General features: G+C 61.2%; 60 protein-coding genes and 1 other RNA gene (2 of these 61 cut by a window edge). 39 read left to right on the top strand and 22 right to left on the bottom strand.

Annotation, left to right across the window (positions count from 1 at the left end; all coding sequences use genetic code 11):
* Positions 1–467 carry the 5' portion of a phospholipid ABC transporter ATP-binding protein MlaF gene (gene mlaF, locus PG899_RS09145; RefSeq protein ID WP_011707618.1) on the bottom strand. The gene continues 334 nt to the left of window position 1, outside the view, so the window shows 467 of its 801 coding nt (coding positions 1–467); its start codon is at positions 465–467; its stop codon lies off the left edge, out of view.
* A gap of 207 nt (positions 468–674) precedes the next feature.
* Here mlaF and PG899_RS09140 point away from each other — a divergent pair, with 207 nt between their 5' ends.
* From PG899_RS09140 to npr, 10 genes are all read left to right on the top strand, one after another.
* Positions 675–1,670, top strand: a complete 996-nt coding sequence (locus tag PG899_RS09140; RefSeq protein WP_017409369.1) for a KpsF/GutQ family sugar-phosphate isomerase — start codon at positions 675–677, stop codon at positions 1,668–1,670.
* Positions 1,670–2,224, top strand: coding sequence for a 3-deoxy-manno-octulosonate-8-phosphatase KdsC (gene kdsC / locus PG899_RS09135; RefSeq protein ID WP_077095257.1), 555 nt, complete (start codon positions 1,670–1,672; stop codon positions 2,222–2,224). Before PG899_RS09140 ends, kdsC begins: the two co-directional genes overlap by 1 nt.
* Positions 2,221–2,781: an LPS export ABC transporter periplasmic protein LptC gene (gene lptC, locus PG899_RS09130; protein WP_016352199.1), complete on the top strand. Its 561-nt coding sequence runs from the start codon at positions 2,221–2,223 to the stop codon at positions 2,779–2,781. Before kdsC ends, lptC begins: the two co-directional genes overlap by 4 nt.
* Complete coding sequence (gene lptA / locus PG899_RS09125; protein WP_016352198.1) at positions 2,768–3,295, top strand: lipopolysaccharide transport periplasmic protein LptA; 528 nt, start codon at positions 2,768–2,770, stop codon at positions 3,293–3,295. Before lptC ends, lptA begins: the two co-directional genes overlap by 14 nt.
* 3 nt (positions 3,296–3,298) lie before the next feature.
* Entirely contained in the window at positions 3,299–4,024 is a 726-nt protein-coding gene (gene lptB, locus PG899_RS09120) for an LPS export ABC transporter ATP-binding protein (protein ID WP_011707613.1), read from the top strand.
* 65 nt (positions 4,025–4,089) lie between these two features.
* Positions 4,090–5,529 (top strand): RNA polymerase factor sigma-54, encoded by a 1,440-nt coding sequence (locus PG899_RS09115; RefSeq protein WP_270697340.1) that lies wholly within the window; start codon positions 4,090–4,092, stop codon positions 5,527–5,529.
* 21 nt (positions 5,530–5,550) lie between these two features.
* Complete coding sequence (hpf, locus tag PG899_RS09110; protein ID WP_005305957.1) at positions 5,551–5,838, top strand: ribosome hibernation promoting factor; 288 nt, start codon at positions 5,551–5,553, stop codon at positions 5,836–5,838.
* 2 nt (positions 5,839–5,840) lie between these two features.
* Positions 5,841–6,287, top strand: coding sequence for a PTS IIA-like nitrogen regulatory protein PtsN (gene ptsN, locus PG899_RS09105; RefSeq protein WP_005305951.1), 447 nt, complete (start codon positions 5,841–5,843; stop codon positions 6,285–6,287).
* A 42-nt stretch (positions 6,288–6,329) separates the two neighbouring features.
* Positions 6,330–7,196, top strand: a complete 867-nt coding sequence (gene rapZ / locus PG899_RS09100; protein WP_011707611.1) for an RNase adapter RapZ — start codon at positions 6,330–6,332, stop codon at positions 7,194–7,196.
* A 20-nt stretch (positions 7,197–7,216) separates the two neighbouring features.
* Positions 7,217–7,489 (top strand): PTS phosphocarrier protein NPr, encoded by a 273-nt coding sequence (gene npr, locus PG899_RS09095; RefSeq protein WP_005305943.1) that lies wholly within the window; start codon positions 7,217–7,219, stop codon positions 7,487–7,489.
* A 15-nt stretch (positions 7,490–7,504) separates the two neighbouring features.
* Here the strand turns inward: npr and PG899_RS09090 are convergent, their stop codons facing one another.
* The 12 genes from PG899_RS09090 to PG899_RS09035 all read right to left on the bottom strand — a co-directional run bounded on the left by PG899_RS09090 (position 7,505) and on the right by PG899_RS09035 (position 18,382).
* Positions 7,505–9,409: a BglG family transcription antiterminator gene (locus PG899_RS09090; protein WP_077095256.1), complete on the bottom strand. Its 1,905-nt coding sequence runs from the start codon at positions 9,407–9,409 to the stop codon at positions 7,505–7,507.
* A 104-nt stretch (positions 9,410–9,513) separates the two neighbouring features.
* Positions 9,514–10,254 carry a 2-dehydro-3-deoxy-phosphogluconate aldolase gene (gene dagF, locus PG899_RS09085; RefSeq protein WP_077095255.1) on the bottom strand — a complete coding sequence of 247 codons (741 nt, stop codon included), beginning with the start codon at positions 10,252–10,254 and terminating at the stop codon, positions 9,514–9,516.
* Complete coding sequence (locus tag PG899_RS09080; protein ID WP_077095254.1) at positions 10,254–11,369, bottom strand: DgaE family pyridoxal phosphate-dependent ammonia lyase; 1,116 nt, start codon at positions 11,367–11,369, stop codon at positions 10,254–10,256. Before PG899_RS09080 ends, dagF begins: the two co-directional genes overlap by 1 nt.
* The gene (locus tag PG899_RS09075) at positions 11,353–12,492 is read right to left on the bottom strand and encodes an amidohydrolase/deacetylase family metallohydrolase (RefSeq protein ID WP_077095253.1); all 1,140 of its coding nucleotides are present in this window, start codon (positions 12,490–12,492) and stop codon (positions 11,353–11,355) included. Before PG899_RS09075 ends, PG899_RS09080 begins: the two co-directional genes overlap by 17 nt.
* A 43-nt stretch (positions 12,493–12,535) precedes the next feature.
* Positions 12,536–13,186, bottom strand: coding sequence for a DUF4310 family protein (locus PG899_RS09070; protein WP_011707606.1), 651 nt, complete (start codon positions 13,184–13,186; stop codon positions 12,536–12,538).
* 11 nt (positions 13,187–13,197) lie between these two features.
* Positions 13,198–13,974, bottom strand: a complete 777-nt coding sequence (locus PG899_RS09065) for a DUF4311 domain-containing protein (protein WP_016352193.1) — start codon at positions 13,972–13,974, stop codon at positions 13,198–13,200.
* Between the two features lie 40 nt (positions 13,975–14,014).
* Entirely contained in the window at positions 14,015–14,311 is a 297-nt protein-coding gene (locus PG899_RS09060) for a DUF4312 family protein (protein WP_029302025.1), read from the bottom strand.
* The gene (locus PG899_RS09055; protein ID WP_011707603.1) at positions 14,311–14,676 is read right to left on the bottom strand and encodes a glycine-rich SFCGS family protein; all 366 of its coding nucleotides are present in this window, start codon (positions 14,674–14,676) and stop codon (positions 14,311–14,313) included. The genes PG899_RS09060 and PG899_RS09055 overlap by 1 nt, the downstream gene beginning before the upstream one ends.
* A complete protein-coding gene (locus PG899_RS09050; RefSeq protein WP_017409378.1) occupies positions 14,677–15,039 on the bottom strand; it encodes a transcriptional regulator in 363 nt (120 codons plus the stop codon). It abuts the gene before it with no gap.
* Positions 15,040–15,347: 308 nt separating this feature from the next.
* Positions 15,348–16,469 carry an outer membrane-stress sensor serine endopeptidase DegS gene (gene degS, locus PG899_RS09045; RefSeq protein WP_011707601.1) on the bottom strand — a complete coding sequence of 374 codons (1,122 nt, stop codon included), beginning with the start codon at positions 16,467–16,469 and terminating at the stop codon, positions 15,348–15,350.
* 89 nt (positions 16,470–16,558) lie between these two features.
* A complete protein-coding gene (locus tag PG899_RS09040) occupies positions 16,559–17,920 on the bottom strand; it encodes a Do family serine endopeptidase (protein ID WP_011707600.1) in 1,362 nt (453 codons plus the stop codon).
* An 81-nt stretch (positions 17,921–18,001) separates the two neighbouring features.
* Positions 18,002–18,382: a YhcB family protein gene (locus PG899_RS09035; RefSeq protein ID WP_011707599.1), complete on the bottom strand. Its 381-nt coding sequence runs from the start codon at positions 18,380–18,382 to the stop codon at positions 18,002–18,004.
* Between the two features lie 140 nt (positions 18,383–18,522).
* On the opposite strand from PG899_RS09035, the gene zapE reads away from it, so the two are divergent.
* The 8 genes from zapE (at position 18,523) to PG899_RS08995 (ending at position 24,696) form a co-directional block, all read left to right on the top strand.
* Complete coding sequence (zapE, locus tag PG899_RS09030; RefSeq protein ID WP_043160648.1) at positions 18,523–19,617, top strand: cell division protein ZapE; 1,095 nt, start codon at positions 18,523–18,525, stop codon at positions 19,615–19,617.
* Between the two features lie 266 nt (positions 19,618–19,883).
* Complete coding sequence (gene rplM / locus PG899_RS09025) at positions 19,884–20,312, top strand: 50S ribosomal protein L13 (protein ID WP_005336289.1); 429 nt, start codon at positions 19,884–19,886, stop codon at positions 20,310–20,312.
* Between the two features lie 15 nt (positions 20,313–20,327).
* The gene (gene rpsI, locus PG899_RS09020) at positions 20,328–20,720 is read left to right on the top strand and encodes a 30S ribosomal protein S9 (RefSeq protein WP_005336286.1); all 393 of its coding nucleotides are present in this window, start codon (positions 20,328–20,330) and stop codon (positions 20,718–20,720) included.
* 295 nt (positions 20,721–21,015) lie between these two features.
* Positions 21,016–21,606 carry a ubiquinol-cytochrome c reductase iron-sulfur subunit gene (petA, locus tag PG899_RS09015; RefSeq protein WP_011707597.1) on the top strand — a complete coding sequence of 197 codons (591 nt, stop codon included), beginning with the start codon at positions 21,016–21,018 and terminating at the stop codon, positions 21,604–21,606.
* Positions 21,607–21,608: 2 nt separating this feature from the next.
* Positions 21,609–22,826: a cytochrome b gene (locus PG899_RS09010; protein WP_077095252.1), complete on the top strand. Its 1,218-nt coding sequence runs from the start codon at positions 21,609–21,611 to the stop codon at positions 22,824–22,826.
* Complete coding sequence (locus tag PG899_RS09005) at positions 22,823–23,557, top strand: cytochrome c1 (RefSeq protein ID WP_011707595.1); 735 nt, start codon at positions 22,823–22,825, stop codon at positions 23,555–23,557. Before PG899_RS09010 ends, PG899_RS09005 begins: the two co-directional genes overlap by 4 nt.
* 87 nt (positions 23,558–23,644) lie before the next feature.
* Positions 23,645–24,274, top strand: a complete 630-nt coding sequence (sspA, locus tag PG899_RS09000) for a stringent starvation protein SspA (RefSeq protein WP_011707594.1) — start codon at positions 23,645–23,647, stop codon at positions 24,272–24,274.
* Complete coding sequence (locus PG899_RS08995; RefSeq protein WP_017409380.1) at positions 24,271–24,696, top strand: ClpXP protease specificity-enhancing factor; 426 nt, start codon at positions 24,271–24,273, stop codon at positions 24,694–24,696. The genes sspA and PG899_RS08995 overlap by 4 nt, the downstream gene beginning before the upstream one ends.
* 52 nt (positions 24,697–24,748) lie before the next feature.
* Here the strand turns inward: PG899_RS08995 and dolP are convergent, their stop codons facing one another.
* From dolP to PG899_RS08975, 4 genes are read right to left on the bottom strand one after another with little or no spacing between them, the layout of a single operon-like run.
* The gene (gene dolP, locus PG899_RS08990; protein ID WP_081398578.1) at positions 24,749–25,327 is read right to left on the bottom strand and encodes a division/outer membrane stress-associated lipid-binding lipoprotein; all 579 of its coding nucleotides are present in this window, start codon (positions 25,325–25,327) and stop codon (positions 24,749–24,751) included.
* Between the two features lie 4 nt (positions 25,328–25,331).
* The gene (locus tag PG899_RS08985; protein WP_005305871.1) at positions 25,332–25,922 is read right to left on the bottom strand and encodes a D-sedoheptulose-7-phosphate isomerase; all 591 of its coding nucleotides are present in this window, start codon (positions 25,920–25,922) and stop codon (positions 25,332–25,334) included.
* 9 nt (positions 25,923–25,931) lie between these two features.
* Entirely contained in the window at positions 25,932–26,324 is a 393-nt protein-coding gene (locus PG899_RS08980; protein WP_077095250.1) for a YraN family protein, read from the bottom strand.
* Positions 26,245–28,032: a penicillin-binding protein activator gene (locus tag PG899_RS08975; protein ID WP_232105269.1), complete on the bottom strand. Its 1,788-nt coding sequence runs from the start codon at positions 28,030–28,032 to the stop codon at positions 26,245–26,247. Before PG899_RS08975 ends, PG899_RS08980 begins: the two co-directional genes overlap by 80 nt.
* Before the next feature lie 199 nt (positions 28,033–28,231).
* Here PG899_RS08975 and rsmI point away from each other — a divergent pair, with 199 nt between their 5' ends.
* From rsmI to mutT, 21 genes are all read left to right on the top strand, one after another.
* On the top strand, positions 28,232–29,065 hold the full coding sequence (gene rsmI, locus PG899_RS08970; RefSeq protein ID WP_077095248.1) for a 16S rRNA (cytidine(1402)-2'-O)-methyltransferase: 834 nt from the start codon (positions 28,232–28,234) through the stop codon (positions 29,063–29,065).
* Between the two features lie 115 nt (positions 29,066–29,180).
* Positions 29,181–29,567: RNase P RNA component class A (gene rnpB / locus PG899_RS08965), an RNA gene on the top strand.
* Between the two features lie 450 nt (positions 29,568–30,017).
* The gene (mraZ, locus tag PG899_RS08960; RefSeq protein ID WP_077095247.1) at positions 30,018–30,476 is read left to right on the top strand and encodes a division/cell wall cluster transcriptional repressor MraZ; all 459 of its coding nucleotides are present in this window, start codon (positions 30,018–30,020) and stop codon (positions 30,474–30,476) included.
* A complete protein-coding gene (gene rsmH, locus PG899_RS08955; RefSeq protein WP_077095246.1) occupies positions 30,477–31,415 on the top strand; it encodes a 16S rRNA (cytosine(1402)-N(4))-methyltransferase RsmH in 939 nt (312 codons plus the stop codon).
* Positions 31,416–31,418: 3 nt separating this feature from the next.
* Positions 31,419–31,733, top strand: a complete 315-nt coding sequence (gene ftsL, locus PG899_RS08950; protein ID WP_005305726.1) for a cell division protein FtsL — start codon at positions 31,419–31,421, stop codon at positions 31,731–31,733.
* Positions 31,730–33,484 carry a penicillin-binding transpeptidase domain-containing protein gene (locus PG899_RS08945; RefSeq protein ID WP_190283798.1) on the top strand — a complete coding sequence of 585 codons (1,755 nt, stop codon included), beginning with the start codon at positions 31,730–31,732 and terminating at the stop codon, positions 33,482–33,484. Before ftsL ends, PG899_RS08945 begins: the two co-directional genes overlap by 4 nt.
* Positions 33,465–34,949 (top strand): UDP-N-acetylmuramoyl-L-alanyl-D-glutamate--2,6-diaminopimelate ligase, encoded by a 1,485-nt coding sequence (gene murE / locus PG899_RS08940; protein ID WP_077095245.1) that lies wholly within the window; start codon positions 33,465–33,467, stop codon positions 34,947–34,949. The genes PG899_RS08945 and murE overlap by 20 nt, the downstream gene beginning before the upstream one ends.
* Positions 34,946–36,301 carry a UDP-N-acetylmuramoyl-tripeptide--D-alanyl-D-alanine ligase gene (gene murF, locus PG899_RS08935; RefSeq protein WP_077095244.1) on the top strand — a complete coding sequence of 452 codons (1,356 nt, stop codon included), beginning with the start codon at positions 34,946–34,948 and terminating at the stop codon, positions 36,299–36,301. Before murE ends, murF begins: the two co-directional genes overlap by 4 nt.
* Positions 36,295–37,377, top strand: coding sequence for a phospho-N-acetylmuramoyl-pentapeptide-transferase (mraY, locus tag PG899_RS08930; protein ID WP_011707583.1), 1,083 nt, complete (start codon positions 36,295–36,297; stop codon positions 37,375–37,377). Before murF ends, mraY begins: the two co-directional genes overlap by 7 nt.
* A 3-nt stretch (positions 37,378–37,380) precedes the next feature.
* Positions 37,381–38,664, top strand: a complete 1,284-nt coding sequence (gene murD, locus PG899_RS08925) for a UDP-N-acetylmuramoyl-L-alanine--D-glutamate ligase (RefSeq protein ID WP_065392461.1) — start codon at positions 37,381–37,383, stop codon at positions 38,662–38,664.
* Positions 38,661–39,842 (top strand): cell division protein FtsW, encoded by a 1,182-nt coding sequence (ftsW, locus tag PG899_RS08920; protein ID WP_016352178.1) that lies wholly within the window; start codon positions 38,661–38,663, stop codon positions 39,840–39,842. Before murD ends, ftsW begins: the two co-directional genes overlap by 4 nt.
* Entirely contained in the window at positions 39,842–40,927 is a 1,086-nt protein-coding gene (gene murG / locus PG899_RS08915; RefSeq protein ID WP_045788901.1) for an undecaprenyldiphospho-muramoylpentapeptide beta-N-acetylglucosaminyltransferase, read from the top strand. Before ftsW ends, murG begins: the two co-directional genes overlap by 1 nt.
* A complete protein-coding gene (murC, locus tag PG899_RS08910; RefSeq protein WP_016352177.1) occupies positions 40,924–42,378 on the top strand; it encodes a UDP-N-acetylmuramate--L-alanine ligase in 1,455 nt (484 codons plus the stop codon). The genes murG and murC overlap by 4 nt, the downstream gene beginning before the upstream one ends.
* 97 nt (positions 42,379–42,475) lie before the next feature.
* Positions 42,476–43,228, top strand: coding sequence for a cell division protein FtsQ/DivIB (locus PG899_RS08905; RefSeq protein ID WP_017409434.1), 753 nt, complete (start codon positions 42,476–42,478; stop codon positions 43,226–43,228).
* Positions 43,209–44,468, top strand: a complete 1,260-nt coding sequence (gene ftsA, locus PG899_RS08900) for a cell division protein FtsA (RefSeq protein WP_005305690.1) — start codon at positions 43,209–43,211, stop codon at positions 44,466–44,468. Before PG899_RS08905 ends, ftsA begins: the two co-directional genes overlap by 20 nt.
* Positions 44,469–44,508: 40 nt before the next feature.
* Complete coding sequence (gene ftsZ / locus PG899_RS08895; RefSeq protein WP_005305686.1) at positions 44,509–45,660, top strand: cell division protein FtsZ; 1,152 nt, start codon at positions 44,509–44,511, stop codon at positions 45,658–45,660.
* Positions 45,661–45,761: 101 nt separating this feature from the next.
* Positions 45,762–46,685, top strand: a complete 924-nt coding sequence (gene lpxC, locus PG899_RS08890; protein ID WP_011707578.1) for a UDP-3-O-acyl-N-acetylglucosamine deacetylase — start codon at positions 45,762–45,764, stop codon at positions 46,683–46,685.
* Positions 46,686–46,825: 140 nt separating this feature from the next.
* On the top strand, positions 46,826–47,731 hold the full coding sequence (locus PG899_RS08885) for a M23 family metallopeptidase (protein WP_016352175.1): 906 nt from the start codon (positions 46,826–46,828) through the stop codon (positions 47,729–47,731).
* Between the two features lie 59 nt (positions 47,732–47,790).
* The gene (gene secA / locus PG899_RS08880; RefSeq protein ID WP_011707576.1) at positions 47,791–50,511 is read left to right on the top strand and encodes a preprotein translocase subunit SecA; all 2,721 of its coding nucleotides are present in this window, start codon (positions 47,791–47,793) and stop codon (positions 50,509–50,511) included.
* Between the two features lie 74 nt (positions 50,512–50,585).
* Positions 50,586–51,770 carry a tetratricopeptide repeat protein gene (locus tag PG899_RS08875; protein ID WP_077095243.1) on the top strand — a complete coding sequence of 395 codons (1,185 nt, stop codon included), beginning with the start codon at positions 50,586–50,588 and terminating at the stop codon, positions 51,768–51,770.
* A gap of 8 nt (positions 51,771–51,778) precedes the next feature.
* Positions 51,779–52,192, top strand: a complete 414-nt coding sequence (gene mutT, locus PG899_RS08870; RefSeq protein WP_179101298.1) for an 8-oxo-dGTP diphosphatase MutT — start codon at positions 51,779–51,781, stop codon at positions 52,190–52,192.
* A gap of 60 nt (positions 52,193–52,252) precedes the next feature.
* Here mutT and yacG read toward each other — a convergent pair whose 3' ends face one another.
* The 5 genes in view from yacG to PG899_RS08845 are tightly spaced (at most 37 nt apart) and all read right to left on the bottom strand, a layout consistent with a single transcriptional unit that may run on beyond the window.
* Positions 52,253–52,447 (bottom strand): DNA gyrase inhibitor YacG, encoded by a 195-nt coding sequence (gene yacG / locus PG899_RS08865; protein WP_005305661.1) that lies wholly within the window; start codon positions 52,445–52,447, stop codon positions 52,253–52,255.
* A 9-nt stretch (positions 52,448–52,456) separates the two neighbouring features.
* Positions 52,457–53,179 carry a cell division protein ZapD gene (gene zapD / locus PG899_RS08860; RefSeq protein WP_024945431.1) on the bottom strand — a complete coding sequence of 241 codons (723 nt, stop codon included), beginning with the start codon at positions 53,177–53,179 and terminating at the stop codon, positions 52,457–52,459.
* A gap of 37 nt (positions 53,180–53,216) precedes the next feature.
* A complete protein-coding gene (gene coaE, locus PG899_RS08855; RefSeq protein WP_077095241.1) occupies positions 53,217–53,831 on the bottom strand; it encodes a dephospho-CoA kinase in 615 nt (204 codons plus the stop codon).
* Between the two features lie 18 nt (positions 53,832–53,849).
* Positions 53,850–54,722 (bottom strand): prepilin peptidase, encoded by an 873-nt coding sequence (locus PG899_RS08850; RefSeq protein WP_077095240.1) that lies wholly within the window; start codon positions 54,720–54,722, stop codon positions 53,850–53,852.
* Positions 54,723–54,744: 22 nt separating this feature from the next.
* Positions 54,745–55,663: the 3' portion of a type II secretion system F family protein gene (locus tag PG899_RS08845; RefSeq protein WP_043126919.1), read on the bottom strand. The gene runs 323 nt beyond the window's last position; 919 of the gene's 1,242 nt are visible here — the last part of the coding sequence; its start codon lies beyond the right edge, outside the window; its stop codon occupies positions 54,745–54,747.

The raw sequence follows: 55,663 nt of genomic DNA, 5'->3' as shown, positions 1-55,663 counted from the left end.
AGCGCCGCGCGCCGGGCCATGCCGCCGGAGAGCTCGGACGGCATCAGTCTTGCCGCGCCGCGCAGGCCCACCGCCTGCAGCTTCATCATGACGATGGTGTGGATCAGCTCCTCGGGCAGGCCGGAGTGCTCACGCAGCGGGAAGGCCACGTTGTCGTACACAGTCATGCCGGTAAACAGGGCGCCGCTCTGGAACAGCATGCTCATCCGCTTGCGCACCTCGTACAGGCGCGAGCGAGAGAGGGTGGGGATATCTTCCCCGTCAAACAGGATATGACCGGATTCGGGCTTGAGCTGGCCGCCGATCAACCGCAGCAAGGTGGTCTTGCCGATGCCGCTGGGGCCCATGACCGCAGTGACCTTGCCACGGGGAATGGTCAGGTTTATCCCGTCGTATAACAGCCGATCTCCGTGACTGAAGGTCAGGTCGGAGATGGTGATCAGGTCATCGTTCAAACAATTGTCCATCCGGTGTAAATGAAGAGCGAATTTTATGGGCTAGTCTAGGTCTAAGCAACAGCAAGGAACAACTATTGAACAGCCTGCCTGTCCAGACGCGCGACAGTTTTTTGTAACCAATTGTCTCTCTTTTCGGGTCGGGAAGTATCCGATTCGCTTATCTCGACAGACTTTTTTATAATCCCGCAGCAAATTTCAGCCCGGAGCTGTGCCTTTATGTCTGTAAAGTCTGAAAAAGTGTCTGAACTGTTCGATTTTCGTCGCAGCGCCCGTACCGTGCTGGACATCGAGAAACAAGCGATTGATGGACTCTACCAGTACCTGAACGATGCCTTCGATCAGGCGTGCGAGATGATACTGCGTTGCAGTGGCAAGATAGTGGTCACCGGCATGGGCAAGTCAGGTCATGTCGGAAGCAAGATTGCGGCTACCTTGGCCAGCACCGGCACTCCCGCCTTCTTCCTCCATCCGGGTGAAGCCAGCCACGGCGATCTGGGGATGATCTCCGGCGGCGATCTCATCATCGCCATCTCCAACTCCGGTGAGAGCGACGAGATCCTGGCCTTGCTGCCGGTGCTCAAGCGCCGCGGCATCCCGCTCATCTGCATGACCGGCAACCCGGCCTCCACCATGGCGAAAGAAGCGAACGTGCACCTGTGCATTAAGGTAGAGAAAGAAGCCTGCCCGCTGGGGCTGGCACCCACCTCCAGTACCACCGCGACCCTGGTGATGGGCGATGCGCTGGCAGTGGCCTTGCTGGAAGCCCGTGGCTTTACCGCCGATGATTTCGCCCTCTCTCATCCGGGCGGTTCCCTTGGCAAGCGACTGCTGCTGCGGGTTGGTGATCTGATGCACAGCGGTGAGCTGTTGCCCCAGGTGGGGATAGATGCCACCATCAGCCAGGCACTGCTGGAAGTGAGCCGCAAGGGGCTTGGCATGACGGCCGTGGCCGATGCCGATGGCCGTCTGGCCGGTCTGTTCACCGACGGCGACCTGCGCCGCATTCTGGACCTGCAGGTGGATATCCACCACACCCCGATCAGCCGCGTGATGACGGTCAACTGTGTTACCGTGGGACCAGAGATGATGGCAGCCGAGGCCGTCAAACTGATGGAAACCAGAAAGATCAACGGATTACTGGTTGTGGATGGCGACAAGCGCCCGCTGGGTGCCTTCAACATGCATGACCTGCTGAAAGCCGGAGTAATTTGATGCAAAACGTACCGACCCTCTATGGTCCGGTGACGCGCAGCCAGTTTGAGAAGGCGGCGCAGATCCGCCTGCTGGTGTGCGATGTGGACGGGGTGCTCTCCAATGGCCTCATCTACATGGGAAATGACGGCGAAGAGCTGAAGACCTTCTGTACCCGCGACGGTGCCGGCATGCGAGCGCTGCTCAACGCCGGGGTCGAGATTGCCATCATCACCGGGCGCAACTCCCGCATCGTCAGCGATCGGATGAAGAGCCTGGGGGTGCAGCACCTGGTACAGGGGGCAGATCAGAAGCTGCCCCACTTCGAAGCGCTGCTGGCCAAGCTGGCACTGACCCCCGAGCAGGCGGCCTATATCGGCGATGACACCATCGATCTGCCGGTGATGCAGGCCTGTGGCCTCGGCATCGCCGTGGCCGATGCCCATCCGCTGGTGCTGGCGCGGGCTGACATGGTGACCCGGCTGGCCGGCGGTGTTGGCGCGGTGCGCGAGGTGTGCGATCTCATTTTGCAGGCCCAGGGGCTGGGTGACTATCAGCCAGAGGCCTCGGTATGAGCAGACAGACCCTGTTGTTCGCCCTGCTGTTCCTGGTTGCGCTGGCCGCTTGGCAGCTCGGCGACATCGAACTGGCGCCGGAGCCGACCACCAAGGTGGAGAATTATCAGCCGGACTTCACCGCCAAGAATCTGGTGACGACCCGCTTCGATGTCGAGGGGCGTCGCACCGAGCGGCTGGAGTCCCGCTATGCGGAGTACTACCAGATCCTCGAGCAGGCCACCTTTGACAAGCCGGTGGTCTACATGTTCGACAAGCAGGGGGAGCCCGAGTGGAAGGTCACTGCCGACACCGGCGTGCTCAACACCGATGACAACGTGATCCTGCGGGACAAGGTGCATCTGGACGGCTTGCTGCCCACCTCTTTCATCTCCACGCTGGATACCCCCTATCTGGAGCTGGATCTGGTGACCCAGAACGTGAGAAGCAATCAGCAGGTCAGCATAGTGGGTAAGGATTTCCAGACCGAGGGCGTCGGCCTGAAGGGTCATCTGGAACGCAAATATTTTGAATTACTGGATCAGGGCCATGCCATCTATTTCAATGAAAAACGCTAATCTGGCCCTCGCGGCCCTGCTGCTGTGCGGCACCGTGAGCGCCAAAGAGTCCGACTTTGCCGAGAAGGTCTATGTGGATGCGGTCAAGCAGGTGGCCGAGATGCAGGACAACCGCATCACCTTCGAGCAGGATGTGACCATCACTCAGGGCACCATCAAGATCAAGGCGGACAAGGTGGTGGTGATCCGCTCCGGCGAGAAGGGTGCCGAGGTGATGACGGCTTATGGCAAGCCTGCCACCTTCTTCCAGATCCTGGACAACGGCAAGCCGGTCAATGCCCATGGCAACAGCATCCGCTATGAGCTGAAGAACCGCTTGGTGACCATCACCGGCAACGGTCAGCTCAAGCAGGAAGACAGCCAGGTCAATGGCGACCTGATCCGTTACGACATCGTCAAACAGAAGATGATTGCCGAGAGCAAGACCCCGAACCAGCGGGTCAAGACGGTGTTCCTGCCGGATCAGGTAGAGAATTTCGACAAGCCGGCCGATCAGAAGAAGCAGGGAAAATAAACCATGGCAGTGTTGAAAGCAGCCGGCCTGCAAAAAAGTTACAAGCGCCGCATGGTAGTGAGCGATGTGAGCCTGGAAGTGGGGACCGGCCAGATTGTCGGGCTATTAGGTCCGAACGGCGCCGGCAAGACCACCTCCTTCTACATGATTGTGGGGCTGGTGCAGAGCGATGCCGGCCTCATCACCATCGATGATCAGGACATCAGCCTGCAACCCATGCATATCCGTGCCCGCAACGGTATCGGCTATCTGCCGCAGGAGGCCTCCATCTTCCGTCGCCTGTCGGTGTTCGACAACCTGATGGGGGTCATGCAGACCCGCAAGGGGTTGAGCCGCGAAGAGCGGGAGGACAAGGTCCAGCAACTGCTGGAAGAGTTCAACATCACCCATATCCGTGACAGCCTGGGGCAGAGCCTGTCGGGCGGGGAGCGGCGCCGGGTCGAGATCGCTAGGGCACTGGCTGCCGAGCCGCGTTTTATCCTGCTGGATGAACCCTTTGCCGGGGTCGACCCCATTTCTGTGATAGACATCAAGAAGATCATCCAGCATCTCAAAGATAGAGGCCTGGGCGTCTTGATCACCGACCACAACGTCAGAGAGACTCTGGACGTATGTGAGAAGGCCTATATCGTCAGCCACGGCAAGATGATTGCCGAAGGTGCACCGGCCGACATACTGGCCGACGAACAGGTCAAGCGCGTCTATTTGGGCGATCAATTCAGTCTATAGTAAGGGGGCATCTCTTCATTTCCTGTGACGACTGCCTCGCTGAACATAAGGATATCCCGACGTAGATGAAGCCGACATTACAGTTGCGTCTCGGCCAGTCCCTGACCATGACGCCGCAATTACAACAAGCGATTCGTCTGCTCCAGCTCTCCACTCTGGAACTCCAGCAGGAAATTCAGCAAGCGCTCGACAACAACCCCTTGCTGGAGCAAGAAGAAAATGATGTGCAGGAGACCAGCCCGGAAGAGCCGGTCGATGCCAGCCAACTCGACTCCAGCGATGCCATGTCCCAGGACAACATGCCGGACGAACTGCCGGTAGATACCACCTGGGAAGAGGTCTACTCGGCTGGCACGGCCCAGAGCGCGGGCCCGAACCACGACGGCGAAGACAGCATCTATCAGGGCGAAACCACCGAAAACCTGCAGGATTATCTGCTGTGGCAGATGCGCCTGACCCCATTCAGCGACGTGGATGCCGCCATCGCCCTCGCCATTATCGACGCCATCGACGAATCCGGTTACCTGACGGTGTCGCTGGAAGATATCCAGACTGCGGTAAGCAGCGAGGATGTCGAGGTGGAGCTCGATGAAGTGGAGGCGGTGCTCAAGCGGGTGCAACATTTCGATCCGGTCGGCATCGCCGCCCGCTCGGTGCAGGAGTGCCTGCTGATCCAGCTGGGCCAATACTCCCCGGACCTGCCTTGGCTCAACGAGGCCAAGGAGGTGATTCTCGAGCACATGGACTTGCTCGGCAATCGCGACTACCGCACCCTGGCGCGCAAGACCCGGCTCAAGGAGAGCGACCTCAAGGAGGTGCTGGATTTGATCCAGCAGCTGGAGCCGAGACCCGGCAACGGCGTCATTCAGAGCGAATCCCAGTACGTGATCCCGGATGTTTCCGTGGTCAAGAAGGGCAACAAGTGGGTGGTCGAGCTCAATCCGGACTCGGCCCCGCGCATCCGGGTCAACGAGACCTATGCCGCCATGGCCCGTCAGGCTCGCACCAGCCAGGATACCCAGTTCATCCGCTCCCACCTGCAGGAAGCCAAGTGGTTCATCAAGAGCCTGGAGAGCCGCAACGACACCTTGCTCAAGGTGGCCAGCTGTATCGTCGAGCAGCAGCAGGGCTTTTTTGAATACGGTGAAGAGGCCATGAAACCCATGGTGCTCAACGACATCGCCGAAGCGGTGGAGATGCACGAGTCGACCATCTCGCGGGTCACGACCCAGAAGTACATGCACACGCCGCGCGGCATCTTCGAACTGAAGTTTTTTTTCTCCAGTCATGTCAACACGGAGGGAGGAGGAGAGTGCTCATCGACCGCAATTCGCGCGCTCATCAAGAAGCTGGTCACGGCGGAGAATCCCGCTAAGCCGCTAAGTGATAGCAAGATCGCGGATTTGCTGGCCGAACAGGGTATTATGGTGGCGAGACGCACGATCGCAAAGTACCGTGAATCCTTGTTGATCCCGCCATCCAATCAGCGCAAACGCCTGGTTTAGGCAAAACAAAAGGAAGACGTTATGCAAATTAACCTGACCGGACACCATGTCGAGATCACCGAAGCTCTGCGTGATTATGTGAACAACAAATTTGCCAAACTCGAGCGTCACTTTGACCACATCAACAATGTTCATGTGGTGTTGAGCGTAGAAAAACTGAACCAGATCGCCGAAGCCAAGCTGCATGTCAGCGGGGGTGAGGTGTTCGCCAATTCGCAGCATGCCGACATGTACGCTGCGATTGATACCCTGCTGGACAAGCTGGATCGGCAGATCATCAAGCACAAAGATAAGTTAAATCAAAAATAACCATGCAACTTGAACACATACTGAGTCGGGACTGCACCAAAAGTGCGGTCCCTTGTACCAGCAAGAAACGCGCCCTGGAGATCATCAGCGAGTTAGCCGCTGAGCGTCTGGGGACCTCTCGTCAGGTGCTCTTCGAGTGCCTGCTGGCGCGAGAAAAAATGGGCAGTACCGGGATCGGTGCCGGTATCGCCATTCCCCACGGCCGGATCGGCGACGAGTTTCCGCCGACCGCCATCCTGATGACCTTCGCAGAGCCGATCCCCTTCGATTCCATCGACAATCAACCGGTTGACCTGCTGTTCGCCCTGCTGGTGCCGGAAAGCGAGTGCAAGCAGCACCTCAAGACCCTTTCCCTGATGGCATCCAAACTGGGCGACAAGGCGGTATGCCGCCAGTTGCGCCAGGCAACCAGCGACGAAGAACTCTATCAGATCATGACATCGGCCTGAGATGCAGGCCCTTGCAATGACGCCAAGCGGTGAGGGAACAAGATGCAATTAATAGTGGTGAGTGGGCGCTCCGGCTCGGGCAAGACAGTTGCCCTGCGTGTGCTGGAGGATCTCGGTTATTACTGCGTGGATAACCTGCCGGTCAACCTGCTGCCCCAGCTGATCGTCTCGGTCGAGAGCCAGTATGACAAGCTGGCGGTCAGCATCGACGTGCGCAACCTGCCGGCGAGCCCAGACAAGCTGGAAACCCTGTTGGCCCAGGTTCGCAACGAGGGGCGGGTGGAGTTCTCGAGCTTCTTCTTCGATGCGGAAAACTCCACCCTGCTCAAGCGCTACGGCGAGAGCCGCCGGCTGCACCCCTTGTCACGCAATCAGTTGTCGCTGGACGAGGCGATTCGGGAAGAGACCCACCTGCTGGCGCCGCTCTCCTCGACGGCCGACCTGCGCATCGATACCACCAACCTCAGCATTCACGACCTGAGCGAGCTCATCAAGACCCGGGTGCTCGGCAAGAAGGAGAACGAGCTGGTGCTGGTGTTCGAGTCGTTCGGCTTCAAGTACGGTATTCCCAAGGATGCCGACTTCGTGTTCGACGCCCGCTTCCTGCCCAATCCGCACTGGATCCCCGAACTCAAGCCCTTCACCGGCAAGGATGAGCCGGTGGCACGCTACCTCTCCAGCCAGCCCGACGTGATGCAGTTCATCCTGCAGATCGAGAACATGCTGGCGACCTGGTTGCCTCACCTGGAGCGCAACAATCGCAGCTATGTGACAGTCGGCATCGGTTGCACCGGTGGCCAGCACAGATCGGTGTTCATTGCCGAGCAGCTGGCCGGCGCTTTCCGCCTGCTGGGCAAGAACGTCCAGATCCGCCACCGCACCCTCGACAAGAGTGCGCCGCAATTTTGATGGACCAATAGGAAGATCAGATGACCGTCTCAGCCTCGGTGGAAGTGAAAAACAAACTGGGCATGCATGCCAGACCGGCCATGATGCTGTTCGAGCTGGTGCAGGGGTTCGATGCCCACGTGTTGCTGCGCAACGAAGAGGGGGTCGAGGCCGACGCGGACAGCGTGATCGGCTTGCTGATGCTGGACTCCGCCCAGGGCAAGCAGGTGGAAGTCCAGGTGGAGGGGCCCGAGGAAGTGGAGGCCCTGGCCGCCGTGGTGGCGCTGTTCACCTCGGGCTTCAACGAGGAGTAACGCACCTCGGCATGCTCAAGGTGCGCTGCGTGCCAGCGCCTTGAAGGCGGCAAAATCCCGACAAGCCAGCAGATTCCTGCTGGCTTTTTCGTTCATCAGCGCCAGGAACAGGTCGTAGAGCCCCATGGCCTCTTCGTAGTCGGCCTTGGCGATGGCCAGCACGAAGACGAGGGTGGCGCTCTCGCCGTTGCCCCAGTCGATCCCCTGCGGGGCCAGCACGGTATAGACCAGGGTGCGGCGCGCCAGCAGGCCGAGGGAGTGGGGCAGAGCGATGCCGTCCCCCAGCATGGTGGAGACGATCCGCTCCCGCTCCTGCAACGATCCCCGAAAGCCGCTCTCCACCAGATCCTCCGCCTCCAGCTGACTGCAGATGCGATCAAACAGCGCCGCCTGGCTGAGCGGTTCGGTAGCCACCATGAAGTGGTCGGCATCGAAGTACTTGTCGAGCAGGTAGGGGCGGGTGCGATCGACCAGCACCAGCTTGCCGAGCTGCTCCAGCTGGTACTGGGTCGGGAAGGGGGCGACCTGCACCACGGGCACGTTCTTCTCGCCGGCCTTGACGGTGCTGATGACGAAGTCCTGCTCGATCCGCGCCAGCCCTTCGTAATCCCGCACCGACTCCAGCATGGTCAGCTGCAACTGGGGATACTCCCGCTTGATGCGGGCCTCCAGCACCCGAAAGGTGGCGTTGCCTGCATCGCACAGCAGCAGCGCCTGGGGGCGGCGGGTGTAACCGATGTCGTAGTGGCGCTCCAGCCCGACCCCGATGTGGATCACCAGATAGCCTATCTCGTGGTGGGTCAGCCGATAGGGAGTCTGCCTGATCCACTCCGAGATAGCCGCCAGCGTGATGTCGTAGGCGAGGGGGTAGTACTGCTTGATGTGGTCCGCCAGCGGATTGTGGCTGCCGATCTGGTATTTGACCCGCAGCAGCATGGCGCTGATGTGGGTCTGCAGGTCGGCCCGTAGTTGCAGATCGCCGCGCAGGTCATAGGGGTAGTGCTGGTGAATGTAGGCCAGCAGATGCTCCACCAGCTGTTCGCTCTCGGCCGCCATGGCCGGGCTGAGCTGGGGGGCATCGGCGGTGAGGCGGGCCTGGATCTGGATGGCGAGGCAGGCTATCTCCTCCTCCCCCGGCGGGGTCAGGGTCGGCAGCTCGCCATAGATGTCGCGCGCGACCGCCAGCAGAGGTGCCGTGAGATCCTCGCAGGTGAATTGGTGCAGCTCGTGGCCGGCCGCCTGGCGCAGCAGGGCGACGGCGCAGTAGATGGCGAGCTGCTGCAGGCTCTCATCGGCCAGGCGCAGCTGATGACGGCCGAGCTGCTCGTGGATGTGATTGCCCACTACCTCCAGCGTCTTGCTGGGACAGAGGTTGGGCAGCAGGCTCTGCAGCGGGTTGCTGTGCAGCAGCTCCTGATAGAGCAGCTGGGTGAGGCAGGCGCGGATGGCCGTCTCGCCCCCCTGGATCCGCATCCCCTGTCTGGGTTTGCTGTCGATGGTGAGTCCGAAGTGGGCGAGCCGCTCCCGTACTTCCGCCATGTCCCCCTGCAGTGCCGCCCGGCTCAGATACCAGGTGTCCGCCAGCTCGTCGAGCTTGATGCCCTGCTCTACCGTCAACAGCAGGATCTGCAGGTGCAGCACCCGCTCGCGGCTGGTGCGGGGCAGCCCGCTCTCCTGCTCCTGGGCCGCCAGTAGTACCTCGAACAGCTCCTGATTGTAGATCTTGAGCTGATAGCCGCTGCCGCGCTGGTGGATCAGGTGGGCGCCCCGGGTGGCGATGATCTCGTTCAGGGTCGCCACGTCGGTGCGCACGGTGCGGGTGGAGACATTGAGGCGGCGGGCCAGCTCCTCCTGCGGCAGCGGTTCGGCGTGGAGCAGGGTGAGCAGTTGATGGAGTCTGGGGTGGGGCAGCTTGATCATGAGGGGGGAACGGACTCCTGTCGCGGAATGAAAAATCGATGTTAACAAGCGAGTCATTAACAAGCCAGGCACCAGTCAGTGATCGGACCGGTGCCTGAGGGCTGTCAGGCCAGCAGCCGCTTCACCGTGGTCAGCAGGGTACGCACGTCCTCGGGACGGGTCTGACCGCTCGCACTGTCGATGATGGAGCTGTAGATGTGGGGAATCACCTTCTCGACCCCGGCATCCAGCGCAATCCGCACTATCTCCTCAAAGTTGTCGAGATCGATGCCGCCGGTGGGCTCCAGCCAGAAGCCGTGGCGAGCACAGGCCTCGGCCACCGCCTGATATTCGGCGCGGCAGGCCAGTCCGCCCATGGGGAAGAACTTGACCGAGCTGCCGCCCATGTCCTTGAGCAGGGCGATGGCGGTGTCGATGGGGACGATGCCGTCGGGCTGCTGGCTACTCAGTGGGCCGGTGGAGATCTTCACCATCCCCGGCGTGCCGGTGGGGGAGACAAGGCCATTGACGAGGGTGTCAGACTGGCCGAGCAGCGCCCGGCTGGCGCCGACGCCGGTGAACACCTGATTGACGTGCTGGGGCTGCAGCTGGCGAGCCAGCTCGGCCACCATGGCGGACTGGCGCGGATCGCCGGCCCCCAGCCCGATGGAGAGGGCATTGTCGATAAGCTTGGCGTAAGCCTGCATGTCGGCCACCGCGGAGGGCACATCCGGGTAGTTTTTGGAGAGCACGCCGACCAGCACATGGCCCTGGGCGGCCTCATAAATGTCGACGGCATTCTGTCGGGAGCCGGCCAGCACGTTGAGGCAGACCCGATCGCGGTAGTAATTGGGAGTCAAAGACATCAGTTGTTCTCCTGAACGAGGTGGGCAATGGCGGAGTGGATCTGGTCGAGCTGGGGCAGGGTGACGCTGCGCACGTCTATCTCGAGGTGCCCCTCGTTGGCCTTGTAGCCGCGGCAGTAGATGGCAGGCGTGCCTTGTTGCAGACGGGCGACGACCTGCACTGTAGTCATGCCGATCTGCTGGTGGTCGAAGGCGATATCGGTGCGGGCGATGTCGCGCCCCGCGCTGTCCCACACCACCTTGGCGCTGACGCCGGGTAGCTGGTTGAGGCGCTCGATGAAGGGGGTCATCTTGGCGACCATGGCGGCGCCGCTCTCCTTCTCCTTGGCCAGATAGCGCTCGATGGCGTGGGTGAGGCCGAGGAGCCCCTCCTTACCCACCTTCATGGCGCGACCGATGCCGTTGGCCTGCTGCTTGACCCACTCCACGTACTGGCGCTTGCCAAGTACCAGCCCGCTGGTGGGCCCTTCGATGGCCTTGGCGCCGCTGTAGATGACCAGATCGGCCCCCAGGTTGTAGTAGAGACGCAGATCTTCCTCGGCCGCCGCATCGACGATGAGCGGGAGCCCGTGGGCCTTGGCCACCTCGGCTGCCTCGGCCACCGACAGAATGCTCTTCTGCACGCAGTGGTGGGACTTGATGTAGAGGATGGCAGCTGTGCTGGCATTGATGGCGGCGGCCAGCTGGGCGGCAGAGCACTCGTTGGCGTAGCCGGCCTCCACCACCTTGCCGCCACCCAGGTTGACCATGGTGCCGACCGGGGCGCCGAAGTTGACGTTGTGTCCCTTGGGCAACACGATTTCGCTCGGCACATCGTGGGCATGGGCGTGCAACTGCTCGAGGCGGTAGGGGTCGCCGCGCACTATCACTGCGGCCACCGACTGGGCGATGCCGGCGCTGGCGCAGGAGACCACCACCGCATCTTCCACGTCCAGCAAGCCGGCCAGGTAGGCGCCGGTCTTGTTGACCAGATCCTTCACCTCGAAGTAGTGGCCGAGGCCGAAGTTGACCGCGTCGACCACCTCCTGCTCGGGGGTGGAGACGCCGAGAATGGTCATGCGCCCGGAGGCGTTGATCACCGGTTTGAGCTGATATTTCTCATACACAGAAGGCATGGTGTGATTTCCCATAGTGAGTCAGAACCAGTTCGCCACCGACCAGGGCGGCGAGGGGCAGCAACTGCCGATCGCCATTGCGGGCGCCGGCTTCGGTATCTGTAAAGAGGGTGGGGCCGCTGCTCACCTCGAACAGGGTCAGGTCGGCATCGGCGCCCACCTCGAGTCGCCCCTTGCCGGACAGGCGCAGGGCATCGGCGGCATGTTGGGTGACGCAGGCCAGCACCTGCTCCAGGGTCATGCCGATGGCGAGAAACTTCGACATCACGTGGGCCAGGCTGTAGACCGGCCCCTTGATGCGGTTCTTGCAGTAGATATCCGAGCTGATGGTACGGGGCAGGATCCCCTGGGCAATGGCCAGCTCCGCCACCTCGAAGCTGAAGCTGGCGCCGCCGTGACCGATGTCGAGCAAGAGTCCCCGTTGCATCGCCTCACGCACCGCCTGGCGCAGTTCACCGGCCGGGGTCAGGATGCGGTTGGGCTTGCCGTTGAAGCAGTGGGTCAGCAGATCGCCATCGCCCAGCAGGGCGACAATCTCGTCCAGATCCGGCGGCGTGTTGCCCACGTGTACCATCAGCGGCAGCCGGCCGTGGGCCTGTTGCAGTGCCTTGGCCATGCGCAGCGGCTGCAGGCCGTTCTCACCCACCACGCTGCCGCTCATCCGCGCCTTGATGCCGACGATGAAGCCGGGGTGGCGGGCAATGGCCGCCGAGGCGAGATCCATATCGAGGTCCCGGCTGTCGGCCAGCTCGTTCTGGCGCAGCAGGCCGATGCGGGAGATGTTGAGCAGGGCATGCACCCGGGTCTTGCAGCCGGCGGCGAGACGCTGGAAGTCATCCACGTCGTCGGCCCCGGTACTGCCGGCGTCGATGACGGTGGTGACGCCGGATTCCACGCCCACCTTGTCCGGCTCATCGTGATAGATGGGGGAGGCGGGGTAGCAGTGGGTGTGGCCGTCGATCCAGCCGGCGCTCACATGCACCCGGCCGCCGAGATCCAGGATCTGCTGCGCTGCTGCCATCTCCGGCAGGGTACCGATGGCGGCTATCTTGCCCTCCCTGATGGCGATATCGACGAGCAGGCCATCTCCCTGGCGCCCCGCTTTGATGATGATGTCGTACATGCTAGATGGCCTCTCGAGCGCCGCCCCGCAGGGCGGCGGATGGTTATGCAAGCGCAACCGGGAAGAAGGTGCCGAGTAGCATGGCCCCCAGGATGGCACCGCCGGTGATGGGCTTGCCCCACACGTAGAACAGCAGCGCACCCAGCAGAGAGCCGATGCCGATCGGAATCGAGGCGCCCATGGCGGAGAGGATGATTAAGGGGCCGAGGAAGCGGCCCGAGCTGTTGCCAGCCCCCATCATGACGTCGGCGCCGTAGGTGGAGTTGCTCTGATTGATGGTGAACTTGCGTGCCAGGATGATCACGTAGCCGATGGCCAGACCAATCCCCATGCCGGTTGCCAGGGAGGCACCGAAGTTCTCCACCGGATAGACGATGCCGGCCCCCAGCAGCAGGGCGGGCACGCCGAGGCCGACCCCGGTCTGGATGGCGCCGCCGATATCCAGGATCCCCACCAGGGAGCCCTCGATGATGCGGGCAAACAGGAAGCTGGCGCCGAAAGCCGCCACCGCACCATAGGCACCGGTGTCCATGCCGGCCTTGAGCATGGCGACGAAGGCCACCTCGTTGAAGGCGCCGACCCCGTACAGATAGAACATGTGGGTACCGGCAAAGACCCCGGCCGAGAGCAGGCCGACAAAGATGGGGAAGGACCAGTCGGCGTACCAGAAGTTGTTTTTCAGTTTCTCATCCACGGTGTGACCCCTTATTTGCCGCTCAGCAGGTTATGGACGTTTTCCAGCCACAGGGGAACCCCCAGATGGAAGGACTCGATGAGTTTCATGTCGAAGCCGCGGAAGAAGCCGCTCAGCACGAACAGCAGGACGATGGCCGCCATCATCACCTTGGTGACATGGTTCCAACCACTCTCTTCCACGCCCTTGCCGATCAGGATGCCGAGCACCAGGCCCGGTACCGCGTTGCCCATGATGAGCTGGGCCAGACCGCCGAAGATGGTGGCCCAGAAACCGGACTTCTTGCCCGCCTCGATGGCGGCCAGCCAGAAGATCACCGGCATGACGGTGTTGACCAGCAGGTTGGCGGCCGGTACCAGCACCTTGACCGCGGTGACCTGCAATGCGGCCGGTACGGCGGCGGCCGTGCTGTTGAGGAAGGCGACCACGATGGCACCTATGATGCCGCCGGCGATGGCCATCTTCTTCGGGTCGTGCAGGGTGGTGGCGAGATCCCGGTTCTTGAACAGCAGTGCCGCCGTTGCCCAGTGCGGAATGATGCGATGATCCACATCCTGGGTGAAGGCGCCGGCCGCCACGGTGGAGGCCCAGGCGTTGAAGAAGAAGCCCAGACCAAACGAGAAGTGGGAGGCGGGGTCCCCTTCACAGGAGTTGAGCTCTCCCAGGGTACGGAAGGCTCCCATGCCCTGTACGGTCGGCGCGTGGAACATCCGTGCCGCGCCGGCCCCCACCCCGACGCCGACCAGGCCGCCGATGATGAGTGACTTGATAAATATGATTAGAAACATCCAACGTATCCTTCTTGTGGGGTGGTACCCGCGGGCGGCGTCACACCAGGGTGAACGCCACTTGCTCGGCATCCAGGCTGGTGACCTTGACCGTGATCGCCAGCTGGACCCGGAATTCGCGGCGCTGGCGCGGCAGGAAGAAGAATAGGAACTTCTCCACCCGGACCGATTCTTCGGCCTTGAGCACCTGCACCTCGAGCGGCTCGATGCGCAGCATCACCCGCGGGTTGTCCTTGAGCAGCGTTGGCTGCACCTGGCTGAGGGCGGCGGCGAACGCCTGCTGGCGAGTCGGCCCCTTGCCGCTGACCATGACCTGGGTGGTGAAGTCCTCTTTCATCAGGCGCGTCCGTGTTTCTTGGCGAAGGCTTCGATCAGCTTCTGACCCAGCTCTTCCTTGTCCATGAAGCCGAAGCCCAGCACCACGCAGCCTTCGTTGATGGCGGTCACGCCCTCTTCGATGGAGCGCATGCCGTAGCGGCACTTGTAGCCGTACTTGGTCTGCGCCGTGATGGCACCGGCACCGCCGCTGCCGCAGAAGGAGATGCCGAGATCCGCCTGCTCCTTGTTCATCACGTCACCGAGCTTCATGTCGGCGGCCATGCCGGGGATGATGGTCACGCTGGCGCCGGCGGTTTCCGCACCTGCCCCCACTTTCTGCCCCTTGCCGAGTCGATCACCGATCACGAGTTTGATGGCTGTCATTTAGCTTTCTCCTTTCACTGAGCTGAGTTCGTTTTCTTTGGCAACTTCGAAATGGACGGACAGCAGATGGGCCTCTTCATAGGCCAGCTTGTCCAGCCAGGCGACGACCTGTTCGGCCAGACGCAGGGAGAGGGGGGAGATCTCCTCGAACAGGCTGAGATCCACCTCCGGCAGCGATTCACCGCTGTAGGAGCGCCATACCATGGCTTTGACGTGGGAGGCCAGCATCTGCCGCTGTACCTCGTTGGGGCGGATGCCCTGCTCGCCGAGCAGGGTGTGGATGCGCGCCAGCGTGTGGTCGGTCTGGCGCAGCAACGCCGGGCTGTCCGGGGTCAGGTTCTGGTCATGGGTCTCTGTGTGCAAGGTCTGCTCTCCAAGGCTGGCAGAAGGGATAGCGCTACCCTAAGCCGGCAGTAGAGGAGAGAGGAGGCACGGTTTTTCCGATTCGAAGCGGAAATTCCCGCACGCCTGGGCTGAAAACGGTGATTTTTGTGGGGTGGAGGGGCAAAGGGCTGCTATCGGGGCCGACTTTGTGTGATCGAGGGCGCACTTGGTCCGTCGAGCCGGGACGAGCAGGCTTGCTGGAAACTGTGAGTCGCCTCACGGATGGAGGAGTGTGGGAGAAGCAAACAGGGGCGGTTGACCGCCCCTGTCAAAGAGAGTTGGCGGGATCAGCTGGCGGTGGCGGCGCTCGCGCTGGCCCGGTTCTGGTAGCGCAGATCCTCTTCGATGGTGACCTCCACCTCCAGCGGCTTGCCGTCACGGATCACCGAGATGGTGAGCTTGGTGCCCGGCCGGCTCTCGACGATCTTGTCCATGGCGGTACGTACGCCGCTGATGGCCTCGCCGTTGATCTTGAGCAGCACGTCGCCCCGCTTCAACCCGCCTCTGGTGGCCGGACCGTTGGGATCCAGGCTCTCCACCACCAGGCCGCGCAGATCGCCCAGGTTCATCATGCGGGCGACGATGGGGTTGATCTCGACGCTGGAGATGCCGAGGTAGCCGCGGATCACCCGGCCGTTGGCGATCAGCTCATCCATGATGCGCTTGGCCAGCTTGTAGGGGATGGCGAAGCTGATGCCGTAGCTCTCCTGGTTGCCGTTGAGGTGGTAGGCTGCGGTGTTGATGCCCACCAGATCGCCGCGGGCATTGACCAGGGCGCCCCCCGAGTTGCCCTCGTTGATGGCGGCGTCGGTCTGCAGCAGATCCTGCCGGCCGTTGCTGTCCGGGCCCATGCTGGAGAGGCCGATGCGGCCGGTAGCGCTGATGATGCCCTGGGTGATGGTCTGGCCGACGTTGTAGGGGTTGCCGATGGCGAGCACCACGTCACCCACGTCGGGCAGGCGCTCCGGATCCTGCGGGATCACCGGCAGATTGTCCGACTCGATGTAGAGCACCGCCAGATCGGTTAGCTGATCGGAGCCGACCAGCTCGGCGCTGAATACCCGCCCATCCTGCAGCGCAACGATGATCTGGTCCGCGTCGGCGATGACATGATAGTTGGTCAGCACGTGGCCACGCTGGCTCATGATGACGCCGGAGCCGAGCCCCTGCGGTCTGAGTTCGGCCTGATTGCCCTGGTTGCGGGCGAAGCTGCGGGTATAGATGTTGACGACCGCCGGCCCGGCGCGGTGGGCGGCGTAGGAGAAACTCAGTTCACGGGCATTGGTGATGAGGCCGGGTAGCTGGGCCCCGCCACGGAAATTGGGAAACAGCAGCAACAGAAGAGCCGCCACGGTGAGACCGAAGCCGACAGACTTGCCCAAGTAACTGACTAGAGGGGGGATTTTCATGTCATTCTCATCCGTACATACAGCGCGCAGAGAATAACACTATCGGTGGATAAAAATCACCCGCGGCGAGGGCCGCGGGTGAGAGGGAGTTAACGGATCACCAGATAGAGGGAGGATTCCCCGCGCTGGATGTTCAGCGCCAGCACATCCGGCTTGTTCTTCAATGCCTTGCTCAGCTCTTCCAACGAGTTGATGCGCAGGCGGTTGACCCCGATGATGATGTCACCCTTCTGCAGGCCGGAAGCGGCGGCAGGCGAGCGCGGATCGATGTCGGCCACGGCCACGCCGGTCACCGGCTCGGCGGTGGTGCTCAGCTTGGCCCCTTCCAGGGCCGGGTGCAGGGCGCTGGCCAGGATCTCGCTGTCATCCGCCTTCTTCAGCGTGACCTTGACGGTCTGCTCCTTGCCATCGCGGATGAGGCCAAGGGCAACCTGCTTGTCAGCCCCCATGGTGGCGATCTTGGCGCGCAGTTCACCAAACGAGCGGATAGCTTTACCATCGATGCTGATGATGATGTCGCCGGCCTTGATGCCCGCCTTGGCGGCGGCGGAGTCAGGCATGACCTGGTTGACGAAGGCACCATCCTTCTTGTTGTAGCCGAAGGTCTTGGCGATTTCGGAGGTGAGCTCGGTGCCGGTGATGCCCAGCTGGCCGCGGCGCACTTCACCGTATTTCACGATCTGCTCGGACAGGTCGCGTACCATGTTGGACGGAATGGCGAAGCCGATGCCGATGTTGCCGCCGTTCGGGCCCAGGATGGCGGTGTTGATGCCGATCAGCTCGCCGCGCAGGTTGAGCAGGGCGCCACCTGAGTTGCCGGAGTTGATGGCCGCATCGGTCTGGATGAAGTTTTCCAGATTTTCGATGTTGAGGCCGCTGCGGCCGAGCGCGCTGACGATGCCGGAGGTGACGGTCTGGCCGAGGCCGAACGGGTTGCCGATGGCCAGCGCATAGTCACCGACCCGCAGCTCGTCGGAGTCGGCAAACTTGATCTGCACCAGATCCTCGGCCTTGATTTGCAGCAGCGCGATGTCGGACTGCTTGTCCTCGCCTATCTTCTTGGCGGCGTATTCACGACCATCCTTCAGGTTGACCTTGATCTCGTCCGCCTCGTGCACCACGTGGGCGTTGGTGATCACGTAGCCCTTCTTGGCATCGATGATGACGCCGGAGCCGAGTGCCTGGAAGGGCTGCTCGCTCACCTGCTCGTCGGGCATGTTGGGGCCGAAGAAGAAACGGAACTGTTCCGGCAGACGCTGGCGGGTGATCTTCTTGCCGGAGACTGAAATGTTGACCACGGCAGGAGTGACCTGCTCGAGTACCGGCGCCAGGCTCGGCATCTCCTGATTGTTCGCCAGCAGAGAGGGCAGTGCAGCCTGTACAGGGGCCGCAGACATGGCGATACCGACACTGAGGGCTAACACACTGAGCACAGAAAGAGGTTTACGCATATGAAAAACAGCTCCCAGAAAAAGTTGCAATGCAATCGTCAAGGTCTGACCACGCTACCGCGCAATTAGTTCCGCAGGGAACTAACTGGACTGCTTGAGCAGACCGGAGGCCCCTGCATAGTCACGGGGTGGTACGCCCGGTTCTTCATTGGCCGGGACATCGCTGCTCTCGTCGAGCAGGGTTTCACGGAACAGCGGCTCCTGAGCCTTGGCCAGGAATTTGCTCTGCTCCGCCATATGGCGATAAAGGGTCTGGTACTGCTCGGCCAGCTGTTCCATCAGGGCTGCGCTGTCGGCGAAGTGGGTATTGATCTGGCCCTGGTAGCTTTCCAGTTCCTTGTGAGCCTTCTTCAGTTCTTGTTCCAGACGGCCGGCATCCCGGCTGCGCACTGTGAAGCGGCCGATGATGACACCGATAATCAAGGCGGCGACAGCCAGCAGGATCCCGTTTAACAGACTCATAGATGCTCCTTGTTACAGCTAAATCAATGTGGGTTGATGCGGCCAAAGCGGCCGCTACGCCTTGATGGCACTATACCGTGCACCCCGAGAGCGTGATACCATTTTGTCCTTCATTCAGGGACTTGAAGGCAATCGACAGGATGACCCCGCAGCAAAAGTATCAGCAGGATTTGCAGCGCCCCGGCTTCGTGGCCGACCCCGCCCAGGCGATCGCAGTGGCCCGTCTGGAGCGACTCTATCAGGATTTGTGCCAAACCCCGACTCCGACCAGATCCCGCGGCCTGCTGGGCTGGCTGCAAAAGCCGAAACCCCGCACGCCCATCCTGGGTCTATATATGTGGGGCGGAGTGGGCAGAGGCAAGACCTGGCTGATGGATACTTTTTTCGACAGCCTGCCGGGAGAGCGCAAGCTGCGCATTCACTTCCACCGTTTCATGCACCGGGTGCACGATGAGCTCAAGGGGCTGACCGGTCAGGCCGATCCGCTCAAGCTGATCGCCAGCAAGCTGGCCGGCGAAACCGACGTCATCTGCTTCGACGAGTTTTTCGTCTCCGACATCACCGACGCCATGCTGCTGGGGACTCTGTTCCAGGAGTTGTTCGGCCATGGAGTGGTGCTGGTGGCGACCTCGAACATACCGCCGCAGGATTTGTATCGAAATGGTCTGCAGCGCGCCCGTTTTCTACCGGCGATCGCGCTCATCGAGCGCCATTGCGAGATACTTAACGTGGACGGCGGCACCGACTATCGCCTGCGTACGTTGGAGCAGGCGGAGATTTATCATTTCCCGCTGGATCAGCAGGCAAAATCCAATCTGGATCGCTATTTTCGGCAGTTAACCGGGCTGGAAGAGGCCCGGGCGGGCAGTGTCGAGATCAATCACCGTCAACTGGCGTCGCTGGGGATGGGGGAAGGTGTGCTCTATATGGAGTTTGAGCAACTTTGCTGTACTCCCCGCTCACAGGGCGATTACATCGAGCTGGCCCGGCTGTTTCACACCGTCCTGCTGGCCAATGTGCAGCCAATGGGGGCGGGCACGGATGACGCGGCGCGCCGCTTCATCGCCATGGTGGACGAGTTCTATGAGCGGCACGTCAAGCTGATCATATCGGCGGCGGTGCCCATGCAGGAACTCTATGGCAACGGGCTGCTGAATTTCGAGTTCAAACGTTGTCTTTCACGGCTTCAGGAAATGCAATCGCACGAATACCTTGCCAGAGTGCACCTTCCTTAGTCACAATACCGCGCCTGCCAGTCGGATGGGCATCTGCGGCAGGTAGGGCCGGGCGACATTTGCTAGCTTCATGGCAGTGAAATTAGCAGGTGATATTTAAGGCAACTTCACTTATAATCGCCCGGCCCACGTTACAGCTGTCGATAAGACAGCAACACTTTAAGCTTTACTTGTATTCGAAGGGGTACAGGTAGGCCATCGTTTGTTGTTTGTGGGAGAGCCCCCATAAGCAATTGGGTCTGTAACAGGTAATTGGGTTTAACTTAATGAAAACTTTCGTTGCCAAGCCAGAAACCGTAAAACGTGACTGGTACATTGTGGACGCAGAAGGTAAAACTCTGGGTCGTATCGCAACCGAGATCGCTGCTCGTCTGCGTGGTAAGCACAAAGCTGAGTACACTCCGCACGTTGACACCGGTGATTACATCATCGTTGTAAACGCTGAGAAGGTACACGTAACCGGTAAGAAATTTACCGACAAAATGTACCATGCTCACTCCGGTTTCCCGGGTGGTATCAAGTCCATCAGCTTCGACAAGCTGATTCAGCGTAAACCGGAAATGGTAATCGAAGCTGCCGTCAAAGGCATGCTGCCGAAGGGTCCGCTGGGCCGTGCCATGTTCCGTAAGCTGAAAGTTTACGCAGGCGCCGAGCACGCTCATGCTGCTCAGCAACCTCAAGTACTGGATATCTAACGGGAACTGGCAACAATGGCAGAAAATCAATACTACGGTACCGGCCGTCGCAAAAGCTCCACTGCTCGCGTATTTATCAAAGCGGGTAGCGGTAAAATCGTAATCAACCAGCGCTCCCTGGAGCAGTACTTCGGCCGTCCGACTGCCCGCATGGTAGTTCGTCAGCCGCTGGAACTGGTTGAGATGACCGAGAAACTGGACCTGTACATCACCGTTAACGGTGGTGGCATCTCCGGTCAAGCTGGTGCGATCCGCCACGGTATCACTCGTGCTCTGATGCAGTACGATGAAACCCTGCGTTCCGAACTGCGTAAAGCAGGCTTTGTTACTCGCGATGCCCGTAAGGTTGAGCGTAAGAAAGTCGGTCTGCACAAAGCTCGTAAGCGTCCGCAGTACTCCAAGCGTTAATTCGCTTTTGGTACGCACTCTCACGAGTGTCAAAAAAGCCTGGCCATGTGCCAGGCTTTTTTTATTGGTAATATTACCAACGGTATTGCTAACACCACGTCACAAAAGACAAAAAATTGTGTATTTATTGTTTTTGACCTTCGCTTCTCTTTCTTGTCAAGTTGTTATCTTTTCTTTAAAATTCCCTCGGTTTTTCTGTGACAATTGTAACTCCGCTTCCGCCGCTGTTGTCATGGAAGAAAGGGGAACAGGGACACAATAAGAATGTGCGGAGTCCACATGGGAGAGTTTTTGGATGAGCAATGCGCCAGTTGATACCGGTCGCCGCAGATTTCTTACCTGGTCAACGGTCGCCGTTGGTGGGGTAGGAGCTGCTTTTACCGCAGTGCCGTTTATTAAGTCATGGAACCCGAGTGCCAAAGCCAAAGCGGCGGGTGCTCCGGTCGAAGTGGATATCAGTAAGTTGGAACCAGGCCAGCTCATCCGTGTTGAGTGGCGAGGCAAGCCGGTCTGGGTGGTGAAACGCACCAAACAGACGCTGGATGCCCTGGCCGCGCACGACGACAAGTTGCGCGATCCGGCTTCCGACGAGCCCCAGCAACCCGACTATGCCCACAACGGTTACAGATCCATCAAGCCGGAGATCTTCGTGGCCGTCGGTATCTGCACTCATCTGGGCTGCTCCCCCTCCTATCTGCCGGACAGCTTTGGCGAGCAGGTACAGGGCGTGACCTCAGGCTTCTTCTGCCCCTGTCATGGCTCCAAGTTTGACATGGCTGGTCGAGTGTTCCAGGGGGTGCCAGCACCCTTGAACCTGGTCATTCCGCCGTACAAATATCTTAGCGACACCACCATCCTGGTCGGTGCCGATGGCAAGGAGGCCTGACCATGTTTGCCAAACTGATGGGCTGGATTGACTACCGCTTTCCGCTCACTGCCATGTACAACGACCACATGGCCAAGTACCCGGCGCCCAAGAACCTGAACTTCTGGTACTTCTTTGGCTCGCTCGCCATGCTGGTGCTGGTCAACCAGATCATCACGGGTATCTGGCTGACCATGAACTACAACCCCTCCGCCGAAGGTGCCTTCGCCTCCGTGGAGTACATCATGCGGGATGTGGACTACGGCTGGTTGCTGCGCTACATGCACTCCACCGGTGCATCCGCCTTCTTCATCGTGGTCTATCTGCACATGTTCCGCGGCATGATCTACGGCTCCTACCAGAAGCCGCGCGAGCTGTTGTGGATCTTCGGCATGCTGATCTTCCTCTGCCTGATGGCGGAAGCCTTCATGGGCTATCTGCTGCCGTGGGGCCAGATGTCGTTCTGGGGGGCCCAGGTCATCATCTCACTGTTTGGCGCCATTCCGGTCATCGGTGACGATCTGACCCTGTGGATCCGCGGTGACTACGTCATCTCCGGCGCTACCTTGAACCGCTTCTTCGCACTGCACGTCATCGCCCTGCCGCTGGTACTGGTGATGCTGGTTGCCATGCACATCCTGGCGTTGCACGAAGTGGGTTCCAACAACCCGGACGGTATCGACATCAAGAAGCACAAGGACGAGAACGGCTGGCCGCTGGATGCGGTGGCATTCCACCCCTACTTCACCGTCAAGGACATGATCGGGGTTGCAGGCTTCCTGTTCCTGTTCTGCGCCATCATCTTCTTCAAGCCGGACATGTGGGGTTATTTCCTCGAGAAACCGAACTTTGAAGTAGCCAATGGTCTGAAGACCCCGGCACACATTGCGCCTGTGTGGTACTTCACCCCCTTCTACGCCATTTTGCGGGCGGTGCCTGACAAGCTGCTGGGCGTCATCATGATGGGGCTTTCCATCGTAGTGCTGTTCCTGCTGCCCTGGCTGGATCGCTGCAAGGTACGTTCGGTGCGCTATCGCAGTACCCTGCACAAGCTGAACATCGCCCAGTTCGTGGTCTGCTTCATCATTCTCGGGGTGCTCGGCGTCTTGCCATCGACTCCGACCCTGACGCTGATCGCCCAGATCTGTACCCTGGGTTATTTCGGGTTCTTCATCCTGTTGTTCTTCTACAGCAAGAATGAAAGCACCAAGCCGCTGCCGGAGAGGGTGACATTTAAATGAAAAGAATAATTTTTGCAGTGCTGACCCTGCTGCCGTCGCTGGTGTTTGCCAACACCGGGGCAGTGCACCTGGACAAGGCCAACTATGACCTGAACGACAAGGCGTCGTTGCAGCGTGGTGCGGCCACCTTCATGAACTACTGCTTTGGCTGTCACAGCACCCAGTACCAGCGTTACAACCGGGTGGCGGCAGACATTGGTATTCCGGAAGATCTGATGGCGGCCAACCTGATCGTCAATGGTGCCAAGATCGGCGATCTGATGGAAAACTCGGTGCCGGACAAGGATGCGGCCAAATGGTTTGGCGCTCCGCCCCCCGATCTGACGCTGGTTGCCCGGGTACGTGGTGCCGACTGGATTTACACCTACCTGCGCTCCTTCTACGTGGATGAGACCCGTCCGTTTGGCGTGAACAACGTGGTATTCCCGTCCGTGGGCATGCCCCATGTGCTGGAGCCGCTGCAAGGCACGCCCCGCGCCGAGTTCGCGACCCACACCGTCGACGGAGTGGAAGTGCAGCAGGTTGTCAGTGTCAAATCTGACGGCAACGGTGAAATGAATAACGAAGAGTATGATCAGACGGTACTGGATCTGGTAAACTTCTTGGTCTACTCGGCTGAACCGGTACAACAGGAGCGCGAACGCATGGGCTTCTGGGTACTTGGCTTCATCGTGATCTTCTTCATCTTCACTGTGCTGTTGAAGAAGGAATTCTGGCGCGACGTTCACTAAGCGACCAGATCCGGGTAATATAATGCACGGCAATGAAGACCAAGAGGCTTCATTGCCGTTTCTGCTTTTTAATGACGGGAGGGTTCAATGGCTGTAGCTGCCAATAAGCGTTCGGTAATGACGCTGTTTTCCGGTGCCAACGATATGTTCAGCCATCAGGTGCGCATTGTCCTGGCGGAGAAGGGTGTTAGCGTAGATATCTGCCAGGTTGACCCAAGCAACCTGCCGGATGAGCTGGCCGAGCTGAACCCCTACAACACCGTACCGACCCTGGTCGATCGCGAGCTGGCGTTGTACACCTCACGCATCATCATGGAGTATCTGGACGAGCGCTTCCCGCACCCGCCCCTGATGCCGGTCTACCCTGTGGCCCGCGGCAACAGCCGTCTGATGATGCATCGTATCGAGCTGGACTGGTATTCTCTGGCCGACAAGATCATGGCGGGTACCGACGTGGATGCGGCGCGTGCCGAACTGCGGGACAACCTGCTGGCCATCGCGCCGATCTTCGGTGAAATGCCCTATTTCATGAGCGAAGAGTTTGGTCTGGTCGATTGCTACATGGCCCCGCTGCTGTGGCGTCTGCCGAGCCTCGGCATCGACTTCACCGGTCGTGGCGCCAAAGAGCTGAAGGCCTACATGGTTCGTCTGTTCGAGCGCGAGTCTTTCCAGGCTTCTCTGACTGAAGCCGAGCGCGAGATCCGTGCCGGCGTATGAGCATGGAACCGACAATGACACCCAGTCGCCCGTACCTGCTGCGGGCGTTCTTCGACTGGTTGCTGGACAATGACCTGACCCCGCATCTGGTGGTCAACGTCAACATCCCTCATGTGATGGTGCCGATGCAGTTTGTCCAGGATGGACAGATAGTGTTGAACATCGCCCCCCGTGCGGTAGGGCAGTTCCACATGGACAATGAAGCCATCAGCTTCAGCGCCCGTTTTGGTGGTGTCTCCCAGCAGGTTTACATCCCCATGGCGGCCGTATTGGCCATCCATGCCCGGGAAAACGGCGTGGGGACCCTGTTCCCGCCCGAGCCGGGTTATGACCTCTGGCTGGAGCAAGCCGAAGCGCCGGTGGAACCCGAGCCGGAACCGCCGCGTCCGAGCGGTCGTCCGACCCTGAAGGTCATCAAATAAAAAAACGCAGCCAACTGGCTGCGTTTTTTATGCCGAGCGTCGGTAGTCAGTGCTAGTTCTGGGCAAACTCGAAGGCCTTGATCACGCGCTTCACGCCGCTGACGTGGCGGGCGATCTCGACGGCGTGATCCCCTTCCTGGCGGGTCACAAGGCCAATCAGGAATACCTCGCCATTTTCGGTGACCACCTTGACCTTGGCACTGTCAAAATTCTTGGCGCCCAGCATGTCTGCCCGCACCTTGGAGGTGATCCAGGAGTCGTTGCTGCGAACCCCTATGCTGACCGGCTGGCCGAGGCGCAATTCGTTGTAGACATGGCGTACTCCCTCGATGCGGGCCACTATCTTGCCAGCTTCGAGCTTGTAAGCGTCAGAAGGTGTCTGGCCGACCAGCAGCACGCGGCCGTTGTTGCTGTAGACGCTGATCTTGCTGGCCGTGCTGAGCGGCTTGTTGTCAGCCAGCAGGTTGGCCGCTTTCAGCTCGATAGCCTGATCATCCCACTGGGCGCCCAGGGTGCGGCGATCGCCGGAGGCTTTGGCGGTGCCGGCTGCACCGCCTACCACTACGGCCGCGCAACCTTGCAGCAGCAGGGTGCCGGCCAGCAGGCCGAGCAGGAGCATTTGCTTGTTCATGGTTTCAATCTTCCTGTTGCGGGAAAAGAGTCTGGTCGATGAGATCACACAGGCAGTGCAGGGTCAACAGGTTCACTTCCAGAATGCGGGGTCGACGAGCCGACGGCACCCGGATCTCCACGTCGTTGGGGCCGAGCAGACCGGCGATCTCGCCGCCGTCACCGCCACCCAGCACCACTATGGTCATGTCACGGGAGAGGGCTGCCTCGGCGGCCTTGATCAGGCTGCGGCTGTTGCCGGTGGTGGTGATGACCACCAGGATATCGCCGGGCTGACCGAGCGCCCGGATCTGCTTGGCATACACCTCTTCAAAACCATGGTCGGTGGCGATGGCGCTGATGGTGGCCATGTCAGGGGTCAGCGCCATGCCGGGCAGGGAAGGGCGCTCGGTTTCGTAGCAGTTGACCAATTCCGAGATGAACAGCTGGGCCAGCGCTGCGGAAGGACCGTTGCCGCATGCCATCACCTTGTGGCCATTGAGCAGGCAGATGGTCAGCATCTGGGCTGCGGTATGGATGGCATCCGGCAGCGCCTCGGCGGCGGCTATCTTGGTCTGGATGCTCTCGGTGTAGTTCTCTTTGATGCGGTCAGTCATGGGGTCCTCTTAAAATGCGTTCTGGATCCAGTCTGGCTGGTCGCCCTCGAACGCGATCACATCGAATCGGCAGGCCTGGCTGGCCTCGTTGATGGCATGTTGCTTGAAATAGTGGCGCGCTGCCAGCACGATCTTGTGCTGCTTGCGCCGAGTGACCGAAGCGGCGGCGCCGCCATGGCTGTTCTGGGCGCGGTAGCGGACCTCGACAAACACCAGGGTCTCCCCCTGGCGCATGATTAGATCGATCTCGCCGCCCCGGCAGCGGTAGTTGCGGGTCACGGGTTGCAGGCCGCGGGCCTGCAACCAATGTTCCGCTAGCTGCTCAAAGTGCTGTCCCTTGCTCGGTGCTGACGGGAACAGGTTCTGCCACTGCTGGTGCATCCGTGCCAATAGACCCTTCATGGGGAGCGCCCTCGAGCTGAGGCATGGCACTGTCACTGACCAGCTTGCCATTCTGGTAGGTGGCCCAGTCCAGTACCCGCACTATGTTGCCGCTGGCATCCACGCTCAGCTGGCCGCTCATGCCCGGCTGCTGCATGGCATTGACCTTGCGCATCTGCTGCAGGTTTTCCGCCAGCGCCACGGCATCGTAGCCCAGGGCGAACAGGCGCAGCAGGTCACCCTGGGTTTGCGGCCAGAGCAGGGCGATCTGTTCGCGCTGCTTCTCGTAACCACCCAGCAGCAGCGGCATGTCGGAGATATGCATGCCGTTGAGCTCAGAAGCCACTTCGGTGGTGGCGCTGTCATAGCTGCGAGAGCTGCTGTAGATCGGCAAGCTGCCCATCGGATTGACCGAGATGTCCACATACGGCTTGATCATCCGGGTCTCCAGGCTGTTGGCGACCACATAGACCACGTCGATACTGCGCGGCGCCGTGTCAGCAAGCTGCACCACTTCGCCGGCCCGGGCGGTGGAGCGACCGCTCAGAGCGTTCTTGACCATGCCCTGCACTTCGTTGCGAGCGCCGAAGGTGGCGACGACCGGCTTGTCCTGGCTCACGGTGGCCCAGGCCTGTTCGAACGCCTTGATGCTGCCATAACCGATCCGCCCCTGGGCGGCGATCAGCAGCGGCTTGCGATAGCCCTGACCGTAGAGGTACTGGGCGGCCTGCGCCGCATCGGCGGCGGCGGAAAGGGAGAAGTAGAAGGTGTTGTCATTGACGATCGGCTTGTCCAGCTCGTTGAGTGCCAGCACCGGCACGGTCGGATTGGACTTGAGCAGCTCCTCGACCCGGTCTTTGAGCAGCGGGCCGATGATCATGTTGGCCCCTTCCTGAATCGCCTGTTTGTAGAGCTCGCCCATCGCCTTGGTCTGGGTGTCGTAGAAGTTCAGGGTGAACTGGCCCTGATTCTCCTTGTAAGACATCAGCATGCCATTGCGGATGGCGGCGCCCTGCGGTTCCAGATTGCCGGAGAGCGGCAGGAACACGGCGATCTGCTGCAGGGTGTTGACGTTGCTGGTCGCCAGATCACCCAGACCCGCCGGCATGTCTTTCTGGGCCGGGTGGTTCGGGAAGGCCTGCTTCCAGCCAGCGAGCTGGCGTGCCAGCTGATTGGGCTGGGCGCCGAACTCGTTCACCAGCGCCGCCAGTCGCAGCCAGCCGGTAGTCACGTCGGGAGCCGGCGCCTCTTCCAGAGCCTGCAGGGTGGAGGGGGTCATGCTTTTGAGCAGTGACCAGATTTGCTGGTGATTGGTGGCCAGCTCGTTCTGTGCCAGATAGGGCTCCAGCAGGATCAGCGACTTGGCGGCACCGAACTTGTTGTTGATGTCCAGTTGCAGCACCACCCGCTGGCGATACCAGTCCTTCTGGGTATCGGCATCCAGCGCCACCTCGGGTTTGCCCTCCAGCAGGATCAGCGCCTGGTTGGCGTTGCCCTGGGCGAGCAGCAGGTGAGCCTGCAACAGTTGCAGCTGGGCCTTTTGCTCGGTGCTCTGGCCCTGCTTCTGCAGTTGCTGGAACAGGGCCGCGGCCGGCTTGGCCTGGCCGAGCGCCAGATAGCTGCGCGCCGCCATCACCTGCCAGGTGAAGGCTTCGGCCGGTTTGGCCGGGTCCACCTGTGCCAGATACCACTGGGCATTCTTGGTCAGATCCGAGAAGGCCGACGGCATGCCGGATTGTCCGGCTGATTGATTGGGCTCCGACGCACAGGCGGCAAGCAGTACTGCCGCGAGTAGGATGCCGAAGAGTCGTGATACACTTAGCTGCTTTGTAACCCGGTTCAAGTTCATTCCCCGACCAGTGTTGAAATTCTCCATAGTGTAAACGGGCCAATATGGCGACACAATTGTCGGGACACTCGGAGCTCCCATGAGTGACATCCCAACCCTGTACATAGTCCCCACCCCGATCGGCAATCTGGCTGACATTACCCAGCGTGCATTGGACATTTTACGCAGTGTCGATCTGGTGGCAGCCGAGGATACCCGCCATACCGGCATCCTGCTCAGCCACTATCAAATCTCGGTGCCCACCTTCGCGCTGCACGATCATAACGAGCAGCAGAAGGCGGACGTGCTGATCGGCCGGATAAAAGAGGGCAAGAGCGTGGCCCTGGTCTCCGATGCCGGTACGCCACTCATCAGCGACCCCGGTTATCACCTGGTCACCCGTTGTCGCGAAGCCGGGGTCAAGGTAGTGCCGCTGCCCGGCCCCTGTGCCGCGATCACGGCGCTTTCCGCGGCCGGGCTGCCCACCGACCGGTTTGCCTTCGAAGGTTTTTTGCCTGCCAAGAGCAAGGGCCGTGACGACCGTTTGCAGGCGGTGATCGAAGACGCCCGCTCACTGGTATTCTACGAATCCCCGCGTCGGGTGCAGGACACGGTGGAAGCAATCGCCCGCATTCTCGGCGAACGTCAGGTCGTGGTGTGCCGCGAGCTGACCAAGACCTTCGAGTCGATCCACGGTCTGCCCGCCTCCGAGATGCTGGTCTGGCTGGGTGAGGACGAAAATCGCTGCCGCGGCGAGATCGTGCTGGTGGTCGCGGGTGCCAATAAAACGGAAGAGGAGCTGCCGGCCGAGGCGATCCGTACCCTGGGACTGCTGGTGACCGAACTGCCGCTCAAAAAAGCGGCAGCCCTCACCGCCGAGATCCACGGGGTCAAGAAGAACGCGCTCTACAAGTACGGCCTCGAACATTACTGAGGCGGATAAATGCAGGCCAGAGGCCAGCTTGGGCGTTCTCTCGAGTGTGATTAACTCGGTCAAAACTCAATTGCAGGTTTACCCGAGGTGCCGGACAAGGCTATAATCCGCGCCCGGAGTTGGCTGGGCAATCGCTGCTTCGTCGTTGTGTCCCTCGGGACAGACGGGCGGAGGGGAGGAAAGTCCGGGCTTCATAGGGCAGGGTGCCAGGTAACGCCTGGGGGGCGTGAGCCTACGACCAGTGCAACAGAGAGCAAACCGCCGATGGCCCGCAAGGGATCAGGTAAGGGTGAAAGGGTGCGGTAAGAGCGCACCGCGCGACTGGTAACAGTTCGTGGCACGGTAAACTCCACCCGAAGCAAGACCAAATAGGCCCCTATTGGCGCGGCCCGCGTTGGGGGCGGGTAGGTTGCTTGAGCCAGTGAGCGATTGCTGGCCTAGAGGAATGATTGCTACCCGGGGCAACCCGGTACAGAACCCGGCTTACAGGCCGACTCCGACCTATTCCTGAAGAGCCTTGCGATTTATCGCGAGGCTCTTTTTTATTGGCGAGAAAATAGCAGCTTGTGCCGAGAGATATATGTGTTGGCGGATAGTGAGATAGCTGGCTCTATGCATATAGATCAGTTGGTTATGGTTTTTTTCATACTCAATGCCTGAGTTATGTGGGTACCTGTGAATCTGAGCGGATCATACCGCTGCTTATTCGCTCACCCTGCTGAGCTTTTAATTCTTCGCAATTAATCGTATTGCCGTAAACACAAATAACTTGTGGAAAATCAACTCATTTAATCCTCGCTGCTGAAATGCTGCGTCAATATGTTCCCCATGCCCGAGATCCTTGCTTGAAAAGCCCTCAGCACGTCCTTAAACTTCAAGGTGGGGAAAAGTGGATCAAAGTGGTTTTTATCGGGCGATTTGCCCCCTTTAACTCATTTTCAGGGACTGCAATTTGTTGCGTGGTGCGCATGCCATCAGCCTCGACAGCAAGGGGCGAGTGGCGATTCCGACCAAGTACCGTGATTGGCTGCGCGACGAAAGCGAGGGCCAGCTGGTCTGCACCATCGATATTGCCCATCCCTGCCTGCTGCTTTACCCCCTGAACGAATGGGAAGAGATAGAGCGCAAGCTCAAGACGCTCTCCAGCATGAATCCCCTTGAGCGCCGCCTGCAGCGGCTGTTGCTCGGGCATGCGACCGAATGCGAGCTGGACGGCAATGGCCGTTTGCTGCTCAGCCAGCCACTGCGCAGCCATGCAGGGCTGGACAAGAAGATCATGCTGGTGGGCCAGCTCAACAAGTTTGAGCTGTGGGATGAAGCCCGCTGGCAACAACAGGTCAATGACGACATTCAGGGCCTGCCCGAGGACGATTGGGCAAGCTCGCCACGACTACAGGATTTCTCTTTATAAATGACCCAAGCCGCTGAACACATCACAGTGCTGCTGCACGAAGCCGTTGAAGGGCTGGCCATCAAGCCGGACGGCATCTACGTCGACGGTACGTTTGGCCGGGGTGGTCACTCTCGTCTCATTCTCCAGCAGCTTGGCCCCAACGGCCGGCTGATCGCCATCGACCGGGATCCCCAGGCCATTGCAGAAGCGGCCAAGATCCACGATCCCCGCTTCGAAATCGTGCACGGCCCCTTCTCCGGCATTGCCTCCTATCTGGATGAACGCGGCCTGCTGGGCAAGGTAGACGGTTTCCTGCTGGATCTGGGGGTCTCTTCTCCCCAGCTGGACGATGCCGAGCGTGGTTTCAGCTTCATGAAGGACGGTCCGCTCGACATGCGGATGGACCCCACCTCCGGTCAGAGCGCCGCCGAATGGCTGGCTCGCGCCGATGTGGACGACATTGCCTGGGTGCTGAAGACCTTTGGCGAGGAGCGTTTCGCCAAGAAGATCGCTCGTGCCATCGTGCACGATCGGGTGACCGAGCCCTATGTCCGCACCCGTCAACTGGCGGAGATGATTGCCCGCGTCAATCCGAGCAAGGAGAAGGGCAAGCACGCCGCCACCCGCAGCTTCCAGGCCATCCGCATCTACATCAACAGCGAGCTGGACGAGATCGAGACAGCGCTCAACGGTGCCCTGCAGGTGCTGGCACCGGAAGGTCGTCTCTCCGTCATCAGCTTCCACTCGCTGGAAGATCGGCTGGTGAAGCATTTCATTCGCAAGCATGAGAAAGGGCCGGAAGTGCCGCACGGCATTCCGTTGACCGAGGCCCAGCTGGCCGGCGGTCGCAAATTGAAGTCGGTCGGCAAGGCGCTCAAGCCTTCCGAGCACGAGGTCAATGAAAACAGTCGGTCCCGCAGCTCGGTGCTGCGGGTCGCCCAGCGGTTGGCGGAGTAAGCCATGAGCGAGGTGCGCGTTCATCTGGCCAGGGAGATCCTCGGAGATCTCTGGCGGCACAAGCTGCAGGTGGTGCTGGCCATCGCCGTGCTGATCACCGCCTTTGCGGTGATCCTGGTGACCAACATGACCCGTGGTCTGACGGCCAAGCAGAACGACCTGATGGCGGAGGAGGATCGGCTCAACATCGAATGGCGGCACCTGTTGCTGGAGCAGGGCACGCTGGCCGAGCACTCCCGGGTGGCGAGTCTGGCCATGGACAAGTTGCAGATGGCTCGCCCGCTGGTGACCACCGAGAAGGTAATTACACAACCATGAAACGCAAGGCTTCCGCCAAGGCTCAACCCAAGGTCAAAGCTCCGTCACTCTATCCGTGGCGCTTTCGCACGCTGGTGTTCTTCATCGGCATTGCGTTTGCCGGCTTGATCCTGCGACTGGCCTGGATCCAGGTGATCGACCCGGATCGGCTGCGTCAGGAAGGGGACATGCGTTCGCTGCGTACCACCGCCACTCAGGCGGTGCGCGGCATGATCACCGATCGCAACGGCGAGCAGCTGGCGGTGTCGGTGCCTGTGGAAGCCGTCTGGGCCGATCCCAAGACGGTGCACGAATCTGGCGCCATCCATAACGAGCGGGCCTGGCTGGCCCTGTCCGCCGTACTCAAGCTCGACATCAATACTCTCAAGCACCGCATCTCCAACCCGAGCAAGCGCTTCGTCTACCTGCAGCGTCAGGTGACGCCGGCGGTGGCGGAATACATCAAGGGCCTCAAGCTGGGTGGCATCTATCTGCGCCCCGAGGCGCGCCGTTTCTACCCGACCGGCGAGATCAGCGCCCACCTGGTGGGGGTGACCAACATCGACGGTAGCGGCATCGAGGGGATTGAGCGCAGCTACAACGAGTGGCTGACGGCAACCCCTGGCGAGATGCGGGTGCGCAAGGACAGGCAGGGCCGGGTCATCGAGCGGCTTGGTCTGGTCAAAGAGGGCAAGAACGCCAACGACCTGCAACTGAGCATCGACCAACGGGTGCAGGCGCTGGCCTACCGGGCGCTCAAGCGCGCCACCGACGAGAACAAGGCAACCTCCGGCTCCATGGTGATGCTGGACGTCAAGACCGGCGAAGTGCTCGCCATGGTCAACACCCCCTCCTACAACCCCAACAACCGCGGTCAGTACCAGAGTTTCCGGGTGCGCAACCGGGTGGTGACCGATACCTACGAGCCGGGCTCCACCGTCAAGCCGTTGATCCTGCTCAGCGCGCTGCAGGCCGGTGTTACCAGCTGGAAGGACACCATTCCGGGTGGCCCTCTGTTTATCGGGGCCAAGCAGATCCGCGACGTGAGTATCCACAAGGCGACCAACCTGTACGACATCCTGCGCTACTCCTCCAACATCGGCATGTCGCGCATCGCGCTGCGGATGCCGGCGCAGGAGATGATCAACACCCTCAGCATGGTGGGCTTCGGGATGGACACCGGCAGCGGCCTGATGGGTGAGAGCAGCGGCATGCTGCCCCAGCGCCGGCGCTGGTCCGACATCGAACGGGCCACCCTGTCGTTCGGTTATGGCCTGCGGGTCACCCCGCTGCAGTTGGCCTCCGCTTATGCCACTTTGGCCAACAAGGGCAAGCGGGTACCGCTCTCCATCGTCAAGGTGACCGAGCCGCCCAAGGGGGAGCAGGTCATCGACCACAACAATGCTACCGCCATGTTGCAGGCGCTGGAGTACGTGGTCAGCAATGCCATTCCGAAAGCGCAGATCCCCGGTTACCGGGTCGGCGGCAAGAGTGGTACCGCCAAGGTCGCGGTCGCAGGTGGCTACGGCAAGGATTACATGGCCTGGTTCGCCGGTTTAGCCCCGGCCAGCAATCCCCGTTTCGTCATGGTAGTGGTGATCAACGAGCCCAAGGGCGACGCCTACTACGGTGGTGCCGTTGCGACGCCGCCGTTTGCCGAAGCCATGGGCGGGGTACTGCAGCTCTTCAATATTCGTCCCGACGCGGTACCGCCTGCGGTGCCCACCAAACTTGCCCGTACGGAGGCTTCCAATGTTGTCCCGCGCACTTGATCAACTGATGCGCCCCTTTGGCATTACTGCCCCGGCGCTCGCGCTTACCGACATCCAGCTGGACAGTCGGCGGGTCGTGCCCGGTTGTCTCTTCGTGGCGATTCGCGGGCATCAGGTGGATGGCAGACGGTTTATCGAACAGGCGGTGGCTCAGGGAGCGACCGCCGTACTGTTTGAAGAGGATGGTGAATTCGTGGCACCGGCGCTGAGCGTGCCTTGTCTCGGGATCCCGGATCTGCCAGCCAGGCTCTCCGAGCTGGCCGGCTATTTCTACGACCAGCCAGCCAGCAAGCTCGATCTGGTGGGCATCACCGGCACCAACGGCAAGAGCACCACGGCGCTGCTGGTGGCTAACTGGCGCACCCTGCTGGGGGGCAAGGCCGGGGTGATGGGCACCATCGGCAACGGTCTGTTCGGCGATCTGGTGGAAGCGGAAAACACCACCGGCAGCGCGGTGCAGGTACAGGCCAATCTGGCCGCTCTGCAAGCGCAGGGGGCGGATCTGGTAGCGATGGAGGTGTCCAGCCACGGCTTGGTACAGCATCGCGTCGCGGCCCTGCCGTTTGCCGCCGCCGTATTCACCAACCTGAGCCGGGATCATCTGGACTATCACGGCACCATGGAGGCCTACGGCGCCGCCAAGGAAGAGCTGTTGAAACTGGTGGACGAACCCTGCGCCGTGCTCAATGCCGATGACCGGTTGGGCCGCCAATGGCTGGCTGCCTATCCGGCCGCCGTGGCGTTCAGCGTGCACGGCCCGGTGGCCGGTCACCCGGGGCGACAGCTGACGGCGCAGGATCCCCATTTCCACCAGCAAGGTTTTCGCACGCAGATTAACTCCAGCTGGGGGAATGGTGTATTATCCGCCCCCTTGCTCGGGCGCTTCAACGTCAGCAACGTGCTGGCCGCGATGGGCGCCATGCTGGTGCTCGGTTATGACTTCGACGAGTTGCTGGCCAGCGCGCCGCAACTGCAGCCGGTAACCGGCCGCATGGAGTGCTTTGGTGGCGGCAAGGCGCCGCTCGCCGTAGTCGATTACGCCCACACGCCGGATGCGCTGGAGAAGGCCTTGCAGGCCCTGCGGGTGCACTGTGAAGGGCGGCTCTGGTGCCTGGTGGGTTGTGGCGGCGACAGGGATCGCGGCAAGCGTCCCATGATGGCCGCCATGGCCGAGCTGCATGCGGATCGCGTGATCCTGACCGATGACAATCCCCGTACCGAGGAGCCGGCCCGGATCATGGCCGACATGGTGGCGGGTCTTCGCGATCCCGGCGCCGTGCAGATCGAGCACGACAGGACCAAGGCAATCCAGCTGGCACTGAGCCAGGCGAGCAAACAGGACATCATCCTGGTGGCCGGTAAGGGTCACGAGGATTATCAGATCATTGGAACCGACAAGCGGCACTACAGCGACCGGGAAACCGTCGCGGCCGCCTTGCACACATTATTGGAGTCATTCGCATGATGACCCTCAGGCTTGCCGAGCTGGCGCAGGTACTCGATGCCCGTCTGATTGGTGAAGACGGAGCGATCACGGCTGTCAGCACCGACACCCGTACCCTGGGCGCAGGCGCGCTGTTTGTTGCGCTGCGCGGCGAGCGTTTCGATGCCCACGATTTCTGCGAGCAGGCCGTGGCCGCCGGGGCATCGGCCCTGCTGGTCGAGCGTGAACTGCCGTTGGCGATTCCCCAGCTGGTGGTGACCGACAGTCTCAAGGGACTGGGTCGCCTCGGCCGGTTGGTGCGCGAGCGGATCAACCCGAAAGTGCTGGCCATCACCGGCAGCTGCGGCAAGACCACGGTGAAGGAGATGGCGACCGCCATCCTGCGCCAGGAAGGGGAAGTGCTGGCCACCGCCGGCAACTTCAACAACGAAGTGGGGGTACCGCTCACCCTGCTGCGCCTCGAGCCGCAACACCGGTTTGCGGTGATGGAGCTGGGGGCCAACCACCCGGGCGAGATTGCCTGGACGACCTCGCTGGCCAAACCCGATGCTGCCATCATCAACAACGTGGCGGCCGCGCACCTGGAGGGCTTCGGCTCGCTGGAAGGGGTATTCCACGCCAAGAGCGAAATCTTCGAGGGGCTGGGCGAGGGCGGCACCGCCATCGTCAATGCCGACAACGAATTCTGGCCGAAGTGGCAGGCGCGCGGGATCCAGTGCGCCTTCTCCATCGAGGATCAGCGTCAGCCGTTCCATGCCAGCAACGTGGTGATCAACCAGCAGGGCTGTGCCGAGTTCGTCATGGTGACCCCGCAGGGTGAAGTGAGCCTGACCCTGGCCATTCCGGGCCGCCATAACGTGGCGAACGCCCTGGCCGCCGCCGCCGGCACGCTGGCGCTCGGCGCCTCGCTCGCCTCGGTCAAGGCCGGGCTCGAGCAGATGGCACCGGTCAAGGGCCGTTTCTGCGTCCAGCGCTGGGGTGGTCTCACCCTGGTGGACGACACCTACAACGCCAGCGTGGAGTCCGTGCTGGCGGGCATCGATGCCCTGACCGCCATGAGCGGCTACAAGGTGCTGGTGTTCGGTGACATGAAGGAGTTGGGTGAGGAGTCCGCCGAGCAACACGCCCGGGTCGGACGCCACGCCAGCGAGCGCGGCCTCGATGCCGTGCTGACCGTAGGGGAACAGAGTCGCCACACCGCAGATGCCGCGGCTGGCCGACATTTCGATAACAAGGCGTCGTTGTTTGAAGTGCTTGCGCAAATGATAAATACACATCAAGAAATCGCGATCCTGGTCAAGGGTGCCCGCGGCTCCCGCATGGAAGATATCGTCGAGATGGTCAAAGACCGTCAGGAGTCAGCCACATGCTAGTCTGGCTGGCGGAACTGCTCACCCCGCACTTCACCTTCTTCAACGTCTTCTCCTACCTGACGTTTCGCGCCATCCTGTCGATCATCACCGGCCTGGTGGTGGCGCTCTGGATGGGGCCGCGCCTCATCCGTCGCCTGCAGATCCTCAAATTCGGCCAGGTGATCCGCAATGACGGTCCGGAGTCGCACCTGAGCAAGAAAGGCACCCCGACCATGGGCGGCCTGATGATCATCGCTGCCATCTTCATCTCGGTGCTGCTCTGGTGCCGCCTCGACAACCCCTATGTCTGGCTGGTGCTGTTCGTGCTGGGTGCCTATGGCGCCATCGGCTTTGCCGATGACTACCTCAAGGTGGTACGCAAGAACACCGACGGCCTGATCGCCCGCTGGAAGTACTTCTGGCAATCCGCCGTTGCGCTGGGGGTGGCCGTGTTCCTTTACGCCACCGCCACGCACGACGGTCAGACCCAGCTGGTGGTGCCCTTCCTCAAGGATGTGATGCCGCAACTCGGGCTGATGTTCATCGTACTGACCTACTTCGTCATCGTCGGCACCTCCAACGCGGTCAATCTCACGGATGGCCTGGATGGTCTGGCCATCATGCCGACCGTGATGGTGGCGGGGGGCTTCGCCTTCATCGCCTGGGCCACCGGCAACGTCAATTTCGCCAACTACCTGCATATTCCCTATGTACCCTATACCTCCGAGCTGGTGATCGTCTGTACCGCCATCGTCGGGGCGGGTCTGGGTTTCCTCTGGTTCAACACCTATCCGGCCCAGGTGTTCATGGGGGACGTGGGCTCCCTGGCGCTGGGCGGCGCACTCGGCACCATCGCCGTGCTGGTGCGTCAGGAGTTCCTGCTGGTGATCATGGGCGGCGTCTTCGTGATGGAGACCGTCTCGGTGATCCTGCAGGTGGGGTCCTACAAGCTGCGCGGCGTGCGCATCTTCCGCATGGCACCGATCCATCACCACTATGAGAAGAAGGGCTGGCCGGAGCCGCGCGTCATCGTGCGCTTCTGGATCATCACGCTCATGCTGGTGCTGCTCGGCCTCGCCACCCTGAAGGTGAGGTAAGCCATGGTCATCATCATCGGACTCGGCAAAACCGGACTCTCCTGCGTCGACTATTTCCTCGGCCGTGGCGTGACGCCGCTGGTGATGGACACCCGCGCCAACCCGCCCGGCAAGGATCAACTGCCTGCCGAGGTGGAACTCATCCACGGGCTGGATGGCGAGCTGCTCAAGCAGGCACACATGATAGTGGCGAGCCCGGGCATTGCCCTGGCGACGCCCGAACTGCAAGCCGCCGCCGAGTTCGGGGTGCGCATCGTCGGCGACATCGAGCTGTTCGTGCGCGAGACCCAGGTGCCGGTGATCGCCATCACCGGCTCCAACGGCAAGAGCACGGTCACCACCCTGGTGGGCGAAATGATCGCCGAAGCCGGCCTCAAGGTCGGGGTAGGTGGCAACATCGGCACGCCGGCGCTCGAGCTGCTCAAGCAGCCGATGGATCTCTGCGTGCTGGAGCTCTCCAGCTTCCAGCTGGAGACCACCCACAGCCTGCGCGCCGCCGCCTCCGTGGTATTGAACCTCTCCGAAGATCATATGGATCGCTATCAGGGCATGGCCGACTATCGCGCCGCCAAGATGGAGATCCATCAGCACTCCCAGCACATCCTGATCAATCGCGACGATGCCCAGACCCTGCCCGACGTGGGCCAGGTGTGGCAGAGCTTCGGCCTCGACTGCAACGGTTACGGTCGCTGCGAGCTGGATGGCCGTCACTGGCTGACCCTGCACGGCGAGCCGTTGCTGGCGGTGGACGAGATGAAGATCGTCGGCGCCCACAACCAGGCCAACGCGCTGGCGGCCATGGCCCTGTGCGATGCGGTCGGCATCCCGCGCGAGCCGCAGTTGCGAGTACTGCGCCGTTTCGAGGGGCTGCCTCACCGTGCCCGCTTCGTGCGGGAGGTGAACGGGGTGCGCTGGATCAACGACTCCAAGGCCACCAACGTGGGGGCGACCCTGGCTGCCGTGGCCGGGGTGCGCGAGTCGGTGAAGGGCCGTCTGCTGCTGCTGGCCGGTGGCCAGGGCAAGGGCCAGGATTTCGGCCCGGTGCAGGCCCTGCTCGGCAGCCAGATCGATCACATGTACTGCTTCGGCCAGGATGCCGAGGTGCTGCTGGCGCTGGGTGAGCAGACCGAACGGGTCGCGGATCTGGATGCCGCGGTCGCCAAGGCGGCCGCCGATGCCAGACCCGGCGACTGGGTGCTGTTGGCGCCGGCCTGCGCCAGCCTGGACCAATTCAAGTCTTTCGAAGCGCGCGGTGATCGTTTCACCGAGCTGGTACAAAAGTTATGAACGCCCTTCGCGCAGTCGCAGGCTTCTTGCAGCGCTGGCTGTTGCCGGCGCGCCCTGCCGGGCTTTATGACCGGCAGCTGGTCGTGCTGGCGCTGGCGCTGATGGCGGTAGGTCTGGTGATCGTGGCCTCCGCCTCGATCCCGGAGGGGATCGCCATCAACAACGATCCCTTCATGTTCGTGAAGCGTCACGGCCTGTTTCTGCTGATGGCGCTCGGCATCTCCTGGTTCGTGCTGCAGGTGCCGATGGCGCGCTGGCAGCACTACAACGGCCCCATGCTGCTGCTGGCCATCGTCATGCTGGTGCTGGTGCTGCTGGTGGGGCGCAGCGTCAACGGCTCGGTGCGCTGGTTGCCGCTCGGCCCCTTCAACCTGCAGCCGGCCGAGTTCGGCAAGCTGGCACTGTTCGTCTATCTGGCGGGCTACCTGGTGCGCCGCCAGAGCGAGGTGCGCGAGCGTTTCATCGGTTTCATGAAGCCGATGGCGGTGCTGTTCGTGGTGGCCATCCTGCTGCTGGCCCAGCCCGATCTGGGCTCGGTGGTGGTGATGTTCGTCACCTCGCTCGGCATGCTGTTCCTGGCCGGTGCCCGCCTGGTGCAGTTCATCGGTCTCATCCTGGTGGGGGTGAGCGCCGTGGTGACCCTGATCATCGCCGAACCGTACCGGATGCGGCGGGTGACCTCGTTCCTCGATCCCTGGGCCGATCCGTTCGGCAGCGGCTACCAGCTGACCCAGTCGCTGATGGCCTTCGGCCGTGGCAGCTGGTTTGGCGAGGGGCTTGGCAACTCCATCCAGAAGATGGAGTACCTGCCGGAGGCGCACACCGACTTCGTGTTCGCCATCCTGGGGGAAGAGCTGGGCTATGTGGGCGTGCTGGGCGCGCTGTTTCTCATCTTTGCGCTGGCAATCAAGGCGCTCAAGCTGGGGCACCAGGCGCTGGTGGCCGAGCGACTGTATGAAGGCTATCTGGCCATCGGCATCGGCATCTGGTTTAGCTTCCAGACCTTCGTCAACGTGGGGGCAGCCAGCGGCATGATGCCGACCAAGGGGCTGACCCTGCCGCTGGTCAGTTATGGTGGTTCGAGCCTCATCATCATGATGGTGGCGGTGAGCATGTTGATTCGTATCGATTTCGAGTTGCGCCAGGCCAGTGCCCAGGCGCGCGTGCGGGAGGTTTAGTGAGCAAGACGCTGTTGGTGATGGCAGGCGGTACCGGGGGCCATGTGTTCCCCGGCTTGGCCGTGGCTGATCGCCTCAAGGCCCAGGGCTGGACCATTCACTGGCTCGGCACCGCCGACCGGATGGAGGCCGAGCTGGTGCCTGCCCATGGTTACCCCATCTCCTTCATCGATATTCAGGGGGTGCGTGGCAACGGCATCAAGCGTCTGCTGGTGGCGCCCTATCGCATCGTCAAATCCGTGCTGCAGGCCCGCCGGGTGCTCAAGACCATTCGCCCCGACGTGGTGCTTGGCATGGGCGGCTTTGCCTCCGGCCCGGGTGGCGTGGCGGCCTGGCTGTCCGGTATCCCGCTGCTGCTGCACGAGCAGAATGCTGCCGCAGGCCTGACCAACAAGTTGCTGGCTCGCCTCGCCAAGCGGGTGCTGATGGCATTTCCGGGCGCCTTTGCGCCGAGCCGTCGCACCGCCGTGGTGGGCAACCCGGTACGCCCCGAAGTGGTGGCGCTGCCGGATCCCCAGTTGCGCAGCGGGGCCGAGCCACTGCGGCTGCTGATCGTCGGTGGCAGCCTGGGGGCCCGGGTGCTCAACGAGCAGGTGCCGCCAGCGGTGGCGGCGGCCGGCGTGCCCATCGAGGTGCGTCACCAGTGTGGCAAGGGCAATCGCGATGCGGTGGCCGAAGCCTACGCCAAAGAGGGCGTTGCGGCTGAAGTGAGCGAATTTATCAAAGACATGGCCGGTGCCTACGCCTGGGCCGATCTGGTGGTGTGCCGGGCGGGGGCGCTGACCGTCTCCGAAGTGGCTGCCGCCGGGGTCGCCGCCATTTTTGTACCGCTGCCCCACGCGGTGGATGATCACCAGACCCGCAACGCCCTGACCCTGGTCGACGGCGGTGCGGCTGAATTCCTGCCCCAATCCGAGCTGACGACGGCCTCCCTGGCCGCCCGTCTCTCCTGGCTTGCCGGGCGCAGGGAAACCCTATTGAACATGGCCCAGGCCGCCCGTCGTGTGGCCATTACCGATGCCGCCGAGCGAGTTGCCGATGAGTGCAAACGCCTGGCGACCGGGCAGATTGAGAGAGAACTATGACCAAGGTTGAACTGGCAAAACTGCGTACCGTTATCCCTGAAATGCGCCGCGTGCGTCGCATCCACTTCATCGGCATCGGTGGTGCCGGGATGGGCGGTATCGCCGAAGTGCTTGCCAACGAAGGGTATCAGGTAACCGGCTCGGATCTGGCCCGCAATGCGGTGACCGAGCGACTCGAGTCCCTTGGCGCCCACATCTTCGTCGGCCACAGTGCCGAGCACGTGAACGAGGCGAGCGTGGTGGTGGTCTCCACCGCCATCAAGCAGGACAACCCCGAGCTGCTGGCCGCCCGCGAGCTGCGCATTCCCGTGGTGCGCCGCGCCGAGATGCTGGCCGAGCTGATGCGCTTCCGTCACGGCATCGCCATCGCCGGCACCCATGGCAAGACCACCACCACCAGTCTGGTGGCGAGCATCTATGCCGAAGCGGACCGGGATCCGACCTTCGTCATCGGCGGTTTGCTCAACAGCGCCGGCACCAATGCCCGCCTGGGCAGCAGCCGCTATCTGATTGCCGAGGCGGACGAGAGCGACGCCTCCTTCCTGCATCTGCAGCCGATGGTCTCCATCGTGACCAACATCGAAGCGGATCACATGGACACCTATGGTGGCGACTTCTCTAGGCTGAAGGCCACCTTCATCGACTTCCTGCACAACCTGCCGTTCTACGGGCTGGCCGTGGTGTGCGTGGATGATCCTGTGATCCGCGGCATGCTGCCGGAGATCGCCCGTCCCACCATCACCTACGGCCTGAGTGATGATGCCGACGTGCAGGTGCTGGACTTCGTGCAGACCAGCAACCGCAGTCGCTTCCGGGTGCGCCGCAAAGATGCCGGCGAGCTGGAGGTGACCCTCAACCTGCCCGGCATCCACAACGCGCTCAATGCCGCCGCGGCGATTGCGGTCGCCACCGAGGACGGGATCGGCGATGATGCCATCATCCGGGCGCTGGCCAAGTTTGAAGGGGTGGGTCGCCGCTTCCAGCAGTATGGCGAGTTCGAGACCGGTCGCGGCAAGGCCATGCTGGTGGACGACTACGGTCATCACCCGAGCGAGGTCAAGGTCACCATCAACGCAGCTCGCGCCGGCTGGCCCGAGAAGCGGTTGGTGATGGTGTTCCAGCCGCACCGCTACACCCGTACCCGCGATCTCTACGAAGACTTCGCGGATGTGCTCTCCAAGGTGGACGTGCTGGTGATGCTGGAGGTTTATGCCGCCGGTGAAGAGCCGATTCCGGGCGCCGATGGCCGCGCCCTGTGTCGCTCCATCCGTTCCCGCGGCAGCCTGGAGCCCATCTTTGTCGCGACGCCGGACGATGTGCCGGCGGTGCTGGCCGGGCTGGTCGGCGAAGGCGATCTGGTGCTGACCCAGGGGGCAGGGAACGTCGGCGCACTGGCTCGCCGTCTCGGCGAGATGAAATTGAGCATCGAGAGCATGAAATCCGGCGCCTGAGGGCCCAATGAGTATTTTGACCGCCAAGCCGGGGCCTATATAATGGCGAACCAGTCTGCAAAGGGCCGGCATGGCGCGTTAAACGGGGATCGATCGGGTGGAGGCAAGGGCACAAGGGCGCACCAAGGGGGGCTTCATCGCCGGGGTGGGATTTTTCATCCTGGTCATGTGGGGCCTCTACCAGACCGCGCTGGATGTTAAAGATTGGCTGACGGATGCCAATCGGTTGCCCATGAGCGAGCTGTTGCTGCAGGGGCAACACCAGTATTTGCAAACCGATGAACTGCGCAGCGCCGTGCTGGATGGCGCCGAGTTGCGCAACTTCTTCGAGTTGGATGTGAACGAATTGCAGGCGCGGTTGAACGCCTTGCCTTGGGTGGCCCAGGTCTCGGTACGCAAGAAGTGGCCCAACAAGATCAAGGTCTACCTCACCGAACAGGCGGTCGCGGCCCGCTGGAATGGCAACCGCTTCGTCAACACCAAGGGTGAGGTGTTTAGTGCGCCGGACAGGGTGAAGACCCCTCTGATGCAGCTGTCCGGGCCAGAAGATCAGGCCGTCAAGGTGCTGGAGGCCAGCCGCCAATACGAGGCGCAGCTGGCGGCCAGAGGGTACAAGCTGCTGGGGGTGAATCTGACCCCCCGCCATGCCTGGGAACTGACCCTGGATGGCAACATTCAGCTGTTTTTGGGGCGCTCGGATATCGCGCTTCGACTGCAGCGGTTTATCGATGCCTTTCCGGTCATCGAACCTCGTGAGCGGGTTGCTTACGTGGATCTTCGATACGACACCGGAATGGCAGTTGGCTGGAAGAAGAACGAAGAGAAAGTGAATGACCAAAACCGCAGATAGAAATCTGATTGTCGGGCTGGATATCGGCACAACCAAGGTGGCGGTTCTGGTTGGCGAAGTGCTGCCAGACGGTGAGCTCAATGTCATCGGCATGGGCAGTCACGCCTCTCGCGGCATGGACAAGGGCGGGGTCAACGATCTCGACTCCGTGGTCAAGTCCCTGCGTCGCGCGGTGGAAGAGGCTGAAATGATGGCCGACTGCCAGATCAGCTCCGTCTATCTGGGGTTGTCCGGCAAGCATATCGACTGTCGCAATGAAACCGGCATGGTGCCCATCTCCGATGAAGAGGTGACCCAGGAAGACGTGGACAACGTCATCCACACCGCCAAGTCGGTACGGTTGTCCGATGAGCTCCGGGTACTGCACGTGCTGCCCCAGGAGTTCGCCATCGACTACCAGGAAGGGATCAAAAACCCGGTCGGCCTCTCCGGCGTGCGGATGGCGGCCAAGGTGCACCTGATCACCTGCCACAACGACATGGCTCGCAACATCGAGAAATGCGTGGAGAAGGTGGGTCTGCGGGTGGATCAGCTGATCTTCTCCGCACTGGCGTCCAGCTACGCCGTACTGACCGAAGACGAGAAGGAGCTGGGTGTCTGCGTGGTGGACATCGGTGGTGGCACCATGGACATGTCGCTGTTTACCGGCGGTGCCCTGCGTCACACCAAGGTGATCCCGTACGCCGGCAGCACGGTGACCAGCGACATCGCCTATGCCTTCGGCACCCCGCCACTGGATGCGGAGGCGATCAAGGTGCGCTATGGCTGCGCCCTCGGCCGGCTGGTCAGCAAGGAAGACAATATTGAAGTACCCAGTGTCGGCGGTCGTCCGGCGCGCAGCCTGCAGCGGCAGACACTGGCTGAAGTGATTGAGCCCCGTTACACCGAGTTGCTCTCCATGGTGAATGATGAGCTGGTGCGGGTACAAAGCGAATTGAAAGCGCAGGGGGTCAAGCATCAGCTTGCAGCCGGTGTGGTCTTGACCGGCGGCGCTGCCCAGATCGAAGGCATTGTGGAGTGCGCAGAGCAGATCTTCCAGAGCCAGGTCAGGGTAGGGGAGCCCATGAATATCCGGGGATTGAGTGATTATGTGCAGGCGCCTGTGTACTCGACCGCGGTCGGGTTGCTGCAGTATGGCCGCACCCATCAATCCACCGGCAGTAGCAAGGAATATGCCGCCAAGGCAAGCGTAGGTGGGCTGGTCAAACGGGTCAGCAACTGGTTGCGTGGCGAGTTCTAAAAGATTTTGCTGAGTCAGGCAAATAAAGCGGAGAGACAACATGTTTGAATTTATGGATAGCCACACTGACGAAGCCGTCATTAAAGTGATTGGTGTGGGTGGCGGCGGCGGCAACGCGGTCGAGCACATGGTTCGTCAAAACATCGAAGGCGTTGAATTCATTACCGTCAACACCGACGCTCAGGCTCTGCGTAACTCCAGTGCCAACACAACCCTGCAGATCGGCGGTGGCATCACCAAGGGTCTGGGTGCCGGAGCCAATCCGGAAGTGGGTCGTGATGCGGCCATGGAAGATCGGGAAGCGCTGCGCGAGCTGCTGACCGGCTCCGACATGGTGTTCATCGCCGCCGGCATGGGTGGTGGTACCGGTACCGGTGCTGCACCGATCGTGGCCGAAGTGGCCCGCGAGATGGGTATCCTGACAGTTGCTGTCGTAACCAAGCCGTTCTCCTTCGAAGGGAAGAAGCGGATGGGCTTCGCCGCCCACGGCATCGAAGAGCTGTCCAAGAACGTCGACTCCTTGATCACCATCCCCAACGACAAGTTGCTGAAGGTGCTGGGTCGCGGCATCTCCCTGCTGGACGCCTTCAAGGCTGCCAACGATGTACTGCTTGGCGCGGTACAGGGCATTGCCGAGCTGATCACCCGTCCGGGCTTGATCAACGTCGACTTCGCGGACGTGCGTACCGTGATGCGTGAAATGGGTACCGCCATGATGGGTACCGGTTCCGCCTCCGGTGATGACCGTGCCGAAGAAGCGGCCGAGAAAGCCATCTCCAGCCCGCTGCTGGAAGACGTGGATCTGGCCGGTGCCCGTGGCATCCTGGTCAACATCACCGCCGGTATGGACATGACCATCGAAGAGTTCGAAACCGTGGGTAACGCGGTCAAGGCCTTCGCCTCCGAGAACGCCACCGTGGTGGTGGGTACCGTAATCGACCCGGAAATGCACGACGAACTGCGCGTGACCGTGGTTGCCACCGGTATCGGTGCCGAGCGCAAGCCGGACATCACGCTGGTGAAAAACAACATGGTACAAGAGCGTCCGGCCCGTCAGCCCCTGATCAGCGAAGCCCTGCAGTCTCGCGTGATGGAAGAGGCCCCGGCCAAGGTGGTCAACGCCGAGCCGCAAGCTCGTCGCGAACCGGATTATCTCGATATTCCTGCGTTCCTGCGCAAGCAAGCTGACTAAGCCTCTAATGACGCTGGTTTGTTTGTTGCTTAAGGAATGTGCTAAGATGGCCCGGCAACGACCATCTGGTCAGGAATTTGAGCTGTTAAGCGGATACGCCCATGATTAGACAAAGAACCTTGAAAACGAGTGTCCAGGCCACCGGTGTCGGCCTGCATTCGGGCCGGAAAGTCACAATGACGTTCCGTCCGGCGCCTGTTAACACAGGGATCGTTTACTTGCGTACCGATCTGAATCCTGTGGTAGAGCTGCCAGCCAATGCCGATCAGGTGCGTGATACCGTGCTTTGTACCGCTCTGGTCAATGAAGCCGGTGTCCGAGTCTCTACCATTGAGCACCTCTCTGCCGCGCTGGCCGGGATGGGCATCGACAACCTCTATGTCGAGGTTGATGCGCCCGAGATCCCGGTGATGGACGGCAGTGCGCACCCCTTTATCTACCTGCTGCAGGAAGTCGGTATCCGTGAACAGAATGCGCCCAAGCAGTTTGTGCGGATCAAGCAGAGCATCCGGGTTGAAGACGGCGACAAGTGGGCGGAATTCCACCCCTATCGCAACGGCTTCAAGATGGATCTCGAGATCGACTTCCAGCATCCGGTATTTGAAGGACGCAATCAGCGTTGCGTGCTGGACTTCTCCGGTGCCTCTTTCGTGAAAGAGATCAGCCGTGCTCGTACGTTCGGTTTCATGCGTGACATCGAGTACCTGCGTTCCCAGAACCTGGCGCTGGGCGGTAGCCTGGAAAACGCCGTGGTGCTGGATGACTACCGGGTACTGAACGAAGATGGCCTGCGCTATGAAGATGAATTCGTCAAACACAAAATGTTGGATGCAATCGGTGACCTTTACATGTGTAACCGCAGCATCATCGGCGAATTCCGTGCCTACAAGACCGGCCATGCCCTGAACAATAAGCTGCTGCGTGCCTTGCTGGCCAAGCAGGAGGCCTGGGAACTGGTGACCTTCGAGGGTGAGGGCGACAAAGCGCCCATCGCTTACTACGATAACGGTCTGGTTCTGGCCTGATAGCTGTGCAACGGAACGTCGGTCCTCTCTCCGCACCGACGTTCCGTCATTTGTTTACTCCATTCTGTAATACCGATTATCTCCCGGTTTTATTTCCCGTGCGGGCCAATGGCCACACCTGACCGAGCAGACTGATTTCTATGAGCATTACCCTGATCCTCAATGGCAAGCAGCGACGCAAGTTGCACTTACCGAAACAACGTCTGGCCTGGGTCGGCGGTATCTTCTTCACTGTATTGGCCCTGAGTGGTGGCTGGCTCTGGCAGAGCTGGCATCAAAAAATGGAGGCGCTGGAAGTCGCGCTGGCCATGGCCGAACAGCAAAAATCCACGCAAGGGGCTGACGAAGCCCGCGAACAGCTTGCCATGCTGGCCGCCCAGGTGGGCACCATGCAGGGGCAGCTGGGTCGTCTCAACGCGCTCGGTGAGCGGCTGACCGAAAAGGCCGACCTCGATCCCGAAGAGTTCAATTTCAAGGAGCTGCCCCCCATGGGTGGCCCCTCCTATGATGCGGATCTGGAAGTCAGCCTCAACGAGCTGCAGGACTCCATGAAGCATCTCAGCCAGCAGCTCAGCAGTCGTGAAGAGCAACTGTCGGTACTTGAATCTTTCATCATGAATCACCATATAACCGATGCCGGCTTTATTTCCGGAACACCGGTCAAGCAGGAGCGAGTTTGGGTCTCCTCTGGCTTCGGTGGCCGGGTCGATCCGTTCAACGGTCGCGCCAAAATGCACAAAGGGGTGGATTTCCGTGGCAAGCCCGGTACCCCTATTCTGGCGACGGGCCCAGGGGTTGTGAGCTGGGCGGGCCGTCATCCGGAATTTGGCAACATGGTGGAGATCAACCACGGCAATGGTTTGGTGACCCGCTATGCCCACAACTCCAAGTTGCTGGTCGAAGTGGGCACCCTGGTCGATGAGGGCCAGAAAATTGCCTTGATGGGACGCACCGGTCGCGCGACCGGGGTCCATTTGCATTACGAAGTGTTGAAAGATGGTCGTCAGGTGGACCCCGCGCGTTTTCTCAATGCCAGACGGGGTTAGGTTTTTTTCTCCAGGTTCCAGTGACGGAACACTTATATAACCAGAAATAGTTGGTACCCATGATTAGCACACTGCTTACCAAGATTATCGGCAGCCGGAACGACAGAACGCTCAAGGCTCTGCGCAAAATTGTAAAACAGATCAATGCGATGGAGCCTCAGTTCGAAGCTCTGTCCGATGCACAGCTGCAGGCCAAGACGGCCGAGTATCGTCAGCGTCTGGAGCAGGGTGAGACACTGGAGCAGTTGCTGCCGGAGGCCTTTGCCACCGTGCGTGAAGCCTCTCGCCGGGTGTTCGGCATGCGTCACTTCGACGTCCAGCTGATCGGTGGCATGGTGCTGAACTCCAACCGCATCGCCGAGATGAAGACAGGTGAAGGTAAGACCCTCACCGCGACCCTGCCGGCCTACCTGAACGCCCTGAGCGGCCGCGGTGTGCACGTGGTGACCGTGAACGACTATCTGGCCAAGCGTGACGCCGAGGCGAACCGCCCGCTGTTTGCCTTCCTCGGCATGACCGTCGACTGCAACGTGCCTGGCATGGACGCGTCCCAGAAGCGTGACGCCTACGCCGCCGACATCACCTACGGTACCAACAACGAATTCGGTTTCGACTACCTGCGCGACAACATGGCGTTCTCGCCCGAGCAGCGTGTACAGCGTCCGCTCAACTATGCGCTGGTGGATGAGGTGGACTCGGTACTCATCGATGAAGCCCGTACTCCGCTTATCATCTCCGGCCCGGCCGAAGACAGCTCCGAGCTCTATATACGCGTCAACAAGCTGATCCCGCTGCTGGTCAAGCAGGACAAGGAAGACTCTGAAGAGTACACCGGCGACGGCCACTACACGGTGGACGAGAAGAACCGCCAGGCGTTGCTGACCGAGAACGGCCAGATCTTCGTGGAAGAGCTGCTCAAGAAAGAGGGGCTGCTGGCCGAGGACGACTCCCTGTTCTCTGCCACCAACATCAGCCTGTTGCACCACGTCAACGCCGGCCTGCGCGCCCATACCCTGTTTGAACGCAACGTCGACTACATCGTCCAGAAGGACGAAATCGTCATCGTCGATGAGCACACCGGCCGTACCATGCCGGGCCGTCGCTGGTCCGATGGTCTGCATCAGGCGGTTGAAGCGAAGGAAGGGGTCAAGATCCAGAACGAGAACCAGACCCTGGCCTCCATCACCTTCCAGAACTACTTCCGTCTGTACGACAAGCTGGCGGGCATGACGGGTACTGCTGATACCGAAGCCTTTGAATTCCAGCAGATTTATGGCCTGGATACCGTGGTTATCCCGACCAATAAGCCGATGGTGCGCAAAGACATGGGCGATCTGGTCTACCTGACCGCCAACGAGAAATATGCCGCCATCATCGAAGACATTCGCGGTTGTGTCGAGCGTGGGCAGCCGGTGCTGGTCGGTACCGTCTCCATCGAGAACTCCGAGCTGCTCTCCGGCATCCTGACCAAGGAAAACATCCCGCACAAGGTGCTGAACGCCAAGTTCCACGCCATGGAAGCGGAGATCGTCGCCCAGGCCGGCCAGACCGGCGCCGTCACCATCGCCACCAACATGGCCGGTCGTGGTACCGACATCGTGCTCGGCGGCAACTGGCAAGCGGAAATCGCCCAGCTGGAGAACCCGACCGAGGCACAAATCGCCGAGCTGAAAGCGGCCTGGCAGGTGCGTCACGATGCGGTACTGGCCGCCGGTGGTCTGCACATCATAGGTACCGAGCGCCACGAATCCCGTCGTATCGACAACCAGCTGCGCGGCCGTTCCGGTCGTCAGGGCGACCCGGGCTCCTCCCGTTTCTACCTCTCCATGGAAGATACCCTGATGCGGATCTTCGCCTCCGATCGCGTCACCGGCATGATGAAGAAGCTGGGGATGGAAGAGGGAGAGGCCATCGAGCACCCGTGGGTGACCAAGGCGATCGAAAATGCCCAGCGCAAGGTGGAAGGTCGCAACTTCGACATCCGCAAGAGCCTGCTGGAGTTTGATGACGTGGCCAACGACCAGCGCAAGGTGGTCTACGAGCAGCGCAACGAGCTGCTGGACACCAGCGACATCTCCGAGACCATCCACGTCATCCGTGACGATGTCTATGGCGCCATCATCGACGAGTACATCCCGCCGCAGTCTCTGGAAGAGATGTGGGATGTGCCGGGTCTGGAAGCCCGCCTGAAGTCTGACTTCGCGCTGGATCTGCCGTTGCAGCAGTGGCTGGCGGAAGACGACAAGCTCTATGAAGAGAAGCTGCGCGAGCGCATCCTGGATGAAGCCACCAAACTCTATGCCCACAAGGAAGAGCTGGTCGGCAAGGAGGTGCTGCGCAACTTCGAGAAGGCGGTGATGCTGCAAACCCTGGACGGCCTGTGGAAAGAGCACCTGGCGGCCATGGATCACCTGCGTCAGGGTATCCATCTGCGCGGCTACGCCCAGAAGAACCCCAAGCAGGAGTACAAGCGCGAGTCCTTCGATCTGTTCACCCAGATGCTGGAAACCCTCAAGCGCGACGTGGTCAGCATCCTGAGCCGGGTACAGGTTCAGGAGCGCGATGTGGAGGCGATGGAAGAGCAGCAGCGCCAGCAGGCCGAAGCCGCTCCCCGCACCTACACCCATGCCGCGGCCGACAACCAGCTGGCTGACGACGAGGCCCAGGCCGAAGCTGCCCCGGTTACCTTCGTGCGGGACGAGCAGAAGGTGGGACGCAATGACCCCTGCCCGTGCGGCTCAGGCAAAAAATACAAGCACTGCCACGGTCAGTTGACCTGATAGCGCAATGATGATGATGCACCGCCTCCGGGCGGTGCATTCATTTCCGGCAGGCAAAGAAGGAGAGCCGTGCGATGAGCAAGATGCCGACAGGATGGGATACTACTGCCCACAACAGCTGGCTGGCCGGCCAGCGCCAGGTTGCCATCCAGCAACTGTTGGCCCGGCTCAACGGCAGCACGGCCAAGCCGATTGCCTTGCAGCTGCAGTTTGCCTATTACCTCTTTCTGTGCGACGACCCGGCTTCCGCGGCGCAGGTGCTGGAGATGGCCCACAAGGCCGAACCCGGCAATGACGAGGTGCTGCGCAACCTCTGCTCTTGTTTGTCGCGGGCCGGTCAGTACGAGCTGGCAGTGACACGCTTGCAAACCCTGTTGCAGCGCGTCCCCGACGACTTCCATGCGCTGGACGCCCTCTGCGCCTCGCTGGCCAAGCTGGATCGCTATGATGAGGCTGCCCAGGCGGGAACCCGCTCACTGACCCTGAAGGCCCGGTCGGCGGGCAAGGTGCCACCATCCTGGTCATTGCCTGCGGCAGAACCGGCCGTCTGGTTGGCCGATGGCAGTCGCAAGCCGGATGTCATCGCTTTTTCCCTGTGGGGTAGTGGTCCCCGTTATCTGCGGGGGGCCATCGACAACGTGCTGGCGGCGGCCTATCTCTACCCGGGTTGGCGGGTGCGTTTTTACGTGGATGAGAGCGTGCCGGCCGAGTTGCTGGCTTGCCTGCGGGAACACGGCGCCGAGGTGATAATGCAGTCCGCCGGTCAGCCTTTGCGTCAGCGTCTGTGCTGGCGCTTCCAGGTGGCCAATGATCCATTGGTGGGGCGCTTCCTGGTGCGGGATGTGGACTCGGTGCCAGGCGTGCGCGAGCGGCTGGCGGTACAGGAGTGGCTTGCATCGACGCGCTGGTTTCATATCATGCGCGACTGGTGGAGTCATACCGATCTGGTGCTGGCGGGGATGTGGGGCGGGGTGGCCGGTGTATTGCCGCCGTTGGCGCCCCTGCTCGAAGGCTATCAGCCCGACGTGATGGAGACGCCAAACATCGACCAATGGTTTTTGCGCGACCGGCTCTGGGGTTATCTCTCGCAGAGCTGTCTGGTGCACGATCGCTGCTTCATGCCGCCAGGCGCCATGCCCTGGCCGCAGCCCGCCCCTGGCGGGAGCGAACATGTGGGGCAGGATATCTTTACGGCACAAAGGGAGCCGCAGGCCCGTCGGCTGGCGCCCTGGATTGCCCGTTTGCCGTGTTTATGTTGAGGACAATGATGGAACAGAAGAAACGGATCTGGGTGGCGGTCGGCGTCATCGAGAACGAACGGGGCGATATCTTCATCGCCAAGCGCTCCGCCGATCGCCATCAGGGGGATCGCTGGGAGTTTCCCGGCGGCAAGGTGGAAGCCGGGGAGGATCTGCTTACCGCGCTGGATCGCGAACTGTGGGAAGAGATCGGGATCCGGGTGCAGGATTGCGCCCCCTTCATGGAACTGCATCACGACTACCCGGACAAGCAGGTGCTGCTGGATATCTGGAAGGTGACCCGCTTCAGCGGCGAGCCGTTCGGCAAGGAGGGGCAGGAGTGTCGCTGGGCGCCGCTGGCCTCGCTGCACGAGTATCACTTCCCCGACGCCAATGGCCCGATCGTGACGCGCCTGCAGGCATCACTGGCCGCACAGGGCTGATGTGAGCCGCAGTGCATACCAAAGCAAAAAGGGCCGTATCGGCCCTTTTTGCTTGCTGGCTTACTGCCACTGCTCCCCTTCTTCGGGGTAGGGCAGCAGCTCCGGGTCTATTTCCCCCGGGATCCGCTTCTCCTCGTCGGCCCACTCGCCGAGATCGATCAGCTGGCAGCGCTTGCTGCAGAACGGGCGAAACGGGCTTTGCGGGCCCCATTCCAGCTCGGTTTGGCAGGTCGGGCACTTTACTTTGGTCACCATGAATACTCCTCAGCAGCAGGCAAGCTGGAAGGGAACATCACCGATCTGCTGCTCCGTGGTGGGCAGGAAACGCAGGGCGAACCGGTTCTTGTGGCCGCTCAGGGTGGGGTAACACTGCTGGGTGCCGGTCAAACGAATGCGGATCAGCTCTGCGCTCTCGGCGGTATCCTGGAAGAAGCCGTTGACGGCAACCTGCTCGCTGAAGTTGCCGGACTCACGCCACAGCCGCAGCAGCAGGGAGATGGCGTTCATCAACAGGTTGATGTCGCTCAGCCACAGCTGCATCTGCTGATGACGGGCGATGGCCGGGGTAGCGAGCCAGTGGTGCAGTTGCGGCACGTCGAAGGCGCACAACCCGCCCGGAATGGAGAAGCGCTGGCGAATGGAGCCGAGCAGCCGATCCTCTTTGAGGCGGGCACCGGGACGCGGGGCACTCAGCAGGTTGCGGGAGAGCTGGGCGCTCTCCTGCTGCATCTGGCTGATCTGCTCCAGGTCGACATCGGGCAGGCTGGCCCAGTGGCTCAGGCGCTGGCCGAGGCGCTCCAGATCCTTGATCAGATCGGCGCGCAGGTCGCCGCGTTCCAGCAACTCCTGCAGGTCGAACAGACCCTTGAAAAAGGCGATATGTGCCCAGGACTGGTCGCTCTCCAAATTGTCGCGGATCTGGGAAAACAGGGACTCCAGACGAAGATAGGTCCGGCTTTTTTCATTGAGGGGAAAATCGTAAATCATGCCTAATCCTGGCCAGCCATAAACCGGCCTAGTGTACTCACAGTTGGCGGGCTTGTTGAGAGGCAAATGCCAGATATGTCTCGTGCAGCGCTAAAATTCGGCTCTTTATCGCCTCGGGGGTGGCATTCTGGTTGTCTAGTACATCGTCGGCTGCCGCCAGCCGTTCGGCCCGGCTCGCTTGGGCGGCCAGGATGGCTTGGGCCTGCTCGTGGCTCACGCCGTCCCGGCGGCAGGTACGCTCAATCTGGGTCGCCTCGTCCACGTCGATCACCAGTACCCGATTGGCGAGGGCAGTGAGCCGGTTTTCCACCAGCAAGGGCACTACCAGCAAGCAATAGGGGGAGCGAACGGCCGCACACTGGCGCTGCATCTCGGTGCGAATGAGGGGGTGGAGCAGAGCGTTGAGCCAGCCCTTGCCCTGCGGGTCAGTGAAAACCCGCTCACGCAGCCGGCGGCGATCGAGCTGGCCATCGGGGGTGATGACATCTGAGCCAAAATGGGCGGCGATGGCGGCCAAAGCCGGGGTACCGGGCTCGACTACCTCGCGGGCGATGACGTCCGCATCCACTACTTCGATGCCGAGCTCTGCAAACTGATTGGCAACCGTGGTCTTGCCGCTGCCAATTCCGCCGGTGATTGCGACTACATACATGGGTCAGTGCTGCCTTGGTCAGAGAAACGTCGTGAGGTACCAGCGGGTGATGGTATCGCCCCACAGCAGCGCAATCCAGCCGGCGATGGCCAGATAGGGGCCAAAGGGGATGGGTTTGTTCTGATGATGATTGCGCAGCAGGATGAGACCAATACCGATGAAAGCGCCAACCAGCGACGAGAGCAGCAACACTATGGGCAGTGCCTGCCAGCCGAGCCAGGCGCCCAGCGCCGCCAGCAGCTTGAAGTCGCCATACCCCATCCCTTCCTTGCCGGTCAGCAGCTTGAAGGCCCAATAGAGGCTCCAGAGCACCAGATAGCCGGCCATGGCGCCGATCACCGCATCGGCCAGCGGTGCAAATCCCCCTGTCAGATTGAACAGCAGGCCGCCCCACAGCAGTGGCAGGGTCAGCTGATCCGGCAGCAGCATCTTGTCCAGATCGATGAAAGTGAGTGCCACCAGCACCCAGGTGAGCAGCAGGGCGGCCAGCAAGCCCCAGCCCGGTGCAAATGTCGCGGCGACGACCAGCGAGAGCAGGGATGTCAGCAGTTCCACCAGAGGATAACGGGCCGAGATGGGGGCCTGGCATTCACGGCAGCGCCCCTTGAGCCAGAGCCAGCTGAGCAGGGGGATGTTCTCCATGGCCGTGATGGCGTGGCCGCAATGGGGGCAGGCAGAACGCGGCACCATCAGGTTGTAGCGCTCTTCCTGCTGCGGCTGTGCCTCCGGATTGAAATAGCCGAGATATTCGGCCTGCCACTCCCGCTCCAGCATGATGGGCAGGCGATGGATGACCACGTTGAGAAAACTGCCGATCACCAGGGAAAAGAGGAATACCAGCGAGAAATAGAGCCAGGGCAGGCTGTGGAAAACGTCAGTGATCAGCAACATTGAGTCTCGGATTGATGGGGGATCAGTGGATCACCGATCCCAGTTTGAAGATGGGCAGATACATGGCGACCACCATGCCGCCAACCAGTACCCCCAGCACCACCATGATGAGAGGTTCCAGCAGGCTGGTGAGGCCATCGACCAGATCGTCCACCTCCTGCTCGAAGATGGTGGCGACCTTGGAGAGCATATCATCGATGGCGCCAGACTCCTCGCCGATCATCACCATCTGGATCACCATGTCCGGGAACAGATCGACGGTGCGCATGGCCACGTTGATTTGCATGCCGGCCACCACCTCGTTGCGAATGGCCATGACGGCAGTACGGTAGACATAGTTGCCGGAGGCGCCAGCTGCAGAAACCAAGGCATCCACCAGCGGGATACCGGCAGAGAAGGTGGTGGAGAGGGTACGGGCGAAACGGGCCATGGCGGCCTTGTGCAATATCATGCCGACCACGGGGATGGTCAGTATGAACTTGTCGGTGTTGTCCTTGACCTTCTGGGAGGCGCGCCAGGCGCGAACGTAGAGAAAGATGGAAAGCGCTATGCCGCCAAAGATCACATACCACCAGTTCTGCATGAAACGGGAGATGCCGATGACAAACTGGGTAAAGATGGGCAGCTCGGCACCGAAGCTCTTGAAGATGTCCTCGAACTGGGGAATGACAAACAGCAGCAGGATGGAGGTAACAACAATGGCCACCAGGATGACCATGGTGGGGTAGAACATGGCTTTCTTGATCTTGGACTTGAGTGCTTCCGATTTCTCGCGATAGGTGGCGATGCGATCGTAGATGGTCTCCAGAGCGCCGGACTGCTCGCCAGCCTCCACCAGATCGCAATAAAGATCGTCAAAGTGGCGGGGATGGCGGCGCAGTGCCTCGGACATGGGCGTGCCGGTCTCCACATCGGCGGCAATCTGGCCCATGAGCTCGCGC

Source organism: Aeromonas sp. QDB39 (assembly GCF_027707585.1).
Classification (GTDB): domain Bacteria; phylum Pseudomonadota; class Gammaproteobacteria; order Enterobacterales; family Aeromonadaceae; genus Aeromonas; species Aeromonas hydrophila.
The sequence above is the reverse complement of the archived record's forward strand: the minus strand, read 5'-3'. Positions and strand labels throughout refer to the sequence as shown.

Bases quoted from the DNA above. Each gene is read 5' to 3' on its own strand.
- zapE (WP_043160648.1), top strand. From the start codon at position 18,523: ATGACCCCGCAGCAAAAGTATCAGCAGGATTTGCAGCGCCCCGGCTTC.
- lptC (WP_016352199.1), top strand. From the start codon at position 2,221: ATGAGCAGACAGACCCTGTTGTTCGCCCTGCTGTTCCTGGTTGCGCTG.
- PG899_RS08975 (WP_232105269.1), bottom strand. From the start codon at position 28,032: ATGCCGTCGGCCTTCTCGGATCTGACCAAGAATGCCCAGTGGTATCTG.
- ftsL (WP_005305726.1), top strand. From the start codon at position 31,419: ATGAGCGAGGTGCGCGTTCATCTGGCCAGGGAGATCCTCGGAGATCTC.
- lpxC (WP_011707578.1), top strand. From the start codon at position 45,762: ATGATTAGACAAAGAACCTTGAAAACGAGTGTCCAGGCCACCGGTGTC.
- PG899_RS08885 (WP_016352175.1), top strand. From the start codon at position 46,826: ATGAGCATTACCCTGATCCTCAATGGCAAGCAGCGACGCAAGTTGCAC.
- ptsN (WP_005305951.1), top strand. From the start codon at position 5,841: ATGCAACTTGAACACATACTGAGTCGGGACTGCACCAAAAGTGCGGTC.
- PG899_RS09040 (WP_011707600.1), bottom strand. From the start codon at position 17,920: ATGCGTAAACCTCTTTCTGTGCTCAGTGTGTTAGCCCTCAGTGTCGGT.
- PG899_RS09080 (WP_077095254.1), bottom strand. From the start codon at position 11,369: ATGCCTTCTGTGTATGAGAAATATCAGCTCAAACCGGTGATCAACGCC.
- ftsZ (WP_005305686.1), top strand. From the start codon at position 44,509: ATGTTTGAATTTATGGATAGCCACACTGACGAAGCCGTCATTAAAGTG.
- dolP (WP_081398578.1), bottom strand. From the start codon at position 25,327: ATGAACAAGCAAATGCTCCTGCTCGGCCTGCTGGCCGGCACCCTGCTG.
- PG899_RS09090 (WP_077095256.1), bottom strand. From the start codon at position 9,409: ATGATCAAGCTGCCCCACCCCAGACTCCATCAACTGCTCACCCTGCTC.
- degS (WP_011707601.1), bottom strand. From the start codon at position 16,469: ATGAAAATCCCCCCTCTAGTCAGTTACTTGGGCAAGTCTGTCGGCTTC.
- mutT (WP_179101298.1), top strand. From the start codon at position 51,779: ATGGAACAGAAGAAACGGATCTGGGTGGCGGTCGGCGTCATCGAGAAC.
- PG899_RS08980 (WP_077095250.1), bottom strand. From the start codon at position 26,324: ATGAAGGGTCTATTGGCACGGATGCACCAGCAGTGGCAGAACCTGTTC.
- coaE (WP_077095241.1), bottom strand. From the start codon at position 53,831: ATGTATGTAGTCGCAATCACCGGCGGAATTGGCAGCGGCAAGACCACG.
- yacG (WP_005305661.1), bottom strand. From the start codon at position 52,447: ATGGTGACCAAAGTAAAGTGCCCGACCTGCCAAACCGAGCTGGAATGG.
- rsmH (WP_077095246.1), top strand. From the start codon at position 30,477: ATGACCCAAGCCGCTGAACACATCACAGTGCTGCTGCACGAAGCCGTT.
- murF (WP_077095244.1), top strand. From the start codon at position 34,946: ATGATGACCCTCAGGCTTGCCGAGCTGGCGCAGGTACTCGATGCCCGT.
- lptB (WP_011707613.1), top strand. From the start codon at position 3,299: ATGGCAGTGTTGAAAGCAGCCGGCCTGCAAAAAAGTTACAAGCGCCGC.
- rsmI (WP_077095248.1), top strand. From the start codon at position 28,232: ATGAGTGACATCCCAACCCTGTACATAGTCCCCACCCCGATCGGCAAT.
- PG899_RS08875 (WP_077095243.1), top strand. From the start codon at position 50,586: ATGAGCAAGATGCCGACAGGATGGGATACTACTGCCCACAACAGCTGG.
- zapD (WP_024945431.1), bottom strand. From the start codon at position 53,179: ATGATTTACGATTTTCCCCTCAATGAAAAAAGCCGGACCTATCTTCGT.
- PG899_RS08945 (WP_190283798.1), top strand. From the start codon at position 31,730: ATGAAACGCAAGGCTTCCGCCAAGGCTCAACCCAAGGTCAAAGCTCCG.
- npr (WP_005305943.1), top strand. From the start codon at position 7,217: ATGACCGTCTCAGCCTCGGTGGAAGTGAAAAACAAACTGGGCATGCAT.
- PG899_RS09055 (WP_011707603.1), bottom strand. From the start codon at position 14,676: ATGACAGCCATCAAACTCGTGATCGGTGATCGACTCGGCAAGGGGCAG.
- PG899_RS09060 (WP_029302025.1), bottom strand. From the start codon at position 14,311: ATGAAAGAGGACTTCACCACCCAGGTCATGGTCAGCGGCAAGGGGCCG.
- kdsC (WP_077095257.1), top strand. From the start codon at position 1,670: ATGCAAAACGTACCGACCCTCTATGGTCCGGTGACGCGCAGCCAGTTT.
- secA (WP_011707576.1), top strand. From the start codon at position 47,791: ATGATTAGCACACTGCTTACCAAGATTATCGGCAGCCGGAACGACAGA.
- lptA (WP_016352198.1), top strand. From the start codon at position 2,768: ATGAAAAACGCTAATCTGGCCCTCGCGGCCCTGCTGCTGTGCGGCACC.
- PG899_RS09035 (WP_011707599.1), bottom strand. From the start codon at position 18,382: ATGAGTCTGTTAAACGGGATCCTGCTGGCTGTCGCCGCCTTGATTATC.
- PG899_RS09005 (WP_011707595.1), top strand. From the start codon at position 22,823: ATGAAAAGAATAATTTTTGCAGTGCTGACCCTGCTGCCGTCGCTGGTG.
- murE (WP_077095245.1), top strand. From the start codon at position 33,465: ATGTTGTCCCGCGCACTTGATCAACTGATGCGCCCCTTTGGCATTACT.
- rpsI (WP_005336286.1), top strand. From the start codon at position 20,328: ATGGCAGAAAATCAATACTACGGTACCGGCCGTCGCAAAAGCTCCACT.
- rplM (WP_005336289.1), top strand. From the start codon at position 19,884: ATGAAAACTTTCGTTGCCAAGCCAGAAACCGTAAAACGTGACTGGTAC.
- PG899_RS08850 (WP_077095240.1), bottom strand. From the start codon at position 54,722: ATGTTGCTGATCACTGACGTTTTCCACAGCCTGCCCTGGCTCTATTTC.
- PG899_RS09075 (WP_077095253.1), bottom strand. From the start codon at position 12,492: ATGTACGACATCATCATCAAAGCGGGGCGCCAGGGAGATGGCCTGCTC.
- dagF (WP_077095255.1), bottom strand. From the start codon at position 10,254: ATGTCTTTGACTCCCAATTACTACCGCGATCGGGTCTGCCTCAACGTG.
- PG899_RS08995 (WP_017409380.1), top strand. From the start codon at position 24,271: ATGAGCATGGAACCGACAATGACACCCAGTCGCCCGTACCTGCTGCGG.
- murC (WP_016352177.1), top strand. From the start codon at position 40,924: ATGACCAAGGTTGAACTGGCAAAACTGCGTACCGTTATCCCTGAAATG.
- mraY (WP_011707583.1), top strand. From the start codon at position 36,295: ATGCTAGTCTGGCTGGCGGAACTGCTCACCCCGCACTTCACCTTCTTC.
- ftsW (WP_016352178.1), top strand. From the start codon at position 38,661: ATGAACGCCCTTCGCGCAGTCGCAGGCTTCTTGCAGCGCTGGCTGTTG.
- hpf (WP_005305957.1), top strand. From the start codon at position 5,551: ATGCAAATTAACCTGACCGGACACCATGTCGAGATCACCGAAGCTCTG.
- sspA (WP_011707594.1), top strand. From the start codon at position 23,645: ATGGCTGTAGCTGCCAATAAGCGTTCGGTAATGACGCTGTTTTCCGGT.
- rapZ (WP_011707611.1), top strand. From the start codon at position 6,330: ATGCAATTAATAGTGGTGAGTGGGCGCTCCGGCTCGGGCAAGACAGTT.
- ftsA (WP_005305690.1), top strand. From the start codon at position 43,209: ATGACCAAAACCGCAGATAGAAATCTGATTGTCGGGCTGGATATCGGC.
- petA (WP_011707597.1), top strand. From the start codon at position 21,016: ATGAGCAATGCGCCAGTTGATACCGGTCGCCGCAGATTTCTTACCTGG.
- PG899_RS08985 (WP_005305871.1), bottom strand. From the start codon at position 25,922: ATGACTGACCGCATCAAAGAGAACTACACCGAGAGCATCCAGACCAAG.
- murD (WP_065392461.1), top strand. From the start codon at position 37,381: ATGGTCATCATCATCGGACTCGGCAAAACCGGACTCTCCTGCGTCGAC.
- PG899_RS09010 (WP_077095252.1), top strand. From the start codon at position 21,609: ATGTTTGCCAAACTGATGGGCTGGATTGACTACCGCTTTCCGCTCACT.
- PG899_RS09065 (WP_016352193.1), bottom strand. From the start codon at position 13,974: ATGTTTCTAATCATATTTATCAAGTCACTCATCATCGGCGGCCTGGTC.
- PG899_RS09115 (WP_270697340.1), top strand. From the start codon at position 4,090: ATGAAGCCGACATTACAGTTGCGTCTCGGCCAGTCCCTGACCATGACG.
- PG899_RS09140 (WP_017409369.1), top strand. From the start codon at position 675: ATGTCTGTAAAGTCTGAAAAAGTGTCTGAACTGTTCGATTTTCGTCGC.